This window comes from Bacillus sp. EB106-02-03-XG38, assembly GCF_058792175.1.
In genome coordinates, this window is sequence record NZ_JBYTED010000002.1 from 398,405 (window position 1) to 456,075 (window position 57,671).

Annotated in this window: 63 protein-coding genes and 1 riboswitch (2 of these 64 running past the window's edge); of the genes, 19 read left to right on the forward strand and 44 right to left on the reverse strand. The window is 36.5% G+C overall.

The genetic code is table 11. The features are described 5' to 3' along the window. From AC3WTI_RS11380 to phaR, 5 genes are all read right to left on the reverse strand, one after another. Nucleotides 1–832, reverse strand: partial view of a TrkH family potassium uptake protein gene (locus AC3WTI_RS11380; protein ID WP_097840630.1) — the 5' portion only. The gene continues 518 nt to the left of window position 1, outside the view; the window shows 832 of its 1,350 coding nt (coding positions 1–832); the start codon lies at nucleotides 830–832; its stop codon lies beyond the left edge, outside the window. A 23-nt stretch (nucleotides 833–855) separates the two neighbouring features. After that, complete coding sequence (locus tag AC3WTI_RS11385) at nucleotides 856–2,049, reverse strand: NAD(P)/FAD-dependent oxidoreductase (protein ID WP_097840631.1); 1,194 nt, start codon at nucleotides 2,047–2,049, stop codon at nucleotides 856–858. 246 nt (nucleotides 2,050–2,295) lie between these two features. Continuing rightward, nucleotides 2,296–3,381: a class III poly(R)-hydroxyalkanoic acid synthase subunit PhaC gene (gene phaC / locus AC3WTI_RS11390; protein WP_087957950.1), complete on the reverse strand. Its 1,086-nt coding sequence runs from the start codon at nucleotides 3,379–3,381 to the stop codon at nucleotides 2,296–2,298. A gap of 83 nt (nucleotides 3,382–3,464) precedes the next feature. After that, nucleotides 3,465–4,208 (reverse strand): acetoacetyl-CoA reductase, encoded by a 744-nt coding sequence (locus AC3WTI_RS11395; RefSeq protein WP_000250412.1) that lies wholly within the window; start codon nucleotides 4,206–4,208, stop codon nucleotides 3,465–3,467. 152 nt (nucleotides 4,209–4,360) lie between these two features. After that, on the reverse strand, nucleotides 4,361–4,843 hold the full coding sequence (gene phaR, locus AC3WTI_RS11400) for a polyhydroxyalkanoic acid synthase subunit PhaR (RefSeq protein WP_087957948.1): 483 nt from the start codon (nucleotides 4,841–4,843) through the stop codon (nucleotides 4,361–4,363). A gap of 198 nt (nucleotides 4,844–5,041) precedes the next feature. Between phaR and phaQ the strand changes: the two genes are divergently transcribed. From phaQ to AC3WTI_RS11435, 7 genes are all read left to right on the forward strand, one after another. Next, the gene (gene phaQ, locus AC3WTI_RS11405) at nucleotides 5,042–5,494 is read left to right on the forward strand and encodes a poly-beta-hydroxybutyrate-responsive repressor (protein WP_000903018.1); all 453 of its coding nucleotides are present in this window, start codon (nucleotides 5,042–5,044) and stop codon (nucleotides 5,492–5,494) included. A 42-nt stretch (nucleotides 5,495–5,536) separates the two neighbouring features. Further along, nucleotides 5,537–6,061, forward strand: coding sequence for a polyhydroxyalkanoic acid inclusion protein PhaP (gene phaP, locus AC3WTI_RS11410; RefSeq protein ID WP_075308595.1), 525 nt, complete (start codon nucleotides 5,537–5,539; stop codon nucleotides 6,059–6,061). A 101-nt stretch (nucleotides 6,062–6,162) separates the two neighbouring features. After that, nucleotides 6,163–6,606 carry a MaoC family dehydratase gene (locus tag AC3WTI_RS11415; protein WP_001067916.1) on the forward strand — a complete coding sequence of 148 codons (444 nt, stop codon included), beginning with the start codon at nucleotides 6,163–6,165 and terminating at the stop codon, nucleotides 6,604–6,606. Between the two features lie 147 nt (nucleotides 6,607–6,753). After that, complete coding sequence (locus AC3WTI_RS11420) at nucleotides 6,754–6,939, forward strand: alpha/beta-type small acid-soluble spore protein (RefSeq protein ID WP_001140707.1); 186 nt, start codon at nucleotides 6,754–6,756, stop codon at nucleotides 6,937–6,939. A gap of 114 nt (nucleotides 6,940–7,053) precedes the next feature. Continuing rightward, nucleotides 7,054–8,373: a TrkH family potassium uptake protein gene (locus AC3WTI_RS11425; protein ID WP_087957944.1), complete on the forward strand. Its 1,320-nt coding sequence runs from the start codon at nucleotides 7,054–7,056 to the stop codon at nucleotides 8,371–8,373. 38 nt (nucleotides 8,374–8,411) lie between these two features. Beyond that, nucleotides 8,412–8,577, forward strand: a riboswitch (yybP-ykoY riboswitch). A gap of 90 nt (nucleotides 8,578–8,667) precedes the next feature. After that, on the forward strand, nucleotides 8,668–9,462 hold the full coding sequence (locus tag AC3WTI_RS11430; protein WP_000383326.1) for a TerC family protein: 795 nt from the start codon (nucleotides 8,668–8,670) through the stop codon (nucleotides 9,460–9,462). Nucleotides 9,463–9,685: 223 nt separating this feature from the next. Further along, complete coding sequence (locus tag AC3WTI_RS11435) at nucleotides 9,686–10,537, forward strand: formate/nitrite transporter family protein (RefSeq protein ID WP_087957942.1); 852 nt, start codon at nucleotides 9,686–9,688, stop codon at nucleotides 10,535–10,537. Nucleotides 10,538–10,564: 27 nt separating this feature from the next. Here AC3WTI_RS11435 and AC3WTI_RS11440 read toward each other — a convergent pair whose 3' ends face one another. From AC3WTI_RS11440 to AC3WTI_RS11480, 9 genes are all read right to left on the reverse strand, one after another. Next, nucleotides 10,565–10,903 carry a cyclic-phosphate processing receiver domain-containing protein gene (locus AC3WTI_RS11440; RefSeq protein WP_492304364.1) on the reverse strand — a complete coding sequence of 113 codons (339 nt, stop codon included), beginning with the start codon at nucleotides 10,901–10,903 and terminating at the stop codon, nucleotides 10,565–10,567. Then, entirely contained in the window at nucleotides 10,893–11,615 is a 723-nt protein-coding gene (locus AC3WTI_RS11445) for a prepilin peptidase (RefSeq protein WP_087957938.1), read from the reverse strand. Before AC3WTI_RS11445 ends, AC3WTI_RS11440 begins: the two co-directional genes overlap by 11 nt. Before the next feature lie 112 nt (nucleotides 11,616–11,727). Then, nucleotides 11,728–12,438 (reverse strand): LutC/YkgG family protein, encoded by a 711-nt coding sequence (locus tag AC3WTI_RS11450; protein WP_087957936.1) that lies wholly within the window; start codon nucleotides 12,436–12,438, stop codon nucleotides 11,728–11,730. After that, nucleotides 12,438–13,859, reverse strand: coding sequence for a LutB/LldF family L-lactate oxidation iron-sulfur protein (locus tag AC3WTI_RS11455; RefSeq protein WP_087957934.1), 1,422 nt, complete (start codon nucleotides 13,857–13,859; stop codon nucleotides 12,438–12,440). The genes AC3WTI_RS11450 and AC3WTI_RS11455 overlap by 1 nt, the downstream gene beginning before the upstream one ends. A 16-nt stretch (nucleotides 13,860–13,875) precedes the next feature. Further along, nucleotides 13,876–14,595, reverse strand: coding sequence for a (Fe-S)-binding protein (locus tag AC3WTI_RS11460; RefSeq protein WP_097840634.1), 720 nt, complete (start codon nucleotides 14,593–14,595; stop codon nucleotides 13,876–13,878). 168 nt (nucleotides 14,596–14,763) lie between these two features. After that, nucleotides 14,764–15,453, reverse strand: a complete 690-nt coding sequence (locus tag AC3WTI_RS11465; RefSeq protein ID WP_255448402.1) for a FadR/GntR family transcriptional regulator — start codon at nucleotides 15,451–15,453, stop codon at nucleotides 14,764–14,766. Nucleotides 15,454–15,681: 228 nt separating this feature from the next. Next, nucleotides 15,682–17,082: a sensor histidine kinase gene (locus AC3WTI_RS11470; RefSeq protein WP_097840635.1), complete on the reverse strand. Its 1,401-nt coding sequence runs from the start codon at nucleotides 17,080–17,082 to the stop codon at nucleotides 15,682–15,684. Between the two features lie 3 nt (nucleotides 17,083–17,085). Further along, a complete protein-coding gene (locus AC3WTI_RS11475; RefSeq protein WP_000049882.1) occupies nucleotides 17,086–17,757 on the reverse strand; it encodes a response regulator transcription factor in 672 nt (223 codons plus the stop codon). Further along, the gene (locus tag AC3WTI_RS11480) at nucleotides 17,750–18,724 is read right to left on the reverse strand and encodes a YVTN family beta-propeller repeat-containing protein (RefSeq protein ID WP_087957928.1); all 975 of its coding nucleotides are present in this window, start codon (nucleotides 18,722–18,724) and stop codon (nucleotides 17,750–17,752) included. The genes AC3WTI_RS11475 and AC3WTI_RS11480 overlap by 8 nt, the downstream gene beginning before the upstream one ends. Nucleotides 18,725–18,860: 136 nt before the next feature. Here AC3WTI_RS11480 and AC3WTI_RS11485 point away from each other — a divergent pair, with 136 nt between their 5' ends. The 4 genes from AC3WTI_RS11485 (at nucleotide 18,861) to AC3WTI_RS11500 (ending at nucleotide 24,124) form a co-directional block, all read left to right on the forward strand. Then, complete coding sequence (locus AC3WTI_RS11485) at nucleotides 18,861–19,976, forward strand: CdaR family transcriptional regulator (RefSeq protein WP_087957926.1); 1,116 nt, start codon at nucleotides 18,861–18,863, stop codon at nucleotides 19,974–19,976. A gap of 117 nt (nucleotides 19,977–20,093) precedes the next feature. Continuing rightward, complete coding sequence (gene glcD / locus AC3WTI_RS11490) at nucleotides 20,094–21,506, forward strand: glycolate oxidase subunit GlcD (RefSeq protein ID WP_087957924.1); 1,413 nt, start codon at nucleotides 20,094–20,096, stop codon at nucleotides 21,504–21,506. Further along, a complete protein-coding gene (locus AC3WTI_RS11495) occupies nucleotides 21,503–22,831 on the forward strand; it encodes a (Fe-S)-binding protein (RefSeq protein WP_097840636.1) in 1,329 nt (442 codons plus the stop codon). The genes glcD and AC3WTI_RS11495 overlap by 4 nt, the downstream gene beginning before the upstream one ends. Nucleotides 22,832–23,296: 465 nt before the next feature. After that, the gene (locus AC3WTI_RS11500) at nucleotides 23,297–24,124 is read left to right on the forward strand and encodes a CAP domain-containing protein (protein WP_087994482.1); all 828 of its coding nucleotides are present in this window, start codon (nucleotides 23,297–23,299) and stop codon (nucleotides 24,122–24,124) included. A 39-nt stretch (nucleotides 24,125–24,163) separates the two neighbouring features. Here AC3WTI_RS11500 and AC3WTI_RS11505 read toward each other — a convergent pair whose 3' ends face one another. From AC3WTI_RS11505 to inhA1, 11 genes are all read right to left on the reverse strand, one after another. Then, on the reverse strand, nucleotides 24,164–24,769 hold the full coding sequence (locus AC3WTI_RS11505) for a DUF1648 domain-containing protein (RefSeq protein ID WP_097840637.1): 606 nt from the start codon (nucleotides 24,767–24,769) through the stop codon (nucleotides 24,164–24,166). Between the two features lie 91 nt (nucleotides 24,770–24,860). Beyond that, nucleotides 24,861–25,784, reverse strand: a complete 924-nt coding sequence (locus AC3WTI_RS11510; protein ID WP_097840638.1) for an RluA family pseudouridine synthase — start codon at nucleotides 25,782–25,784, stop codon at nucleotides 24,861–24,863. A 98-nt stretch (nucleotides 25,785–25,882) separates the two neighbouring features. Continuing rightward, nucleotides 25,883–26,299, reverse strand: a complete 417-nt coding sequence (locus AC3WTI_RS11515; protein ID WP_087957914.1) for a YodN-related protein — start codon at nucleotides 26,297–26,299, stop codon at nucleotides 25,883–25,885. Nucleotides 26,300–26,400: 101 nt separating this feature from the next. Next, on the reverse strand, nucleotides 26,401–28,593 hold the full coding sequence (locus tag AC3WTI_RS11520) for an MMPL family transporter (RefSeq protein ID WP_087957912.1): 2,193 nt from the start codon (nucleotides 28,591–28,593) through the stop codon (nucleotides 26,401–26,403). A gap of 110 nt (nucleotides 28,594–28,703) precedes the next feature. Further along, nucleotides 28,704–29,351 (reverse strand): phosphatase PAP2 family protein, encoded by a 648-nt coding sequence (locus tag AC3WTI_RS11525; RefSeq protein WP_087957910.1) that lies wholly within the window; start codon nucleotides 29,349–29,351, stop codon nucleotides 28,704–28,706. Nucleotides 29,352–29,410: 59 nt separating this feature from the next. Beyond that, entirely contained in the window at nucleotides 29,411–30,460 is a 1,050-nt protein-coding gene (potD, locus tag AC3WTI_RS11530; RefSeq protein WP_087957908.1) for a spermidine/putrescine ABC transporter substrate-binding protein PotD, read from the reverse strand. Nucleotides 30,461–30,498: 38 nt separating this feature from the next. Next, nucleotides 30,499–31,299, reverse strand: a complete 801-nt coding sequence (gene potC / locus AC3WTI_RS11535; protein ID WP_000714198.1) for a spermidine/putrescine ABC transporter permease PotC — start codon at nucleotides 31,297–31,299, stop codon at nucleotides 30,499–30,501. A gap of 6 nt (nucleotides 31,300–31,305) precedes the next feature. After that, complete coding sequence (gene potB / locus AC3WTI_RS11540; protein WP_087957907.1) at nucleotides 31,306–32,154, reverse strand: spermidine/putrescine ABC transporter permease PotB; 849 nt, start codon at nucleotides 32,152–32,154, stop codon at nucleotides 31,306–31,308. Beyond that, nucleotides 32,151–33,134 carry a spermidine/putrescine ABC transporter ATP-binding protein PotA gene (gene potA, locus AC3WTI_RS11545; RefSeq protein WP_000720319.1) on the reverse strand — a complete coding sequence of 328 codons (984 nt, stop codon included), beginning with the start codon at nucleotides 33,132–33,134 and terminating at the stop codon, nucleotides 32,151–32,153. The genes potB and potA overlap by 4 nt, the downstream gene beginning before the upstream one ends. 238 nt (nucleotides 33,135–33,372) lie before the next feature. Beyond that, nucleotides 33,373–34,740 (reverse strand): aldehyde dehydrogenase, encoded by a 1,368-nt coding sequence (locus AC3WTI_RS11550; RefSeq protein ID WP_087957906.1) that lies wholly within the window; start codon nucleotides 34,738–34,740, stop codon nucleotides 33,373–33,375. A gap of 173 nt (nucleotides 34,741–34,913) precedes the next feature. Continuing rightward, nucleotides 34,914–37,301 carry a M6 family metalloprotease immune inhibitor InhA1 gene (gene inhA1 / locus AC3WTI_RS11555; RefSeq protein WP_087957905.1) on the reverse strand — a complete coding sequence of 796 codons (2,388 nt, stop codon included), beginning with the start codon at nucleotides 37,299–37,301 and terminating at the stop codon, nucleotides 34,914–34,916. Between the two features lie 343 nt (nucleotides 37,302–37,644). Between inhA1 and AC3WTI_RS11560 the strand changes: the two genes are divergently transcribed. Beyond that, nucleotides 37,645–37,779 (forward strand): anti-repressor SinI family protein, encoded by a 135-nt coding sequence (locus tag AC3WTI_RS11560; protein WP_000276217.1) that lies wholly within the window; start codon nucleotides 37,645–37,647, stop codon nucleotides 37,777–37,779. A gap of 79 nt (nucleotides 37,780–37,858) precedes the next feature. Beyond that, nucleotides 37,859–38,182: a helix-turn-helix domain-containing protein gene (locus AC3WTI_RS11565; protein WP_000578880.1), complete on the forward strand. Its 324-nt coding sequence runs from the start codon at nucleotides 37,859–37,861 to the stop codon at nucleotides 38,180–38,182. A gap of 75 nt (nucleotides 38,183–38,257) precedes the next feature. On the opposite strand, the gene calY is transcribed toward AC3WTI_RS11565, so the two are convergent. The 6 genes from calY to AC3WTI_RS11595 form a co-directional block, all read right to left on the reverse strand. Beyond that, on the reverse strand, nucleotides 38,258–38,851 hold the full coding sequence (calY, locus tag AC3WTI_RS11570) for a biofilm matrix protein CalY (RefSeq protein WP_000053730.1): 594 nt from the start codon (nucleotides 38,849–38,851) through the stop codon (nucleotides 38,258–38,260). 398 nt (nucleotides 38,852–39,249) lie between these two features. Further along, a complete protein-coding gene (locus AC3WTI_RS11575; RefSeq protein WP_144488393.1) occupies nucleotides 39,250–39,987 on the reverse strand; it encodes a DUF4047 domain-containing protein in 738 nt (245 codons plus the stop codon). A 161-nt stretch (nucleotides 39,988–40,148) separates the two neighbouring features. Beyond that, complete coding sequence (locus AC3WTI_RS11580; RefSeq protein ID WP_000172849.1) at nucleotides 40,149–40,736, reverse strand: CalY family protein; 588 nt, start codon at nucleotides 40,734–40,736, stop codon at nucleotides 40,149–40,151. 62 nt (nucleotides 40,737–40,798) lie between these two features. Continuing rightward, a complete protein-coding gene (gene sipW / locus AC3WTI_RS11585) occupies nucleotides 40,799–41,368 on the reverse strand; it encodes a signal peptidase I SipW (RefSeq protein ID WP_087957902.1) in 570 nt (189 codons plus the stop codon). A 192-nt stretch (nucleotides 41,369–41,560) separates the two neighbouring features. Then, nucleotides 41,561–42,847, reverse strand: a complete 1,287-nt coding sequence (locus AC3WTI_RS11590; protein ID WP_087957900.1) for a D-alanyl-D-alanine carboxypeptidase family protein — start codon at nucleotides 42,845–42,847, stop codon at nucleotides 41,561–41,563. Nucleotides 42,848–43,002: 155 nt separating this feature from the next. Then, entirely contained in the window at nucleotides 43,003–43,230 is a 228-nt protein-coding gene (locus AC3WTI_RS11595; RefSeq protein WP_000251865.1) for a hypothetical protein, read from the reverse strand. 285 nt (nucleotides 43,231–43,515) lie between these two features. Here AC3WTI_RS11595 and AC3WTI_RS11600 point away from each other — a divergent pair, with 285 nt between their 5' ends. The 3 genes from AC3WTI_RS11600 (at nucleotide 43,516) to AC3WTI_RS11610 (ending at nucleotide 46,025) form a co-directional block, all read left to right on the forward strand. Continuing rightward, nucleotides 43,516–43,740 carry a hypothetical protein gene (locus tag AC3WTI_RS11600; protein WP_087957899.1) on the forward strand — a complete coding sequence of 75 codons (225 nt, stop codon included), beginning with the start codon at nucleotides 43,516–43,518 and terminating at the stop codon, nucleotides 43,738–43,740. Nucleotides 43,741–44,166: 426 nt separating this feature from the next. Next, complete coding sequence (locus AC3WTI_RS11605) at nucleotides 44,167–45,087, forward strand: tyrosine-type recombinase/integrase (RefSeq protein WP_097840640.1); 921 nt, start codon at nucleotides 44,167–44,169, stop codon at nucleotides 45,085–45,087. A 155-nt stretch (nucleotides 45,088–45,242) separates the two neighbouring features. Then, a complete protein-coding gene (locus AC3WTI_RS11610; RefSeq protein WP_098903696.1) occupies nucleotides 45,243–46,025 on the forward strand; it encodes a helix-turn-helix domain-containing protein in 783 nt (260 codons plus the stop codon). A 103-nt stretch (nucleotides 46,026–46,128) separates the two neighbouring features. Here the strand turns inward: AC3WTI_RS11610 and AC3WTI_RS11615 are convergent, their stop codons facing one another. After that, nucleotides 46,129–46,488 carry a hypothetical protein gene (locus tag AC3WTI_RS11615; RefSeq protein WP_492304365.1) on the reverse strand — a complete coding sequence of 120 codons (360 nt, stop codon included), beginning with the start codon at nucleotides 46,486–46,488 and terminating at the stop codon, nucleotides 46,129–46,131. Between the two features lie 611 nt (nucleotides 46,489–47,099). Here AC3WTI_RS11615 and AC3WTI_RS11620 point away from each other — a divergent pair. Both AC3WTI_RS11620 and AC3WTI_RS11625 read left to right on the forward strand, forming a co-directional pair. Further along, on the forward strand, nucleotides 47,100–47,285 hold the full coding sequence (locus tag AC3WTI_RS11620; RefSeq protein ID WP_097840643.1) for a hypothetical protein: 186 nt from the start codon (nucleotides 47,100–47,102) through the stop codon (nucleotides 47,283–47,285). 316 nt (nucleotides 47,286–47,601) lie between these two features. Continuing rightward, nucleotides 47,602–47,814 carry a hypothetical protein gene (locus tag AC3WTI_RS11625; RefSeq protein WP_087957888.1) on the forward strand — a complete coding sequence of 71 codons (213 nt, stop codon included), beginning with the start codon at nucleotides 47,602–47,604 and terminating at the stop codon, nucleotides 47,812–47,814. Between the two features lie 339 nt (nucleotides 47,815–48,153). On the opposite strand, the gene AC3WTI_RS11630 is transcribed toward AC3WTI_RS11625, so the two are convergent. The 12 genes from AC3WTI_RS11630 to AC3WTI_RS11685 form a co-directional block, all read right to left on the reverse strand. Further along, entirely contained in the window at nucleotides 48,154–48,402 is a 249-nt protein-coding gene (locus tag AC3WTI_RS11630) for a DUF4176 domain-containing protein (protein WP_087957886.1), read from the reverse strand. 6 nt (nucleotides 48,403–48,408) lie between these two features. Then, on the reverse strand, nucleotides 48,409–48,600 hold the full coding sequence (locus tag AC3WTI_RS11635; RefSeq protein ID WP_017560870.1) for a hypothetical protein: 192 nt from the start codon (nucleotides 48,598–48,600) through the stop codon (nucleotides 48,409–48,411). Between the two features lie 4 nt (nucleotides 48,601–48,604). Beyond that, entirely contained in the window at nucleotides 48,605–49,489 is an 885-nt protein-coding gene (locus tag AC3WTI_RS11640; RefSeq protein ID WP_087957884.1) for a WXG100 family type VII secretion target, read from the reverse strand. Between the two features lie 152 nt (nucleotides 49,490–49,641). After that, the gene (locus AC3WTI_RS11645) at nucleotides 49,642–49,920 is read right to left on the reverse strand and encodes a hypothetical protein (protein WP_087957882.1); all 279 of its coding nucleotides are present in this window, start codon (nucleotides 49,918–49,920) and stop codon (nucleotides 49,642–49,644) included. Between the two features lies 1 nt (nucleotide 49,921). Beyond that, entirely contained in the window at nucleotides 49,922–50,203 is a 282-nt protein-coding gene (locus tag AC3WTI_RS11650; RefSeq protein ID WP_253621524.1) for a hypothetical protein, read from the reverse strand. Nucleotides 50,204–50,350: 147 nt separating this feature from the next. Further along, entirely contained in the window at nucleotides 50,351–52,531 is a 2,181-nt protein-coding gene (locus AC3WTI_RS11655) for a hypothetical protein (RefSeq protein ID WP_097840644.1), read from the reverse strand. A gap of 96 nt (nucleotides 52,532–52,627) precedes the next feature. Continuing rightward, nucleotides 52,628–53,272, reverse strand: a complete 645-nt coding sequence (locus AC3WTI_RS11660) for an HGGxSTG domain-containing protein (protein ID WP_097840645.1) — start codon at nucleotides 53,270–53,272, stop codon at nucleotides 52,628–52,630. A 13-nt stretch (nucleotides 53,273–53,285) separates the two neighbouring features. Next, the gene (locus AC3WTI_RS11665; protein ID WP_097840646.1) at nucleotides 53,286–53,981 is read right to left on the reverse strand and encodes an HK97 family phage prohead protease; all 696 of its coding nucleotides are present in this window, start codon (nucleotides 53,979–53,981) and stop codon (nucleotides 53,286–53,288) included. Nucleotides 53,982–54,155: 174 nt separating this feature from the next. Further along, a complete protein-coding gene (locus AC3WTI_RS11670) occupies nucleotides 54,156–54,836 on the reverse strand; it encodes a hypothetical protein (RefSeq protein WP_179861161.1) in 681 nt (226 codons plus the stop codon). A gap of 93 nt (nucleotides 54,837–54,929) precedes the next feature. Continuing rightward, nucleotides 54,930–55,670, reverse strand: coding sequence for a BRO family protein (locus tag AC3WTI_RS11675; RefSeq protein ID WP_097840733.1), 741 nt, complete (start codon nucleotides 55,668–55,670; stop codon nucleotides 54,930–54,932). Between the two features lie 76 nt (nucleotides 55,671–55,746). Beyond that, a complete protein-coding gene (locus tag AC3WTI_RS11680) occupies nucleotides 55,747–56,571 on the reverse strand; it encodes a hypothetical protein (protein WP_097840647.1) in 825 nt (274 codons plus the stop codon). 22 nt (nucleotides 56,572–56,593) lie between these two features. Further along, nucleotides 56,594–56,803 (reverse strand): helix-turn-helix domain-containing protein, encoded by a 210-nt coding sequence (locus tag AC3WTI_RS11685; protein WP_097840648.1) that lies wholly within the window; start codon nucleotides 56,801–56,803, stop codon nucleotides 56,594–56,596. Nucleotides 56,804–57,554: 751 nt separating this feature from the next. Here AC3WTI_RS11685 and AC3WTI_RS11690 point away from each other — a divergent pair. Beyond that, nucleotides 57,555–57,671, forward strand: partial view of a hypothetical protein gene (locus AC3WTI_RS11690; RefSeq protein ID WP_097840649.1) — the 5' end (the start) only. It continues 210 nt past the right edge of the window; 117 of the gene's 327 nt are visible here — the first part of the coding sequence; it begins with the start codon at nucleotides 57,555–57,557; its stop codon lies beyond the right edge, outside the window.

Here is a 57,671-nt window from a genome sequence, read left to right on the forward strand (position 1 = left end):
TCACAGATTGGAATAATGTATAGAAAACTGTTTCATGCCATGATTTCCCCGCTAGAAACTGATTTCGTTCTAGTAAAAAAATCATAATTGTTCCAACGATAACGAGCGCAAAAAATGTTGTTGTCGTCAATTTTGTAAATAACGAAAAACGAAATAATTGCTGTCTCCTTTTACTAAGGAATTGTTTTACTTCCATTAGTACAGGGAAACCAATTGCCCCTAAAATAATAAGTAACATATGAATCATTTGAACAATATAATCTTTCTTATACGGAATTAGCGATTGTCCTGTTAAATCAAATCCTCCGTTCGTAGTTGCACTAACAGCCGCAAAGAAACCATGGAAATAAGCTTCTTGCCACGTTGGAAAATAAAGTAGAAATCTTGTACCTAATAGTATTGCTCCAATAAGTTCTATCGAAATAATTACAATTAAAATAGAACGCATCAATTCTACAAGGCCTGATAAATTCCCTTGATTATGGTCTGCCATAATGAGTCTTCTTCTCTGCAAACCAATCTTCTTCCCCGTTATAATCCAAACGAACGTACCAAGTGCCATAATTCCTAAGCCGCCTAATTGTAAAATAAGGGCTAACATAATAATTCCCGCCGTAGTAAATGTATCTGAAATCGTAACGACAGACAGTCCCGTAACACTTACCGCACTAACAGATGTAAAGAGAGCATCGATAAATGTCCATTTCACACCAGCCTTCGTAACAAACGGGAAACTAAGTAATATCACCGATACAACGACTGCTAATAAATAAAACAAAACAATGAGTTGTACAGGACGTAATTTTTGTAAAAACTTTTTTATATCTCTCATTCCATCACTTCGCTACCTTTTTTCTATCGATTAAATAAAGAAAAATCTTCACTTTCTTTATTTGTAAATAACTGCTCAAATAATTTGGCAAATACCATTCCATACACAGTTCCATTACCTCCATACGGCAATGCGTAAAATAAATTATGTATCTTTTTGTCTTCTTTTAAAATAGGGAGACCATCATAACTACCACCGAATGCTGCTCCCCAATAATAATCTGCCTGTATATTCTTATACTGCGGGAACATCTCTTTTACAATGTTAATAAGGAGATCACGCTTATGCAATAATTTCGTATCACCGGTTGTTTGGATTTGCATCGCTTCATCTAATCCACCTACAATAATGCGGTTTTCATACGTTCGAAAATATAAATAAGGCCGTGCTGTTTCCCAAATTAACGATTGTTCATGCCAGCCTTCAAATGAATCCACCTTATTTGTCACGACTGCATATGATGTTTCCACTGTTGTATTTTTTTCTTTCTTGCCAAAAAGCTCTTCATAACCTGTCGCCATAATAATATTCTTTGTTACAATTTGATTTCCTGTTTTCGTATAACAAATTAAATCACTTTGGCGTTTTTTTATATGTATGGCCTCTGTATCCTCATATATAGTAGCACCCATTTGATTTGCTTTATGCAAAAGACTATGCGCTAATAAATACGGATTCACCTCGGCATCACCGTGTGTATATAATGCCGCTTGTTTTGTAAAAGAATAATGTTCGTTCACATCAGATTCTGTAAAATACTCAACTGGAAATCCATAATTCTGTAACGTATTAAACTCCTCTTGTAAAAATGAAACATCCTCACTTTTACTTGCATAATATAAACTACTTCGCGGAATAAACTGAGGATCAATATCGAGAGTCGGTACAACTTTCTCCATCGTTCGTAACGCTTCATAACAAAGCCTATATGCTCGTACCCCTTTTTCTTCACCAAATGTATGGATAAGTGAGGTTAACGATTTATCATGAAGAAATTGTAGTAAACCTGTATTAGCAGCTGTACTGCCGCAGGCGATTGCTCGTTTTTCAATGAGTGTAACACGCATTCCAATTTTCGCTAACGAATACGCTATATGAGCACCTGCTTCTCCGCTTCCAACTACAAGCACATCACATATCATATCATTTTCTAACGATGGATAACAAGGTATAGAAACTCCTGTATTCCAAAACAACTTACCAGTCATAAGTTTCATAATAATACTCCTAAAATATAAAGTGAAACTTTAATCAGTGGGGGTTTTCTTCATCCCCCACTGATTATTAGTTGAACCAATCGGACTTTTATGGGCAGTTGATCCCCCACCTAACATCTTTACTTTCACCGAATTTTGAAGTGGGGGGCTTACTGCCCATTAAAGCGGGATAAATTTCTCCTTTCTATAGTTTGTTATTTCTCATAAAAAAATCCAACTAACATACGCTAGTTGGATTTTTTATTTTTAATTAGAACGCTCTTCTAGCCAATTTCCAACCGTCGGATATGTTTGTTTTACCGCTGTTCCACCGTAAACGATCGACATATGTCCAGTCGGTAAACATACATATTGTTTATCTGTGCTAGAAATATGATCTAGCAACGCTTCTACTTGGCATGGCAGGGCGATATGATCACGTTTCGCAGAAATATTTAAGACATTCGCCTTAATATTTGCAAGGTCTACCTTTTGTCCGCGAATAACGAGTTCACCTTTCACTAATTTATTATTTTGATAAAAATCACGAATCCACTGTCTATACGATTCGCCTGGGAATGGAATACCGTCACCAACCCACTTTTGAACTAATTTCCAGCTTTCGACGAAGCGCTCATTTTCTGAACGATCGAGTAAAGCGATATATGGACCTACAAAGTTTGTGATTGGTTTTAACATCTTATTTCCGAAATCAATCATTTCTGGCGGAATATTTCCGAATGTATCAACCGCTTTATCTAAATTGAAGTATTTCTCATCTAATAAAGGACCGTATAATCCTGTTTCAGAGAAATCAAAAGGACTTGTCATAAAGATTAAGTTACGAATTGGCATGTGTGGATGAAGTGCCGCATAAATAGAAGTTAGCGTTCCACCCATGCAATAACCAAGTAAAGAAATCTCGTCCGATTTTGCAGTTCGCATTACTTTCTTCACTGCTTTTGCAATATAATCAAACACGAAATCATCAAATTTCAAATGACTATCTTCTAAACCAAATGTGCCCCAATCAAGCATATACACATCAAAACCACGATCTACTAAATATTCCACTAAACTATTTCCAGGAGTTAAATCCATAATATACGGTTTATTAATAAGTGCATATATTAATAGAATTGGAACTCTCTGTGTTTTTTCTTGTTTTGGAATGTAACGATACAGCTTCGTCTTATTCTTCGTCCAAATAACTTCTTTCGGCGTTAAACCAACTTGTGGTTCTGGTTCACGTAATAAAACTTCGCTCGCTCTTTTCACACGACGATATGCTTTACGATATTCTTCTGGGTACAACTCCAATTGCTTTTCCCATTCCGTTACGAATGTAGTCATTTTTCTATCTCCTTTTCGGTCGATTTCTTTCTAAAAAAAAGAAGTGCATTCCTGCTATGGATATGCACTTTTTTCTTACTTCATTACATGTATAATCCACCGTTAATGTTTAATTGCTGACCTGTGATATATGCACCGTCACGGCATAGGTATACTACACCTTTTGCAATTTCATCAGCTTGACCAAAACGTTTTTTCGGGATTTTCGCAACGATTTTTTGACGTACTTCTTCTGGTACTTCTGCTACCATTTCAGTATCAATAAATCCTGGGCAAATTGCGTTTACAGTTACATTTGTTTTTGCAAGTTCTAACGCTAATGATTTTGTAAATCCTAACATACCTGCTTTTGCTGCTGAGTAGTTTGTTTGTCCAAATCCACCAGCTTGGCCAATAATAGAAGAAATACTAATGATTCTTCCTTCTTCTGCTTCCGTTATGTATGGAAGGACAGCGCTTGTCGTATTAAATACGCTACTTAAGTTCACGTCAATTACGCGCTCCCAATCTTCACGATTTAACTTTTTGAATGTACGATCTCTTGTAATACCAGCATTATTAACAAGAATATCAACTTTACCAAAATGATTCACAGCTTCTTCTACAAGTCTGTTTGCATCTTCTACTTTCGAAACATCCGCTTGAACTGCATAAACGTCATGTCCTTCTTTTCCTAATTCATTTACTAAGTTTTCAGCTGCTTCTTTGCTGCTGTTATAGTTAATAACAACTTTTGCTCCCTCTTGTGCTAACGCTACTGTAATCGCTTTTCCAATTCCTTTTGCTCCACCTGTTACGATTGCTACTTTGCCATTTAATTGAACCATTTCTTTTCCCCCTTAAATGAATTTGTGAACGATTATTATGAATCATTTTGGTACTCATATGAATAGAGTCCATATATTAATTATGTTTCGTTGTTTATACATGAAAAAGAGATTCTCCCCTCTCTTTTACACGTTATAAACAAACGCTATTATCATTTTTTATTTTCTGGCTTATTCGCAGGCTTTACTTCTTCTTTTACAGGTTCTTGTAGTTTCGCTAGTACTGCATTTTGCTTTTCTAGCAATTCCAAAATTTGATCAACTTTCGTTTCTAATGTGCGAATATCTTGTTTTACTTTCGTAACATCACGCTTTAATGTAGGGGCTTGTCCTAGTGCATCCACTTTCTCTTCTAGAACTTCCTCGATATTATCAACTTTATTTTCTAAGTTAATAACAAGCGTAGCTACTCTAGCGATATCTTCTTTCGTAGGCACATTCACCTGTTCTAAATAACTTTTTGTTGTATCATTTAACGCTTTTTGATAAAACAAATTCAAGTCTAGAACGCTGCCCATCCAAGCAGAATATTCTTCTGTTTTAATTGTTTCATTGAGCGCTTTTCCCCAAAATGTTTCGGTTTGTTCATAAGCATTTTTCCATGCTTGCAATGGATCGAATTTTTGATCAATCACTTCGCCTACACTCCCTTTTTTGTTTTTGAAACAATTCAACCTATTCACTATTTTCTAATATTCTGAATAAAACTTCAAGTCTATATTTTATTTTTCTTTATTTTCCAATAAATGTGTTGACATTAAAAACAGATAGGTGTAAATTGCACTTATAAGCAAAAAATTCCATCTAACTGATTCATGAGGTGATGCACAATCATGCTACATAATGAACCAGAACACCCAGAAAGTTTGGAAAAAAACCAAGCGAAACAACCAAACTCCATGCCAAAAAACTTCTTAGTTCCTTTCTTACTTCTATGTCTAAAAGACTGGAGTCTTCATGGTTACAAACTCATTCAAATGCTAATGGACATCGGCTTTTCTTCTGTTGACCAAGGTAATGTGTACAGAACATTGCGCAAGTTAGAAAAAGAAAATCTCATTTCTTCTACTTGGGATACAAGTGAAGGCGGGCCAGCGAAACGAATTTATTCTTTAACAGAATATGGAGAGCAATATTTAACAACATGTGCGACTTCTTTTGAACATTATCAAAATATGTTGCGGACGTTTTTTACGTTATACACCAACGCATTCTTTCCATTTTCTACTTCTCCAGAAAAGGATGAAAAGGATTCTTCATCTTCACCTGGTGGTACAGCAGAGTAATCTGCGTTCACAATATGTAAAAAAACATTTGGAGGTCAAACAATGGAAACTAAGCCATACGAATTAGTCGATGCATTTTGGAAAAACTGGTCTCAATCTCTTTCCCTCTTCTCTTCAGCTGGGAAACAATTAGAGCAACTTACTTTAGAAACATTAAAACAACAACAAGACGCTTTGCATAAATTAACATCAGGAGTAGATGAACTAGAAAAAGAACTACAACAATTCACTGCTCAGTTCAATAACCAATATACAGATTACGTGAAGCAATTAACTGGAAACTCCTTAAATGATCAAATTAACGAGTGGCAAGGGAAATGGAATGAACTTTCTACTCAAATGCATCAACTTACTGTTTCTCCTACAAAAACATCTTTGTCTATTCTTACTCAAACTAGCGGTCAATTTGAAGAAACAACAAAACAATTTATTGAACAACAACAATTACAACGCGAAGAGGTTCAAAAACAGTTAGAAGTTTTTTTGGGAGAGTTCAAGTCCAAACAACTAGAACTCGCAAAGCAGTTCGAGGAAAACTCAAAAAATTTATTTACTTCCATCAAGTAAGAAAAATGTGGGAGCTAACTGCAGCACAAACAAAACTCTTTCTTCCTCCTACTACATCAAGATGGCTGTCATTTTTCGATATGGAAAAGAAGGAGGCCAAAATGAATCCATTTCAAGAAGCACAAACTGTTCCGGAGCTTCGTTATGATGAGATTCAAGTCGGTGATCAAGCATCCCTTACAAAAACGATTACGGATGAGGACGTTATCAATTTTGCAAAATTAACTGGAGATGTGAATCCTATTCATATTTTAGACTCTTTTGCAAAAACGACTATGTTTAAAGAACGTATTGCCCATGGTATGCTCGTTTCAAGTTTCATTTCAACGATTCTTGGCACGAAACTTCCAGGGAAAAATACGATTTATTTATCTCAAAACGTTTCATTCCGTGCTCCTGTCAAAATCGGCGATACACTTCGCGTTGTGGCAGAAGTCATTAAAAAACGTGACGATAAAAAAATCATTACGTTGCAAACAAACATATACAATCAATCCGATGATATTGTCGTGGAAGGTACAGCGACAATACTGAAAAAAGAGTAGCAAATTTGCTACTCTTTTTTCTATCCAATAACTTCTAATCACACCGATTACTTCCGCGTATGAGCAAGCCAGTTCCACATAAAATAACGTTACCAGTTTAGATAAGTACTTAGCTGAACTGGACTACTTATAAGGATGTGTATCATCATGGCAAAAACAAACAAATTACTAGTTCCAGGTGCGGAACAAGCACTTGATCAATTTAAATACGAAATTGCACAAGAATTCGGCGTAAGCTTAGGATCTAATACAGCATCTCGTTCTAACGGTTCAGTTGGCGGTGAAGTAACAAAACGTCTTGTTTCTTTAGCTCAACAACAATTACGTGGATAACACTATAACATATGGCTTAGAGGCAGATATTCTCTGCCTCTTTCTATTTCTAACATACATAACCGTACTTTTTCACATACTAGTAAGAACAAACTGAAAGGAACGATATGTAACATGAAACGGATTAACATTAGCATGAGTCCTCCCCGTGTTCTTACTTTGTCTTTTATTATGTTATCAATTATCGGTACATGCTTATTAAAGCTACCCATTGCTACAACAACTTCTATTTCATGGCTCGATGCTTTATTTACAACCGTTTCTGCTTGTACGGTTACAGGGCTCGGTGTAGTGGACACTGGGAAAGTATTTACCTTATTTGGCCAATGTGTCATTTTAACGCTTATACAAGTGGGCGGACTTGGCATTATGAGCTTTGCCGTTTTAATTGCGATTATGCTCGGCAGAAAAATTGGTCTTCAAAACCGAATTTTACTACAACAAGCGTTAAATCAAACGAATATTGGAGGCGTCATTCGTCTTGCCAAAGCATTATTTTTATTCTCTTTTACAGTCGAATGTATCGCTACTTTCATTCTATCTTTCGAATGGATACCAAAATACGGGATTGCTAAAGGGATCTATTATAGTTTTTTTCATTCCATCTCTGCTTTTAACAATGCCGGTTTTTCTGTGTGGAGCGATAATTTAATGTCGCATTCTCATAGCATTCTTGTCAATCTTGTCATTTCCTCCCTCATTATTTTAGGTGGGATTGGTTTTACAGTAATCGTAGATATAAAAAGAAAGAGAAATTTTAAAAACCTTACATTACACTCAAAACTTATGCTCTCTTCTACTCTAATCGTTAATATTATTGCAACCGTTTTTATTTTCATATTCGAGTTCCACAATTCTCTTTCTATGAGAGGCTTTACTCCATTTGAAGAAGGAATGGCCGCCTATTTCCAGGCTGTTTCAACGCGTACTGCTGGGTTTAATACAGTTGATATTTCTGCATTGTCAAAGCCTTCTCTTTTATTGATGATGCTTCTAATGTTTATCGGAGCTGGGAGTGCTTCAACTGGTGGTGGAATTAAGTTAACAACATTTTTAATCATGTTTTTTGGAGTATTTAAATTTTTACAAGAACAAGATGATATTGTCGTATTTAAAAAATCTATTAAAGATACTCTCATCGTCAAATCATTGACCATCACTATTATTTCCATTTCATTTATCTTTTTTGCTATTTTAATTTTAAGTATTACTGAGCGAGTTCCCCTATTGATGAGTGCTTTCGAAGTATTTTCAGCATTTGGGACTGTCGGTCTCAGTATGAATTTCACACCACACTTAACGATGATCGGAAAAGCTATTATCATCTTTATGATGTTTTTCGGGAAAATGGGACCTTTAACACTTGCTTTTTCATTTGCACGTAAAAAGAACCGCAAAATAAAATATCCGAACGAAGATATTTTAACAGGTTGACAACCGTATAAATTATCCATATAATGAGAGTACAATAGCATATCTCCAAAGGGGAGTAGCGTCCAAGAATATTTCTTGGAAACAAAGTCGTCATTACGTAGAACTTAGTTCTTCCGGCTTTGTTGGCATTTTCATTACATATGTCTAGCAAGACCTTTGCCTATTAACGGCAGAGGTCTTTTTTGTATTTATTACCAAATTCTTCCAAAGTTAATAGGCAGGAGTATGGGGAAACTAAATAGTGGGGAAATTCTTCACTTATTTAGTACTTATAGAAATGAGAGGAGAATGTACATGGATGTATCATTATTATTGGAGTATGGTTGGGTATTACTCATCCTAATTGCACTAGAGGGGATTTTAGCAGCTGATAACGCTCTTGTTCTTGCAATTATGGTAAAACATTTACCAGAAGAAAAACGTAAGAAAGCACTATTTTACGGATTAGCGGGGGCATTTGTTTTCCGTTTCGGATCGTTATTTATGATTTCATTCCTAGTCGACGTATGGCAAGTGCAAGCAATCGGTGCTATTTACCTTATGTTTATCGCTGGTAATCACTTATTTAAAACGTATGTTAAAAAGAATACGGATGAAGAAACAGAAGAAAAAGAAGCAAAGAAAAAACAAGAGAATTTTTGGTGGACTGTATTTAAAGTTGAGGTTGCTGATATCGCCTTCGCAGTTGATTCTATTTTAGCTGCTGTTGCATTAGCAATGACTTTACCGAAAACAGGATTAGGTACAATTGGTAGTCTTGATACTGGGCAATTCGTTGTTATCTTTGTAGGTGGACTTATCGGATTAATCATTATGCGATTTGCAGCAACTGCTTTCGTACAAATCTTAAAACGTAAACCAGGACTTGAAACTGCAGCATTCTTAATCGTAGGTTGGGTTGGTGTGAAATTAGCAGTTTATACATTAGCACACCCTGCATTAAATGTAATTCCGCATTCATTCCCAGAATCTACACCATGGAAGCTTACATTCTGGATTGTATTAGTCGGAATCGCAGTTGGCGGCTGGTTCTTCTCAAAAGAAGTAGAAGTAAAAGTAGAAAAGAATTTAGACGAAAAAGCGCTGTAATTACAGCGCTTTTTCTTTTTTCTTTTTTCTTTTTTCTTTTTTCTTTCTCCCCCTCAATGTCCAGAAAAATTTCTATTATACTATCTTTTGTAAGCGTTTTCTCAATGTATGTATGTCCTTTTTGTGAAACATTGCACAAACTTATTGAAACTATGACGGAATCCATGTACTTTATTCATATAAGGAGTATTCATAGATGATGTACTAAAGGAGCGTATTACCCATGCTAGAACAAGGATTAGATTATGTTGTCAAACTGGCTAAGAGCAAAAAACAAATGCTAGATACAAATCCAATGCAATATTTCATTCGTGCCGCACTTGCGGGTATTTATATCGGTTTTATTATTGTACTATGTTTTAAATTAGGTAACTTTTTTCACATTGCAGATTCACCAGCAACTTACTTAGCGGCTTCTATGTTTTTCGGAATTGCCCTTGTCCTTATTATATATGGCGGTGCTGAATTATTTACTGGTAACACAATGTACTTCACTGTAGCAACTTTAAGAAAAGAAACAACGATTTCTGATACACTTCGTAACTGGGTCGCTTGTTATGCAGGAAATTTAGCTGGCGCTTTATTCTTTGCCTTACTATTTTATGCAACTGGAATTTTCGAAGCAATTGATCACGGGCATTTGATGAATAAAGTAGTAGAAGGAAAAATGAATACACCTACAATGCAATTATTCTTTAAAGCAATTTTATGTAACTGGCTTGTATGTCTTGCTTGTTTCTTACCTTCTCAAGTGAAAGGTGATACAGCAAAAATTATGATGATGATGCTACTCGTTTTCACATTCTTCTTATCTGGTTACGAGCATAGTATTGCAAACTTATCACTGTTTGCCTTATCTTTAGTTTCACCGCATCCGGAGACAATTTCTTTTGCAGGTGCTATTCATAACTTAATTCCAGTTACAATCGGTAACATTATTGGCGGGTCTGTATTTGTCGGTATGGTATACCATTATTTAACAAAGAAAGAACCTGATGTGAAACAAGAAGAAACTGAATTAGTAGCAGCTCAACAAGAAGAGATTATTCCGTTACAAGCGCATATGAAACACTAAAAACTCCAAAGTTTTACTTTGGAGTTTTTAGCTCCCCACATATTTAACAACAAGGTGAGGATTAATTTCCCCTTCTTCCTTTCCCTTATTAATCCTCTGTTTCATCTTGTACATACCGATGACATCAGTCGTATGAAAGTGCACTTCATTTACATGTAAACCCTCTTTACAAAAAGCCTCTACAAAATCTAATCCACTTTTTTCTCCCCAGCCCATGTTAAAGTCAAGGGAAAGAATATTCACCTCATAATCCCGAACCATTTGCAAAGCACATTCTACTGTAATGGCGAGCACATACCCGTACGGACAACTTCTTTGATCATCCATATATATATATTCATGTTCTATCCCCTCTCTATTTTGCATACGTGATTAACATGTAACATATTGCCCCGAGGCTAATAAAAGGGCCAAACGGAATTTGAGTCCTCATTTTCACACGCTTTAATACTATACCAACTCCAAAGAAACAAAGACTAAAGCAAGAGGCTAAAAATAAAACGATAAAAATCCCTTTCAGTCCCACTATAAATCCAAGTAGCGAAAGTAATTTTACATCACCTCCCCCAAGCCCTTCTGGATATATCTTTTGCATGCAATATAACAAAATGAATATAACGCCACCGCCAACTATACTATCTGGCCAAGTGACTAACGGTACAAAAATACATTCTAAAATAAGTAAACAGGCAAACCAGGCTAAAATACGATTTGGGATTAACATATATATGTAATCTGTAACTGAAATAATAAGAAGTAATGAAACAAGCGATAAAATGATAATAAGCTCTCGTTCCACCCCGATTATATATACCGTAAGAAAAAATATCATTCCGGTTACAAGTTCAAATACTACGTACAAAACTGAAATTTCCCTCTTACAATTCGTACAACGCCCCCTTTGTATACAAAATGAAATGATTGGAATCAATTCTTTTGGCTTTAGCACATATTTACAATAATAACAATGTGAACGAGGGACAATGATAGACTCCCCTAGTGGAACTCTCATCGCAATTACCATAAAAAAGGAACCAAACACCATCCCCACTAACAATGCATATACATAAGTGAACATCCCTTCCTCTCCTTTCCAGAAGAACATAGCAAAAAAAGGAGAGAACTTCTACTTCATATTATCTCTATTCTATTAAAAAAGCAGGCCATTTTCTGGCCTGCTTTCCCCTCTTTTATACGATGAAATATACTGCTTTTAATGGTCCATGTACACCGACAACAAGATTCATTTCAATATCTGCCGAGTTACTAGGCCCTGTAATAAAGTTAATACAAGATGCCACTGCCTCACCATTTTCTACACGCGAGTTCATATCCTCAACTGCTTGTGTAATACGGGGCACAAGTGTTTCACGTGGAATAATAGCAAAGTATACAGTCGGTAAAAAGTGTAAAGAACGACCTTGGCCTTTATGACTTTGTACAACAATCGTACCAGATTCAGCTAAAGTATAATCACTAAAGGCAATTCCAATATTCGCTCTTTCTGCGATACGCATATTCTCTTCTTTTTTCTCAGGATCCCATACATTTACTTCAACATTTTGCTTTGGAAGCTCTTCTTTAAATAAAGAAGTCAATCCATAAGAATCAAAACGTTCATCTGCCGATAACATAATAGGTCCCCCGCCGTTTTCCACGATTACTTTTTGAATATCTTCACGTAAACGGTCGTTTGTCGTTTCCACAACAGTTGTATGAATGTTTGTACATTGATTTTTAAATACTTCTAACAATTCTTCTTGTGAATAATCTTTTAGCGTTTCTTTATTCACATTATTTTTCCACACTGGACGTTTTACACCATCCGTTTTACGCGCGCGTCCAAGTTCTTTTGCAATATTCTCTAGAAAGGACTCACGGTTTTGAATTAATCCTGTCATTATTTGTCCCCGCCTTTCTTATGATCTTTATACCAATCACGGAATCGCTCTTTACTTGGAGCCGGGAATTCACGAATATCTGTCCAATTTTTAAGTGGCCCAACACCTTTTGATACACGGTTACCCGATGTAAATGGACTCATTGCCGCTGGCGCCATTTTGGATCCCATTTTATATAAAGCTGCTGAAGATGCACCCATACTAAACATTTTCATTGCCAATTTCTCTGCAAGTGGAGCACGTCCTTCTTGCTCAACGATAACTTGACGATGTTTTAATAATAAATCATGTAACGGAATTTTTACTGGACAAGCTTCTGTACACGCTCCGCATAAACTAGATGCATAAGGAAGCTCTTTGTAATCGTCATATCCGCCTAACAGTGGAGTTAATACCGCACCGATTGGTCCTGAATATATAGAGCCATATGAATGTCCACCAACGTGACGATATACAGGGCATACGTTCACACATGCAGCACAACGAATACATTGCAATACTTGACGGAATTCAGATCCAAGAATTTGAGAACGACCATTATCAACAACAACTAAGTGGAATTCTTCAGGTCCATCTACTTCCTCTTCTTGAATTGGTCCCGCTACAGTTACATAACTTGTTAACTTTTGACCTACTGCACTACGGCATAGTAAACCAACTAAAACATCTAATTCTTCCATTGTTGGAACCATACGTTCCATACCCATTACTGCAATTTGTGTTTTCGGAATCGACATAACAAGATCGGCATTCCCTTCATTCGTTACTAAACAAAGAGAACCAGTATTTGCAACAGCGAAGTTACAACCTGTTACACCAATTTCCGCGTCCATAAATTTCTCACGAAGTTGTTTACGAACAAACTTTGTCATTTCGTATGGATCATCAGAATTTTCATAGCCAAGCTTTTCTTTAAAGACATCACGAATTTGCGTTCTATTTTTATGAAGTGCAGGCGCAATAATATGTGAAGGTGGATCGTTATCTACTTGCAAGATATACTCTCCTAAGTCACTTTCTAACACTTCACAACCGACTTCTTCAAGCGCATGGTTCATACTAATTTCTTCTGTTACCATCGACTTTGATTTTACTACTTTTTTTGCCTGCTTCTTTTTTGCAACATCTTGAATATACTTTGCTGCTTCCTCTTTCGTTTTCGCAAAGTATACATGTCCACCTCTTTTTGATACATTTTCACTTAACTGCATTAAGTAATAATCAAGATTTTCTAACGTATGTTGACGAATTTCTTCACCGAGTTCACGCCATTCTTCCCAGTTTCCTAATTCATCCGCTGCTTTTAAGCGATTCGTATATAAGCGTGTTTGTGCAGAAGATACTGCTCCGCGCATAAACGAATCTTGAATTCCATCGCCAACACGATCATTAAATTTTTTCTCACTGATTTTCATAGACATAGCTTATGTTCCCCCTTCATGAGCGACTATTCAGTACCTCAGCAATATGCATTACTTTTATTTCTTTTCCTAAACGCTCAATACGTCCGCCAATGTTTAACAAACACCCACAATCTGCACCGATTAAATAATCAGCACCTGTTTCCATTGCACTATCTACCTTTTCATCTACCATTTGCTCAGAAATTGGAGTCATCTTCACTGAAAACGTTCCCCCAAACCCGCAACAATTTTGCACATTTGGTAACTCTCTCACAGTTAGTCCTTTTACATTTGATAATAAAATTCCTGGTGCCTCTGTTACTCCAAGCATACGTGTCATATGACATGATTTATGAATAGTAGCGATCCCTGGTAAACTTGCACCAACATCAGTAATCTTTAAAACATCTACAATAAATTGTGTAAATTCATATGTTTTATCAGCAACTTTTTGGGCACGTTTAGCCCACTTCGGATCATCTTTAAAAACATGCGGATACTCATGAAACATTGTCGCACAAGAACCAGATGGCGTAACGATATATTCTGCATCTTCGAAAGTTTCAATCATATGTTTCATCGCTTCTTTTGCTGCTTCTACATGGCCGCTATTATAAGCAGGCTGACCACAACAAACTTGTGCTTCTGGAAATTCAATTTCACAACCTAAACGCTCCAACACTTCAACTGTTGCTTTGCCGACGTTTGTTTCAAACATATCGACTAAACAAGTAACAAATAAAGTAACTTTCATAATGATTACTCCCCCTTTTTACAACTCCACCAACAAACATATGGTCATCAGATGACTAAGAAAAGAAGAAGTAGGCTCAACCATGGCCTATCCTCTCCCTCTTCTAAAGAAAACGCTTACTTAATCTCTCTCTATTTTATCAAAAAATTTGATTTTTAAAAGATTAAATTACGAATTTATATCGTTTATACCTGTGACAATATGTTCTACATTTGTTAAATGATCTAGCATTGCTTGCTGCGCTAATTCTACATCTTGCTTTAACACTGCATCATATATAACTTGATGCTCTTCTATAAGTCGTTCTGATGTTGTTTGTTCACCATATAAAATAATGCGTCTTGATTCACCAATTGTTTCAGCAATCATCTCTGAAACATGATTCATGAGTTCAAGCAAAATGTTGTTATGCGAAGACTCTGCAATTCCCATATGGAACTGAAAATCTGCTTTTTCACCAGCTTTTTCATCTCCAATGCTCTTTGCCATTTCATCTAACCAATGCTTCATATTTTTCAAATTCTCTTCCGTACGTTTTGCCGCAGCTGCTCGAACTGCCCCCACTTCAAGCACCTTTCGTACTTCTAACAAATTCAAAATATCTTCTTTCTTCATTAATAATCTATTGTTTAACGATTTTGTTAATGAAGAAGAATCGAAATTCTTCACATATGTACCTTCTCCTTGTTTCATCTCAATTAAGCCCATCGCTCTTAGCGCACTTAACGCTTCACGAACAGCAGATCTGCCCACTTGAAACTGCTCAGCTAATTGATGTACAGGAAGTAGTTTGTCACCAGGTTTTAACGTACCATTTTTAATCATTGTTAAAATAGCTTCAGATACTTCTTCGTAAATTTTTTTCGGTTTAATCGATTTGTACTCCAGTTAAATCACCTCAGTATCTTCCAAACAACAATTGAAACGATTTATAAAAACTTTGCATCATAACTATTTTAGAACGAATTGGTAAGAAGTACAAATGTTTTGTTCATAAAATCGTCAAATTTTCAATATTTATTACATATTAATTTATATCTTTCTGTATAACTATTGTCTCCTATACAAAAAAGCATGCCCTAAAAATTAGAACATGCTCTCCTCATCCTGTACTTTCAATTTAATAATAACCGTCGTCCCATTTCCTTTTTCACTTTCAATTCGCCACTGTCCATCATGTATATGGACAATTTGTCTTACAATAGCAAGACCTAAACCTGTTCCACCATGTTGGCGACTTCTCGCTTTATCAACGCGGTAAAAACGTTCTCCAAGATTTTCTAAATGCTCTGTATCAATACCGATTCCCGTATCTTTTATGTTCAATTCACAGTAATCATCTATTTGCCTAAGCGTTATCATAATATCCCCGTTTGGATTTGTATACCGTATCGCATTATCTAACACGTTATGAAGTACTTGTTGCATACGATCCTCATCTATCATTACAATAATTTCTGGATTTAAATTTGTTGAAATATGAATTTTCTTTTCTATAAATTTAATCTCATACGTATCTAACACATCTTCAATAAGTTGTGAAAAAACGATAGGTTGTTTCTTTAACGGAAAATGTTCCCCTTCTAGTTGTGCTAAATCTAACAAATCATGAACGAGACGCTGCATACGATCCGCTTCTTTATGAATGAGCTGTGTTACTTTTTCCTGCTGTGGTCCCTTCGCTACACCATCTAAAATAGCCTCACTATATCCTTTTATATAACTTAATGGTGTTCTTAGCTCATGTGAAACGTTAGCTAAAAATTCCTTACGCTTTACGTCTTCTGTCTCTAAAGAATTTGCCATTTTATTAAATGCTTTTCCTAATCGTCCAATTTCATCTTCGGAAGAAATTGTAATTCGTTCTGAGAAATCTCCCGTAGCTAAATGATTCGCAACTCGTTCCATTTGCGAAAGTGGCCTCGTAATAGCAATAATAATCTTTCTACCAATCCATATTGTCAGTAAAGTTATAGCAAGTGCTAACGGTGCCAAAATAAGGCCCATATCATATATTAAGTCTTTTATACTTTTTAAAGGAATATAAGAATATACAATACCAACTAATTTTTTACTTTCTAAAACAGGGATGACAACCCCCATAATATTACGGTCAAAATGTTCCTCATACCCTATCTTTGTCACAGTTTTCCCATCTAATAATGCTTGCCTGTCCCCTTCACTTATAAGAGAATGATGATGCACATCAAAAGGTAAGCATGCGCTTAAATCACGTGGATTCGATACGAAAAGAACGTCTGAACTAGATATTTGATCAAATGCTCTTACTTTCTCTTCAAAAGTTGATATACCTTCACGCTTATCATATTGCGCAGCAAGACCCTTCCCCTCCGTTACTAATGAATCTTTTAAATTATCAACGTATAGTTTTTCGTACGAGTATAAAGATACAAAATAAAGAAAGGAAACTGTTACAAATACTGCACATACTACTGTCAGCCAAAGCTTCTGTACCATCGTAAACATACGTTACACCTCAAATTTATAGCCTACACCCCAAACAGTTTGAATGTAGTTTCCACTTTCTCCAAGTTTCAAACGCATCGTTTTCACGTGCGTATCTACTGTTCTTGTACTTCCGGCATAATCATATCCCCATACTTTTTCCAACAATTGCTCTCGGCTAAATACTTGTCCCGTATGTTGGCAAAGAAAATAAAGTAAATCAAACTCTTTTACTGTAAGAGAAATCGGCTCACCATCCGCCTCAATCTTCCTACTTTTTTCATTAATCAGGATCGGTCCAAACTGAACTTCCTCTTGTTGTTCTTGCTTTGTATAACGTCTTAACACAGCTTCCATACGAGCAATTAATTCTCCAGGACTAAATGGCTTTACAATATAATCATCTGCTCCCATACGTAAACCGTTGACCCTATTCCACTCTTCACCTTTTGCTGTTAAAAATATAATTGGTACATCTGACGTCTTTCTAATTTCTTTACAAACTGAAAGTCCATCCATCTCTGGCATCATAATATCTAGTACAACGAAATCATAATGATTCGTCTCTAATTTTTGTAGAGCTTCTTTTCCATTTTCAGCTTCTCCCCACTCGTACCCGAAATTATCTAAGTACATGCCAACAAGCTGTCTCATATCACTTTCATCATCTACCACTAGCACCCTATATTTACTCATTGTCCTTCCCTTCTCTCTCTATGAGTTGAAACGGCCCTTTTCCGACTTTAATTGTTTGTTTTATTTTCAAATTCTTCATATCCATGACGCACAATTCATCACTATCATAGCTTGCTACGTATCCTTCTGCTCCGCTCTTCAAAAATGCAAATGGGTTCGATCCTACTTCTACAGAAGCAACCTCTTTATACGTGCCAACATCAAACTTTCTAAGTGTATTCGAACCGTGACTTAATGCATATACATACTTATTATCCTTCGTTATATTCACAGGCATGAATGGGGCGTGTAAAGAACGTACCATTTCCCCGCTCTGCAAAGAATACACTAATACTTTCTCATTTACTTGATTTCCATCACCATGCCCGCCAATCCATATCTCTTTCCCATTCGGACTAATTGTCGCTCCCGTTGACGCTGGAGGAATCATAAAGGATTGGATTACTTCTTTTTTCTTTGTATCAATTGTCGTTAACTTCGTATCATAAAAGTTTAGTACAGATAACTGGTTATCGTGCTCTACCATCGTTATTGGTCCTTTTCCGGTTGACACACTCCCTGCCTCTTTCCCTTTTATCGTAAAAAACCTTACCTTTTGAGCCTTTTGATCAGCAGCAAATAATTGCTTTTTATCTTCTGATACGACCACATTTACAATGCCTTTTCCCGTTTTATACTTGTCCACTTGCCTTCCTTTTGCTAGTGAATATACATACATGTACTCTAACTGCTTGCCATATACAAGTATGTCCTCACCGTTTGGAAGTAGTGCAATTCCTGCCATCGGTTCATTAAGTTCCCATGTCGTAATTAACTTCTTAGTTTGTTTATCTATAAAACTAAGACTACCTTCTTTTATATTCGTTGTTATAATAACACTTTTATCTTTAGCAATCGGTGTATATGAACTTCCTTGACACCCTACTAATAGAAATAAAAAACAGAGAAGAAAAACATACTTTCTCAAAAGATTCCCTCCATCTTCGGATGATTTCGTTATAATTGTAAAATAACAAATAAATGTGTGGAAAGTGTGAAATTTCCCTTTCTTACATCATTTACATATATAATGTACAACAAATAGAATTTGAGGTGTGCAAATTATGCTTTTTCCTGATTTAGCGAATAAAATTGTACGAGAAGTACGCAGACTAATTAAAGAAAATATCATTATTATTAATATACAAGGCGTTATTATCGCAAGTACAGATGTAGAAAGAATCGGTCAATTTCATGAAGGTGCACTCCGCTGTGCGAAACAAAAGAAAACTGTCATTATTACAAAAGAAGATGAACGACGTTTGCAAGGCGTAAAGGCGGGTATGAACCTCCCCTTACTATTCCATGACGAAGTAATTGGTGTCATTGGAATTACAGGCGAACCTGAAAATATTTCGCAATACGGAGAAATATTACGTAAAATGACCGAACTACTCATTCACGAAAACTACTTTTTAGAACAACTAGAACTTGAACACCGTTCTTATGAAGCATTTGTCTTTGATTGGCTTCAAAATACAGACTGGTCCCCAAGCTTTCTTGATCGCGCAAAAACACTTGGTATTGATTTATATAAGAAGAAACAACTTATTTTGTTCTCAATCGATCAAAATGACACGATGCTTCAGCGTAAAGTTTGGCAACATGTACGCAATCTATTAACAAAGGAGCATCTATTTGTTCGCTGGGGAAATGATCGATTTATTTTATTTACAGCCACAAACTCTAAAGAGCAAACGTATCAATTTTTAAAACGATTAAAACAAGACTGTGAAACTTTATTTTCTATTCCTTTATATATCGGGATTGGACAATCCGTTACGCCACACAATATGAACTTATCGTACGAACAAGCATTACAAGCTCTTTCCGTATCACTTGAAACGAAAAAAATTGTATTTAATGAAGATTTACGTTTAGAAATGTGCTTACAAGATATTTCCGCTGAAACGCGAGAACAGTTTCTAAGACGCACGATCGAAAACTTACTATCATCGCCTGAACTTATGCACACTTTACGTTTATTTATTGATTATAACCAATCTTATAAACAAACAGCTGAACAATTACATATACACATTAACACCTTGCATTACAGGCTAAAAAAAATTGAGGAGCATACAGGACTTGATCCGAAACAATTCAAAGACTTAAACATTTTATACTTCTCGCTCCTCTTATTAGATAATCATACAAAAAAGAATGATAAAACAGATTAATCTTTAGATGATTATACATAGAAAGAATCCCCCAACTTTTTTATCATTATAATGAAAGCACTGTTACAACGTTTTTTATTATGACTAAATACGTTAACAGTTTGAGGGGGATTTCCAATGTTAGAAAAGCAAATTATTCATTCATTCGTATCCATTGTTGGCGAAGATAATGTAGATACATCCAATATGGGGCGTTTAACGTATAGTTATGATGCCACTCCAAACTTCCAAGCAATGCCTGATGCAGTCATTGCTCCTCGTAATACAAATGAAGTAGCTGAAGTATTAAAAGTATGTAACACTCACAAAATTCCTGTATATGTTCGTGGTTCTGGAACAAACCTTTGTGCAGGTACATGTCCACTTGAAGGCGGTATCGTCCTTATCTTCCGCCATATGAATAACATTTTAGAAATTGATGAAGAGAATTTAACAATTACTGTACAAGCTGGTGTCATTACACTTGATATTATTAAAGCGGTAGAAGAAAAAGGTTTATTTTATCCACCAGATCCAAGCTCGATGAAAATTTCTACAATCGGTGGTAACATTAATGAAAACTCTGGTGGATTACGCGGATTAAAATATGGAGTCACACGTGATTATGTGATGGGTCTTGAACTTGTCTTACCAAATGGCGATATTATTCGTACTGGAGGTAAATTAGCAAAAGATGTAGCTGGTTACGATTTAACTCGTTTATTTATCGGTTCTGAAGGAACGCTGGGCGTCGTAACAGAGGCAATATTAAAACTCGTTCCTATACCTGAAACGAAAAAAACGATGCTTGCGCTATATGAAGATATAAATGAAGCTGCACGTGCTGTTTCTTCTATTATTGCAAATAAAATCATTCCAGCGACACTTGAGTTTTTAGATCAGCCGACAATTGAAGTTGTAGAAGAGTTTGCACAAATCGGTTTACCAACTGACGTAAAAGCAATTTTATTAATTGAACAAGATGGCCCGCCCGAAGTTGTCAATCGAGATATTGAAAAAATGGCTCACGTTTGCCGCTCTATGAATGCAGTCGATGTTCGTGTTGCAAAAGATGAAGCAGAAGCAGACGCGCTTCGGACAGCTCGCCGTAGTGCACTATCAGCACTTGCAAGATTAAAACCTACAACAATACTGGAAGATGCAACGGTGCCACGCTCACAAATTGCTCCGATGGTTGAAGCGATTAATGCCATTGCAAAAAAATATCATATTCCTATTTGTACGTTTGGACATGCTGGTGATGGTAACCTACATCCAACTTGTATGACAGATGCTCGTAATGAGGAAGAAATGCACCGAGCTGAACAAGCTTTTGCTGAAATATTTGCGAAAGCAATCGAACTTGGCGGCACGATTACTGGTGAACATGGTGTTGGCGCGATGAAAGCTCCGTATTTAGAAATGAAATTAGGTAAAGAAGGTATTGCTGCTATGCAAGGAATTAAACAAGCCTTCGATCCAAATAACATTATGAATCCAGGCAAGATGTTTGCGAAAGACACTCGTAAAAGAGTGGTGGTTGAGCGATGACAACATTAAATAAAGAAAACATTCAAAAGGAATTTAAAGAACGATTAAGTGAAGATGAACTACTAAACTGTATGCGATGTGGTTTCTGCTTGCCAACTTGTCCTACTTACATTCAATCTGGATATAAAGAATCTCACTCACCACGAGGACGTATCGCATTAATGAAAGCGGTCGTTGACGGTTTAATTGAGCCAGATGAAGATGTTGAAAATACATTAAATGTTTGCCTTGGCTGCCGCGCTTGTGAACCTGTTTGTCCATCAGGTGTGAATTATGGACATTTATTAGAAGAAGCTCGTGATATTATAAATCAAAATAAAAAATTCTCGGTACCAGTGAGAGCCGTTCGTAAAGTCGTGTTTGAAGGACTATTCCCACATCAAAATCGAATGAGAACATTAACCGGTCTAATTGGATTTTATCAGCGTTCTGGTTTACAAACGCTAACACATAAAACAGGGATTATGAAACTATTCCCTGAAACACTTGCAACGATGGATCTCGTTCTACCAAAAGTCCCTAAAATGAAAGCAATGAAAGATCGCCCTGAATTTTTACCTGCTGAAAGTACAAAGAAGAAACAAGTTGCATTCTTCACAGGTTGTTTAATGGATACTATGTTTTTAGAAACAAATAACGCAACGATGAAACTTCTTCAGTTAGCTGGTTGTGATATCGTTATTCCGAAAACACAAAGTTGCTGCGGGGCATTACATGGACATGCTGGTGAGAAAAGCGGAGCAAAGGAACTAGCGAAACGCAATATAAAAGTATTCGAAGATTTAAACATCGACTATATTATTACGAATGCCGGTGGTTGCGGAGCTTACCTTGTAGACTACGATTATCTTTTAAAAGACGATCCACAGTGGGCTGAACGCGCAAAGCAGTTCGTTTCTAAGATTAAAGATATTACTGCTATTCTAGTAGAACTAGATTTCCATAAACGAAAGGACTTACGACTCACACCGCAAATTATTACGTATCAAGACTCTTGTCATTTACGCAATGTTATGCGAACATCTTCAGAACCTCGTATGCTACTAGAAGCAATTCAAGGCGCAACATACCGTGAGATGAAAGACGCGGATCATTGCTGTGGTTCCGCTGGTATTTACAATATTGTTCATTCAGAGTTATCAATGGAATTTCTAGATTACAAAATGGACCGTGTGCATGAAACAGACGCGGCAACCATTGTTACTGCAAACCCAGGTTGTTTATTACAAATGAAATTAGGGATTGAGCGAGAAGGTCTTTCTCATAAAATGAGAGGAATTCACATTGTAGATCTATTATTAGAAGCAATTGAAACCAACTCGTAATAACTCGTAACATACGTAATAATAAGAAAACGGCTATCTCCTTCGTCTACGTAAAGAGATAGCCGCTTTTTTGTCCGCTACAACATTAAAAATATGTTACTTTATTATAAAAAAGAACAACAGAAACATTACAGTTTTGTAAAAATCAATCCAGTATATTCCTCAAAAAAATGCTCAAACCATTGATACAATAGGATTCTTCATTTTCAATATAGGTACATTTATCCAAAAACACCCTCTTAAAACCAAGTATAAAAATGCTGAAAATTCCTTTTATACTCTATGTTTCTCTTATTTCCCCCCATTTCCCCTCTTAGGATAAATTAGGTAAATTTTAAGTCTATGAATTTTTTTCCATCTTTTTTCTCGCAAAATCTATGCTACGATGAATTTGTCAGTCAGACAGGCTGTCAAAAACAAATCGTGTGAAAACAAATTAAAACTTTATATAGGGGGACACACATCATGAAAAAGCGTGTTTTATTATCTGTAGCTGCTGCAACGGCTCTTACTTTAGGAGTATCTTCTCTAGATGCACAAGCTGCAACAGTACAACCATCTAACATAAAGGTTCAAAATATTCAGCATTCGAAAGTGATGATGAAGCAAATGAGCCAACAAGAATTACAAGCATTCTTACAATCTATGGGCGTGGAATCATTAGCACAATGGCAACAAGGAAATTTCCAACCAAATTGTATTATTCCTGGTCAACAACCTACTGAAAATGTTGTAACTGAGCAACCAACAGCTAAGCCAGAAACTCAAAAGCCTGCTGAGCAAAAACCAGTTGAGCAAAAGCCTGCTGAAGAAGTTCAAAAACCAGAAGCTCAAAAGCCTGCTGAAAACAACAATACTCAAAAACCTGCTGAACAAAAACCTGCTGAGCAAAAGCCTGCTGAAGAAGCAAAATCTTTAAGCGAGTTCGAACAACGTGTTGTTGAATTAACAAACGCTGAGCGTGCAAAACAAGGTTTACCAGCTTTAAAAATCGATACTGAATTAAGCAAAGTAGCACGTATTAAATCTGAAGATATGCAAAAAAATAACTACTTTGATCATAACAGCCCTACATACGGGTCTCCGTTTGACATGATGAAGAAATTTGGTATTTCTTATACATCTGCCGGTGAAAACATCGCTCAAGGCCAACGTACACCTGAAGAAGTAGTACAAGCTTGGATGAACAGCGCTGGACACCGTGCAAACATCTTAAATAACGGTTTCACTCACATCGGTGTTGGCTACGTAGAAAGCGGCAACTACTGGACACAACAATTTATTACGAAGTAAATAGATTAAAAGAGTCTTCTCATAATGAGAAGACTCTTTTTATGTTTCATAACTTTCTATTATGTATGAATATAATATGTAGAACATAAACAAAATAGAGCCACAACTTATTACAGTAAGTAACATATAAAATCCCCATTTCAAATTCAAAAACAAGGAAAATAATATACTACACGCCATCACTTGAAAAATCCGTCTGCTCACTAAACGAATTTTTTGTAATTGAATTGGGTCTTTTTCCGTACTCCTAACTTCTTTAAACCCTTTACTAAGCATAAAAAGAAACATACTAATCCCAATTGTTAATCCTGTCTGAAAGGATATCATGCTTCCAAAATTAATAAAGAGAATGAGTATATGGATAAACAATATAAATAAAGTAATCGTCTTTAGAAATCCACTTATAATGACATGCTCGCCTTCATTCAACTTATATATATTATGTGAAATAATATACACGAATCCATGCAAAAAAATAATAAGACAAGGAATAAATGCTATAACAACTTGTTTACTCATAAACTCGTTCGGCCCACCATTTTCATTCCAATGCACTGCCATACGGTTTGGTAAATATGGATAGAGGCATAGAGTAACTAAAAGACAAGCGAAAAATATTCCTAGTATATATTTATATTTGACCAAGTGATTCTCACCTCTCTTTTCTCTTAACGGCTTCGCTTCTTTTAGAGAAATTCCTGCAAAAATCTACTTTTCTCAAATTTAAACTTACATTTTACGCATTCATTCTTTGAAATTCTTTCATTGTATTATTTAATTTTGCAGGAAATGGCACATCAACTTCAATCTCTTCTTTCGTAATTGGATGTAAGAAGTTTATTTTCATCGCATGTAATGCTTGCGCGGACATATATTGCGTTTGTCCACCATATAATACATCCCCGACTAGTGGATTACCATTGTAGCTCATATGAACACGAATTTGATGAGTTCTACCCGTTTCTAATTGTAACGTTACGAGGGTAATATTTTGGTTCTTAAAATACTTCTCTACTTTATAAAATGTGATTGCTTGGTCTCCATTTGGAGAAACACGTCGTCTCGTCGCATGATGGCGATCTCTTCCAATCGCTGCGTCAATTGTTCCTTGTTTCTTTTTCACTTTTCCTTCGACAAGTGCCGCATATGTTCTTTTAATTTTTCGTTCCATTAATAAACGATCCATAATTGCACCCGCAATTCTATGCTTAGCAAACACGACACCACCTGTCGTATCTTTATCTAACCGATGAATATGACGAACCTTCGTCTCTAAACCTTGCATTTGAAAATGAAAGGCAACAAGGTTTGCAAGTGTTCCCGTCCCGCCTTTTTCAGCTGGATGCGTATCCAGCTTCTCAGGCTTATTTACAATAAGTACGTGATCATCTTCATATACTACATGTAATTCTCCATACTCTGGTTCTACATCGTATGCTTCCTCTATAAACATATGCACTTGTAACTTATCGCCCTCTTTTAAAAGTTCATTCCATCTTCTCTGTTCCCCGTTAACGGTAACACCTTTTTCCATACGAAGCTGATGTAACAACTTTTTCGGTATTTCCCATTCTATTTTTAATAATGACTCAATGCTCATACCATTCCATTTCGCTGGAACGGTAATTTCGCACCATTCACCCTTCTTCTTCGTTTCCATACTGTATCACCTTATTTCGATTGATTCTATCATTGTAACGGAAAATACAATTTGATGCACCGTCAAAAATAGAGGACAGTCTTATAATAGACTGCCCCTCACGCTCTACGCTTTTTCATTTCCTGCAATACTTCTTCCGCTTTTTGTTCATACGATAAATCTTTAAAGAAATCCGCCAACCTTTTATAATCATTATACGTATCTAATAAGTCATCCATCTTTCCTACTTTCATCACTTGTTGCTTTTGCTTCATTTTTACCGGATAACGATAGCCCGATACCTCTTGTATTTTGTAATACTCATCCTCTACTTGAATAACCTTTACAAGTTCCTCTTCTTCCGCATCCATCGTATACCCATCAAAATCTCTAAGCAATTCATAAATGATATGAGTCCATTCATCTTTTGGGTAAAACCCTTTTTCTAATCGATAACCGACAATGCGATACATATGCCCATCGTTTTCTGCAAACTGTACTGTATCATTTAGCTTAAACTTAAAATAACGAAACATTGCCTTCACCTACTTATATGTAATGTTCTTATCACATACTATTTGCAAAATGTAGGTCTTGCTATTCATAAAAAAATACTCATCTATGAGATGAGTATTTTTTACGATGATTTTTCTCTTTTCTTTCGAAATGGTAACCACCAATTCCAGTCTCCAAACAATTTCATTAGACTTGGTACAAGCATAAGACGAATAATTGTTGCATCAAGAAAGATCGCTAATGCAACGCCAAGCCCCATCTGCCGTACTGGTAAAATATCAGTAAAGGCGAACGCACCAGTTACAACAATCATAATTAGTGCAGCGGATGTAATGATTCTACTTGTTGACACAAGTCCTTCTAACGTCGCTTGATCGTTATCTCCTGTTTCTTCATATAACTCATGAATACGTGAAATAAGAAAGACTTCATAATCCATGCTAAGCCCAAATACGAGGCCGAAAATGAAGATTGGTAAGACAAATAGAACAGGACTTGCCTCTAAACCAAAATGCCCACCTTCAAATAACCAAACAACAATTCCAATTGTTGCGCTTAAACTAAGTATGTTCATAATAATTGCCTTAATTGGAATGAGGATAGACCGGAATGCAAATAATAATATAATAAAGGTCGATCCAAATATAACAGACATACCAATTGCAACTTTATCTTTAATTTCATCTTCTAACTCTTGTTGGAACGTCGTCATTCCGCCTAAATAATACGTAACATCTTTTTCTTTATAATTTTGTTTAAAATCACGAACCCATTGTTTAGCCGTTTCAGTACGTGGTTTTGTTTTTAGAAAGATTTCTATCGTCGTCTTATTCCCTTTTGTATATACTTCAAATATAGGAGCTAGTTTCGCTGCTTCTGGCGACGCTAATATTCCAGCAACTTGATCTACTTTCATACCTGTTAATCCGTCGTATAAACTTCTTACTTCATGCACTTTCTTATCGTCTTTTAATTTTTGAACGACTTCTTCTACCTTTTGTAAACTTTCTTTTTCTTTCATATCTTTTTTCGTCTCTACCACTAACGTAACATCAGCATGTGTTTTGGCCGTTTCATTAAATGCCTCTTCGTACTTTTCATATGCAATTCTTGTATCACTTTGTTTAGGTAAAGCTTCCACGTCAGGGAACTGCAAATTAGCTGTACGTAACGGTAATAGGCAAATCACAATAAATGTTGTAACAACAATAATCATCGCAATTGGATGTTTCATTACAAATTGTGCAAATGTACGCCACGCTCTTGCCGGCGTATGTGCTACTTGATTCTTTTTTAATATCCGTTTCCCAATTAATGATAATAGCGCTGGAAGTAGTGTGAGTGAAAATAAAATACTCATAATCACTACAATCATTCCGCTAATTGCGACTGACTGAATATAATCAATTTTAAAGAAAAACAAACCTGATAAGCCAACAAATACACATAATCCTGAAAATACGATTGCACGCCCTGCTGTCTGATATGTAATCGCTATCGCTTCTTTTACCGTTCGTTTTGCAACTTCCTCTCGAAAGCGATTTACAAATAATAGTGCAAAATCAATAGATAGTGCAAGTCCAATCATCGGTGCAACATTTAACACAAAGATAGATAGTTCCTTATCGCTACCTATAAAGTATAATATGCCCATCGTACTAATAACACTAAGTGCCCCATTTACAATTGGTAAAATAGATGCCAACAGGCTACCAAATGAAAATAGTAATACGAGAAATGCAATTGGTAACCCAATCATCTCTGCTACTTTCAAATCATTTTGCGTTCTTTCATTAATCTCTTGATTAATTTTTGGAAACCCTGTCGGCGTTACTTTTAACGCTGCATTACTTTCCTTTTCGATTTTATCAGCAAATTGTAACGTCTTTTCCATTCGTTCCTTATTTGTTTTCCCGGAAAATAAAATTGTCGCATAGCCGATATCATCTTGTAACATTTCTTTATTTTGCACTGGATGATGGAAAGATTCATAAGTCTCTTTCTCTTGTACATTCTTTACAATTCCTGCTACTTGTTTTTGAAATTCCTCATGTGAAACACCTTTCTTTTTTTCAAAAACGAGTAAAAGTGTATCTTGAGACCTCTTAAAATCTTTATCTAAAATTTCTTTCGTTTTTTGATAGTCCCCTTCTGTTTGGAAACCGTCACCACCTAATACTCCTGGTAGCTTTGGAGCAAAAATACCGAGTCCTATCGCAAGCAATAGTAATGCTACAATTACCGTATAACGAAACTGATACAAAAAAGCGCCTAACTTCCCCCACTTATCTACTTTATGTACATTTGTTTTCACACATTTTCACCTACTTTAAATAATTCAATTGTCATTTATACTGTATCACATCTTCGTACAAACAAAAAACGTCTGGAAACACTATAATGATAGTTTTTCCAGACGTTTTTTTATCTTTCTTTATCAAGCCCCAATCTCTCGGTAAGTAAACGATGGCAATAAATCGCCATAATTAGTAAAATACCACCTACGCAATAACCCGCTAAAATATCAGTTGGATAGTGTACATTTAAAATAACTCTACTTAATCCAATCGATACAATGACTATTCCCATCAAAATCGTTATAACATATTTCCCAGTTACACTCTTTAAATTAGCGGCAATGATATAAGCAAGAAATCCGAATGTCATAATAGATAACATCGCATGCCCACTAGGGAAACTATACCCAAGTGCATCGAACGCTTCATTTAACGACGGACGCTCCCTTTTCGCAATTTCTTTTATCCCTTTATTTACAAGATGTGTTACTAAAATACCAACTGGATACACGATCATCGCAGCGTAATAACGTTTTCTCCAAAAAACAAGCAAACTTATAACGAGCGTAGTTACAATCCCAATAGCAGATCCTAATTTTGTATAGTGTGAGAAAAATGTAAGCGAACTTTCTGCTTGTAATCCTTTTACTAATCCTCGGACGTATGTATCCATCACTGTAACACCACCCGCATGTACACGCCAAGCAACAATGCCAAATACAGCAAGTAATAAAACGATACATACTACCTCATATTGATGTAACTTCTTTTTCAAACGATTTCCTCCTACTATGAAAAAATGCGATTTCTATTTTAGAAACCGCATTCTCTTGCTTATTTACCTTTTGTTTTTAGCTCTGTCCAGTAACGATCATAGTCTTTTAGCTTATCGTCTACATCAACAAGCCATTCTGTACGATCTAATTCTTCTTTCGTTAAGAAGATCATGTGGTTTTCACGATATTCTTTACTATGAAGCGGATGAGCTTTTTCATTTGGATTACTGTATCCAATTGACTCGTAGTTTTTCACACTTACTTTTTCATCTAATAAGTAGTTCATAAACTTCTCTGCAAGCTCTTTGTTTTTCGCACCTTTTGGAATTGCTAACGTGTCAGCCCAAATTGTGCCGCCTTCTTTTGGTACAACATACTCTACATCTTTATTATCTTTAGCGATAAATGCTGCATCCCCAGACCAAACTGATCCGATCCAAGCATCTTCTGTAATAAATTTTTGTTTAATATTATCTGTATCAAATGCTAATAAGTTTGGAAGCAGCTTCTTTAAATCATCTGCTGCTGTCTTTAACTGCGCATCGTCTTTCGTGCTGTTTGAGAAACCATGCTTCTTAAGACCCATACCTAATACTTCACGAGAATCATTTAATAAAGTTACATGCCCTTTATATTTCTCATTCCATAAGTCAGCCCAGCTTGTAGGAGCTTCTTTCACATACTTTTTATTGTATGCAATCCCTGTTACACCCCAAGTGTATACTAAAGAATATTTATTCTCTGGATCAAACGCAGGTGTTTTGAAATTAGAAACCATATTTTCGATATTCGGGATATTCTTTTTGTCTAACGGCGCTAATAAATCCATTTTTGCCATTGTTTTAACCATGTAATCAGATGGCTGAATTAAATCATACTTCGCGCCACCAGCTTGTAATTTCGCAAGCATTTCTTCATTACTTGCGTACTTATCATAGTTAATTTTTACGTTATATTTCTTTTCAAAATCTCTTAGCACTTGCTCATCAAAATTGTCCGCCCAGCTATAAATGTTTAACTCTTCTTTCTTTTCACCACAACCAGCAAGTACACCAGCAACAAGGCTAAAGCTAATTGCTGCGCCGGCTAATCTTTTCATTAATTTCATCGGTTTATTACCCCCTCGTACTTTCTATATCGTTCGTATTATAAAGGAAGGTGTCCTCCAGAGTTTTCTTCACCATCTGCACCTTTGTTACGGAAGATTTCAGATAGAACCATTAATCCTACGATAGCTACAATTAAAATTGTAGAAAGGGCATTAATTTCTGGTGATACTCCGCGCTTAACCATACTGTAAATGTATAATGGCAATGTTGTTGATCCTGGTCCTGATACGAAGAAACTAATTACAAAATCATCAATTGATAATGTGAATGTTAATAATGCGGCTGAAATAACTCCTGGTGCAATTGCCGGGAACGTCACAAAGCGAAACGTTTGCCAAGGCGTTGCTCCTAAATCATTCGCAGCCTCTTCTAAATCACGTCCCATGCCAGAAAGACGTGCTGCTAAAATAACGACAACAAATGAAATACTAAATGTAATGTGCGCAATAATAATTGTTGTTTTACCAAGTTCCATACCTAATTGACTGAATAAAATAAGTAAAGATAATCCCATTAAAATATCAGGGATTAAAATTGGTAAATATACAAGACCGTTAATAGCACCTTCATAACGATATTTATAACGATGTAATGCAATCGCGAAAATCACACCAAGAACCGTCGTTACAATTGTCGTTACGATTGCAATCGTCATACTATTTACAAACGCATCAATAACATCTTGTTTTTGAAATAAATCTGTATACCAATGGAATGTGAATCCTTCCCATTCCGCATTGATGCGCGAATCATTGAAGGAATATACCATTAAAACCATCATTGGAAAATACAAGAACAATAAAATTAACCAAGAATAAGAAACTAAAAACTTCTTCATCTTTGCCTATTCCCCTCCGTTCCCATCATATTTATATACTTTCGTTGCACGATAATATAAGTAAATTAACAGAACAGAGAATAGAACAACAATCATAGATAACGCGGATCCAAACGGCCAGTCACGCGCTCCTAAGAATTGATTTTGAATTACGTTTCCGATTAATGCTACTTTCGATCCACCCATAACGTCTGATACAACAAACATTCCGATAGAAGAAACAAACACTAAAATAGAACCAGTAGCAATCCCTGACATCGTCATTGGTACTGTAACATTCCAAAATGCCTTTATTGGTGTTGCCCCTAAATCATAAGCTGCTTCTAACTTACGCTTATCAAGCTGCTCAATTGCTGCATACACTGGTAAAATCATAAATGGTAATAAAGAATATACCATACCGAGTATTACAGAAGGTGTATTATATAGTAAATTTAAAGGTTCACTAATAATACCTAGTTTCAATAGCAATGTATTTACAAGACCTTGTGAACGTAAAATAACAATCCATGCGTATGAACGAACAAGGAAGTTAATCCAAAACGGGATCGTTGCCAATAATAAAAGAATGGAACGATATTTACGATCAACAATCGTAATTGTATACGCAAATGGATAACCAATTACTAAACAGATTACTGTTGTAATAACTGCAATCTTAACAGTTTCCCATAACGTCCCCATATATAATGGATCAAATACACGCGCTATGTTTTCTAATGTGAATTGCATTTCCACTGTCCCATATGCTCCGCGCTGCATGAAGGCAAATGCCAATACAAACAGAAGGGGAATTAGGAAGAAGATTAACAGCCACGCGACTGTCGGTAGTGCGAGTAATTTCCCTTTTTTCAATTTAAGGTCACCTCGTCCTCTTGCTCCCAGCCTACGTATACATTATCTCCAATGCTCCACTGCGCTGCTTCTTCAGCAGTTTGATACGCCATTAGTAATTCTGATGTTTTCTCATCACGTACATAAAGCTTTTCCATATTTCCAACAAACTCAATGTCTTCAATATGTCCAAGATGGTATTCTTTTAAAATCGGTTCTTCAACCGAACGCACTTTTACGTTTTCAGGGCGAATTGCTACATAGCCTTCCCCGTTTTTCACAATATTATTTTCACCGATAAATGTCGCAACGAACAACGTTTTCGGCTTATTATAAATTTCTTTCGGCGTTCCGATTTGTTCAATATGTCCTTTATTCATAACTACGATACGATCACTCATGCTCATCGCCTCTTCTTGATCGTGCGTTACGTATATGAATGTAATTCCTAAATTACGTTGTAAGTTTTTCAATTCACGTTGCAAATCTTTTCTTAACTTAAAGTCTAACGCCCCAAGTGGCTCATCTAGTAATAGTACACGCGGATTATTTACAATCGCTCTCGCAATTGCTACACGCTGCTGTTGTCCACCAGAAAGCTTTGCAGGTTTACGATTACGGAACTCAAGTAACTGCGTTAAACGCATTGCCTCTTCAGCACGCTCTTTCTGCTCTGCTGCCGGTACTTTCTGCATTTTCATACCGAAACAAATATTTTTCTCCACATTCATATGTGGGAATAGCGCATAATGTTGGAACACTAGGTTCATATGACGCTTATATGGTGGCAAATCGTTAATCTTTTCATCATCTAATAAAAGATTCCCTTTAGTTGGAGTTTCAAATCCTGCGATCATACGAAGTAATGTCGTTTTCCCGCAACCACTCGGCCCTAAAATTGTTAAAAATTCCCCTTCTTTAATATCTAAAGAAAGCGGTGGGATAATCACTTGATTTCCAAAATGTTTTTCTACTGCTTCAACTTTAATAATCTTTTTCATTTTCCCGTCCTATCTATCTTAAATTTTAATTTTTATATTCATGAATAAATATTTATGTTCTATAGACTATTTTTTGTTTCGATCCAAACAAAAATGGTTATTTAGCAAGCGTTCACTTCTATTCTTTATGTAGTATGTTTGATTCATTTTCGCATGATACATAATGTCGAACAGAAAAACCCCTTCCATTGCGAAGGGGCTATTATCATACGGCTACGCCTACTGATAAACACCATCATCATTTTAACAACTTTCGTATGAATTTTAAAGCACTTTTTGTAGAAGAATAACGAATTTTCATATCGAATGCCGTAGATTGGGCTAAAATGCTTTTATAATGTGAAAAAGTCCGAAAACTTTCTTCCCCATGATAACTCCCTAATCCACTACTTCCGACGCCCCCAAAAGGTAAATATGGCGTTGCAAGATGATAAACAACATCATTAATACAGCCTCCGCCATATGAGATATTACTCGTTACCTGTCTTTGCACTTCTTTATCTTCAGAAAATACATATAACGCTAACGGCTTCGGATGTTGCTGAATTGTATCAATTACCTCTTCTATGTTGTCGTATTCTATAATTGGTAAAATCGGACCAAAAATTTCGTCTTCCATAACAGTACTTTCCCATGTCACATTGGTTAACACTGTCGGTTCCATATGTAAAGTTTCTTTTTTATAGTTCCCACCAATTACAGTTTTACCATCTTTCAAAAACGTACATAAACGTTCAAAATGACGTTCACTCACAATTCGTACATAACTATCATTGTGCAGTGGCTCTTTTCCATACTGCTCCTCAACTTCATGTCGCAACGCTTCAATTAACTGTTCTTTCACCGAAGTATGCACGTACATATAATCAGGCGCTACACACGTTTGGCCTGCATTTAAAAACTTCCCCCACACAATCCGTCTTGCTGTTACGTCTATTTTTGCATCTTTATGTACAATACATGGGCTTTTTCCGCCAAGTTCTAACGTAAGCGGCGTCAACTGTTTCGCAGCTGCCTCCATGACAACTTTCCCAACGCCCACACTACCTGTAAAGAAAATATAATCAAATGGTTCCTTTAGCAAAGCTGTACTCTCTTCTACGCCGCCTTCTATTACTGCTACAAGCTCTTCTTGGAATAATTCACCTAACATTCTCGTTAGCACTTTGGAAACGTTTGGCGTTAGCTCTGACGGCTTTAAAACGATTGTATTTCCAGCCGCCAACGCTCCTACAAGAGGTGCAATTGCTAATTGAAACGGATAGTTCCACGGCGCAATAATAAGTGTCACACCGTACGGTTCAGGCACTACTTTCCCCTTTGATCCAAAATGAGTGAGTGCTGTTCGAACTCGCTTCGGTTTACTCCATGATGAAATATGCTTCAATTGAAAGGAAATTTCTTTTAAGACATATCCAACTTCCGTTGTAAACGACTCATGAACTGACTTATTTAAATCTAATTTCAATGCCTGAAATATTTCTTCTTCAAAGCGCTGAATGCCTTCATAAAGCTTCTTCAAATGATTCTTTCTCACTTCTATACTTCTCGTATGGCCATTATAAAAATATGCCTTTTGTTTATTTACAATAGAAGAAACACTCATTCATTCACCTTCTCTCACTATTTTCATCTAATTCTTTCATTATTTATATAGACTTTATATGTAACTAATTTTCATTCGTAAAGTTACATTATATATAATTTTTTCTTGTATATAAAATTCATTGCTCACAAAAAAAACTACCGAAAGAAAAATCTTTCGGTAGTTTTACTGTATTAACGATATAAACGAACAGCACCTGCAGAATTATCATCAGCTTGTCCTACTACTTCAAACTTCAGACCAAGATTCGGTAAAATACGTCCTGCATCTGGAATCTGTTGGTTAATATACGTTTTCGAATCATCAAACTTCGGTACACCTGCTAAGCCATTATACGTATACGTTCCACGCGTTGGAGATACAACTTTCCATGCTGGCGTTTTATCGAATGAGAACGCCGCATCAGCGATTTGGAATCGTGTACTACTTTCAATTGTCGGTTTACCATTTAAAGTTCCTACAATTGCTTCTGGATGAGAATCCACTACACCAAGGAAACCATGTCCTGGATGTAAACCAACCCAGTTATCTGTGTAAGCTGAGTCTGCATACCATACAACCATACCAGAGTTATATTCTGGACCACGAGCATATTTCAATGCGCTATCTGATCCGGTATGATTTCTCCACTCTACATAGTAGTTATGTTTTTTCTTCTCAGTCCCGTTAGAAACTGCAAAACCATCTAATTTAAATTGTGGTGTACCTTCTGCATCATCAGAGAATACTACTTTACCATCTACTGTTAATGAAGCATTATCAAGTAAGAAACCGTTTAATGCTAAGCCACCATCTGTAATATACTCAAATGTTAATTTTACTTTCTTACCTTTGAATTGGCTTAAATCATATGATTTATCAATCCATTTTCCATTTGTCGAATCTGCATTTCCACTATTTGCTTTCTCACCAAGTTTTTCAATTAACGTTTTTTGACCATCTTCTGTTACAGCATGTACTTCAAGGAAATCATATTCCGCTTCGATTTCATATAACGATTTGAAATCAAATTTCGCATTCGTTGCATTCGTTAAATCGAACAGTGGTGTTTCTAACGTTGTATGCAGATTGTCACCTTTTGTGCTGTAGTAATACTGCTTACCAAACGCTGGAGCAATCGTTTTTATATCTTTGTCAGGTAAGTTTACACGAATCATACCTGGACGGTTCGTTTTCGTAACACTTTGGTCTAAATATGTTGCTAGACCGATACCTTTATTTAATTTCTCGTAATCTACTTCTACGATATTCGCCCAGTTACCACCAATTGTTTTTTGGAAAAACTCTTTATTTTGTGGTGAGAAACTCGTTGGCGTTGTTCCTGCAATCTTACCAGCCCAGCTTCCGCCACTCATAACAGACCAAGCTTGAATTGGCTCACCATGACCCGTATAGTCTGTATCATACTCATCTGGAAGGCCTAAATCATGACCATATTCATGCGCGAATACACCAACTGCGCCATCTTCTGGTTCAATTGTGTAGTCGAATGCCGCTATCTTTCCGCCCCAATATGGAACTTTCGCTTGTGTACCTTCAATTGGGAATGGTTTTGGTCCAACTGTCCAGCGATGTGACCAAATTGCATCGTCACCTAATTTACCACCGCCTGCTTCTTGTCCAACACCTGCATGAATGATCATTAAGTGATCAATTAAACCGTCCGGTTGCTTTTGATTTCCATCACCATTTACATCGTATTGATCGAACTGATCAAACTCAGATAAATCAATACCGCTATCTACAGCTGCTTTTAATGCATCTTTTACTAAATCACGTGGTCCTTTTGGCCCTTTATTATCATGACCTGTAGCTGCATCCGCACCGTAATCAGCAGCTTTACCAGGAACTGTTAACCATTTTGTAACCGTTCCGTCTACTGTGTAACTACCGCCAGATTGCTCTTCGTAATATTGTTTAAACGTTTCGATTTTGCTGCCATCCTCTAATGCGAATGGTTCATTACCGAATAACATTTTCTCATAATGTTCTTTGTTAAAATCGTCAGTATACATATAACCAGGTTCTTTATCAATATTGTTATGTTTAAAGTCAGCGTACTCTACAAGTAAAACGAGTACTTTATCTTTACGAACTTCACCGTTATATTCTTTTCCCTTTGCTGGAGAAGTTGGCACTTTACCATTTAGACCACCTCTAACCGGTCCTGTCGCAGCAGATGTTCCTGTTGCAGGTTTATCTAACTTTTCTTTCGTATCTGCTTTTGCATCCTTCACTTTCTTTAAAAAGTCAGATGCTTCTTTCGTAAGTGGGTCCCCATTTGTTGCTTCTTTCCCAGGATTTTCACCCTTTTTGTTCTCTACATATTTTTCGACAGCTTTCTTTGTTTCTTTCTCTGAAGCCTTCGAATCAATTACCCCACGTTTTTTTAGAGCATCTGCTAAACGCTCCTCCGGAATTAAATGATCATCAACTGGGCTCGTAGCTGTCTTATTCACAGGCGTTTCAGCATATGCAGATTGAGTACCAGCTCCGAACGAAAGGCCTAATACAGCTGTCAAAGCGATTGATGATAAAACTTTGAACGGTTTCTTGTTCATCCCTTATTTCCTCCCCTAATAAATAATATGTATTACAAATTGAATTTTATTAAAAATTCAATATTTTTTCAATATTTAGTCATATTATGTAATGTTTTTAATATATTTGTAAAAATTTCATAGTTAATATACGAATATATCACAATTCAACAATGTTTTCTGAAAATATTGAAAATATTTGTCAGAAACTTTATAATCGCCATAGAGGGAATTTAATGGGGATTTTATCTTTGTTTTATCTACAAAATATTTGATAATTCACTACATAAAAATACAAAATCCGATTGCATTATCATATATTCTGTAGCAGCAGTTATGACCGATAATTAGGGAGGAATTACATTTGTACAAAGATAAGACTGACGCATTGGATCAAGAATGGATTGATTTAATACTTGAAGCTCTAGACGCTGGTATCGCTCTGCAAGATATCGAACATTTTTTCCAACGTATGAAACCATCAAGCCAGGCTCAATAGGTTTGTTCTTTTTAGCGAAGTTTATGTTATAATAATGACATCATAAGACGACGACATATTGATAGAAAGGTGCGCAAATATGATTGGAGAACGTATAAAACGCCTGCGTTTACAAAAAGGTATTTCATTAACTGAACTTGCCGAAAAAGCTGGTGTTGCTAAATCTTACATTAGTTCTATAGAACGAAATTTACAAAAAAACCCTTCCATTCAGTTTCTTGAAAAAATTGCAGCAGTTCTACAAATTCCAGTTGATACTCTACTTCATGATGAAACAACAAAGGAAAATCACTTAGACTCCGAATGGACACAACTCGTTAAAGATGCAATGAACTCCGGCGTCTCCAAAGAACAGTTTCGTGAATTTCTTGAATTTACAAAATGGAAGCAAGATCAAAAATAATAAATAGAAAGAAGTGCTTACAATCGGCACTTCTTTTTTCTTTATAAAAAAAAGCGGGGGATACCCGCTTTTTTATTATTTTTCTTCTCCAGCTTCTTGGTTAGCATTGAACGTCCATTCTAAATTCAACGAATCACCTTGGAAGATATTTTGGTCTTTTCCATCATCTACAAATTCAAATTGTACCCATAAATAATCCTCTGTACCAGCTTCTAATCCACCCTTTTCTCCCCACTCAGGAGCAAAGATGTCTTTAGCTAAAAGATCTGGATCAGTTTTTTGTAAGTCTGCTAAGGTTGTTTCATATACAGGCTCACTTTGTTTATCCCAGTTCCAAAGGAATTTCACTTTAACGTGCTTACCAAAGTCTTCACCAGCATTATCGCCTTTTGCATCTTTCACAGTATACTTTGTTGCTAGTTTAACGTCTTTAATTGTTAATGAACCGCTATTCTTTAATAAGAACTCTTTCTTAACAGAATCCCCTGGTTTTAAATCTTTAATATCTACAAGCGTTTTAGGGTCTAATGTAAGATCTAACGTCCCAGCCGCAAATGTATTATTCGATACTTCTTTATCGCTAAAGTATGCAAATGTTCCTCCACCAATTAAAGATAACCCCAATGCTGCTGATGCAACTCCCATACCTAATTTCTTTTTCAGACTCACAATCAATTCCCCCTAGCTGTTTTTTATATTTTTATTGCTATCTCTTATTTAAAATAAGAGATGTAACTAAAACTATATTAGCTTAGCTAATATTTGTTCTTTTTTAAAAACCTTATGTTCATTATAACGAACGTCACTATCTAAATACAACACATATTTATTAATATTTTCAGTTATTTTTATTTCTCAATATTATTTTGATTTTTCAGTTAAATATTGAAAAATCAAAATAATATTGTTGATCTCTTGACTTACCCCCACTAACTAATAGCCTTCATCCATCTAACTACCTCTAGGTGGCTAAATAAAATGAGCAGGACATGAGAAATAGGCGAGTGATAGTGCTCTCCTCACCTATTTATTTATGATTCCTATCTACTCTAGAATATTACTATATTTTACTTGCTATCTTTATTTTTCTTCTCTTCTTGTTTCTTACTCTCTTCTAGTTTTTTCGCTTCTTCTTGTTTCTTACTCTCTTCTAGCTTTTTCGCTTCTTCTTGTTTCTTACTCTCTTCTAGCTTTTTCGCTTCTTCTTGTTTCTTCTTCTCTTCTAATTCCTTTTGTTTCTCAGCCTCACTCACTTGTTTTGCTGTTTCATCTACTAGTAACTTCTCAAAATCTTGAATTTGTTTATCGATCGCCTGTAAATTTACTTCTTTATCCACATACTGACAGTTGTCTTTTACTATTTGGAAGCCAGCATTCACATACGAGAATACTTGCTTATTCGATTCAGTTCCATTTCCTTTTAACTCTTCTTGTACTTGATTATAAGGTTCTTCTATTGATTTATATACTTTTTGTAACGATTCTCTCTCAGTAGCTATCTTCTCACGCCCTTGCTTCCATATAACAAGTGCCTGTTCTAATTCCTGAGTGGATCTAACAGTTAATTTTGATTTCATCCCTTCGTACTCATGCAAAATAACTTCCTTATGCTGCTTAGCTTGTTCTATTAATTGATCAACTGTTTTCGGAAAAATACTTGCTGTAGAAATAGTGGCCTCTACTTTCGTCTCATGAATGAAAGCTGCTTCTGTATAAGTCATCATTTGAGAGCCTAAATAAAAAGTAATAGAACACAAACATGGCAATATAAGCATCTTTTTGAATTTACGAGGTGGCTTCAGCATTTTAATCTCTCCTATCGAACAACACGTTCTTTATCAAGAACTATATCTTTATTATAATAAAATGAATTACAAAATGATATACAAATTATGTTTCTTTTTACATTTGACTTTTAGCAGAAAAAGAGACTATCACTTTCAATAGTCTCTTTTTGTTGTCCTTATTATTTTGTTTCACCATCGCCTTGCTGTGCATCAAACGTCCAAGTTAATTGTAACTTATCGCCTTGGAATTCATTTTGATCTTTTTTATTATCAACGAATTCAAATTTCACTTTGAATTTATCAGATTTACCTGCTGAAATACCTTTTTCATCCCAGAACCAAGCAGCTAAATCATTATTTACCGCAGTAAGTGTGTCACCTTTCAATTTATCTAGCGTTGTTTCTTTTACGATTGTTTCATGCTTGTCTACATTTTTTAAGAATGTTACTTTAATATGTTTACCAAAATCATCTTTATTATCTTTCTTCACATCTTCTACATTGTAATCTGTTTTTAGTAGTACTTTTTTAATATCTAATGTCCCTTTATTTTCTAATTTAAATTCTTTTTCAACTGTATCACCAGGTTTTAAATTCGATACATTAACAACTGTTGATGGATTTAATGCTAAATCAAGCGTACCAGACGCAAATGTATTATTTGACACTTCTTTATCACTAAAGTATGCAAATGTTCCTCCGCCAACTAATGCCGCTCCTAATACTGCTGATGCGATACCCATCCCTAATTTTTTCTTTAAAGTCATGTCCATATCCCCTTAATATATATATTTGTTAACTTCCTAAAAGGAAAGTATAACCAAACGAACTAGACGGATTGTTCTACTTTTTTCTCTTTCTTTTCTCCGTCAATGCTACGAATAGCACTAAAAATAGAAATCGCGGAATAGCCTAGTAAAAAGACTCCTGGAATAATAAGAAGCAAAGCAGCTCCAGCTTTTGAATTCGCATAATTTAATGCATACCCTGCATATGGAACTGTAATATCTGCATATTTCCCAATGACATTCTCAGCAAGTACTGGTTGTAAATCAGGGCCATTGTTGTTATCCCCTTTTGTTTCATACATTACTTTTCCATTTGTATCTTTCACACCGATAATACGGTGAGTGATAATTTTTTCATCTTTCTCTTTAAAAGTAATAACATCACCTTTTTGATATTTAGAACCATCTTTCGTCGGCTCTATCGCAATGATTGATCCTGTTAAAAATGTTGGTTCCATCGATCCTGATAACACTGATTTAAATTGATATCCCATCACTGTCGGATCTCCGCCGCTCGCTTTTGAAGAAATAACTACAAAAGCTAAACAAACCATCAATGCAAATAAAACAAATGAGATAACGTTGCTAATCACCTTCCAAATTAATTTCATCGTTTCTCTCCCTCTCCGTTGTTTTATATTATTTGAAGTATGCAATATTCATTTCGTTCTTTAACAAGAACACAACTAAATAATATAACGAACATAGCGGAAATGCAATAAGAAAATTTACAATTATTAGTTATTTTAAATATATAAAAAAAGACTGTGAAAAAGTCTCTTCACAGCCTTTTAACTAGTAATTTATTTTTCTTCTGATTTCATCCCTGTTGTATTTCGGCGTAGCACTACAAATAAAATGGCTCCAAATAGTACAGCGGCACCTATCCCAATGCTTACTATTTTCACATTTGATTCCTTTACTTCAGGGGTAGCCGTATCTTTTTTAGGCATCGCAAAAGTAACATCTTCTTTTGAAAGAACATTTACCGTCGCAATTGTTTGATTATTTTTCGTAATATCGACTGCCCCAACTACCTCACCACGATGAATTCCTTTATGATATAAAGAATCTTTATCTAATGAAGCCGTACGGAAAATCGTCCTTACGTTTTTCCCTTCATCTTTCTTAAGCATAAGTTCTGCACTTTGCTCAAGTTCGCTATCAATATCTTTATTTAAATACGTCGTCTTTTGATGCCAACTATGTTTATCTAGTACCGTTTGCTTCACAAATTGACCGAAAGAATAGTCTGCCATCTGCTTCAAATCTTCATAAATTTCAGGTCTTTGAGAAGCCATCACTACATTTATAATACGATTTCCATCCTTCTCATTTAATAAAACGAGTGTATTTCGTGCTTCATTTGTAAAACCCGTCTTCCCGCCGATGCTATACGGATTTTCAAAGTAAGTAGACTTGTTAAAAATAGATACCGTCTGTCTAGATGTCGTAACTGTCGTTCTTTTCGTATTCATTGCTTGTAAAATCTCAGGATATTTTTGCACACCTCTCGTAATCATAGCCATATCAAATGGCGTAGTATAATGATTCGGATCATGCAATCCATTTGGCGTGACAAAGTGACTATCTGTTGCACCTAATTGCTTCGCTCGCTCATTCATCATATGAGCGAAATTCTCAACACTTCCGCCAATACGCTCCGCAATCGCATACGACACATCATTCGCACTCAGCACCATTAAAATCATAAGCGCAGTATTTCTATTAATCGTCTCACCAGGTTGAAACTCAATTTGATAATTACTCTTCTCTTGATCTAATGCTAATTGCGAAAACGTAAATTGATCCTCTGGCTTTGTATGCTCCATAAGTAAAATTGCTGTTAACACTTTCGTCATACTAGCCGGAAATGCACGATGATGTGCGTTTTTGTCATACAAAACATCTCCCGTTTTCGCATCAATCGTAGTTGCAAACTGACTAAAAACATTTGGCCCTTCCTTAGGTGGTGGTGCCACTTGTTCTGGATTCACTCCAATATTCGTCTCAGCACGTAACGTCATAGGTGTCAAAAAAAATAAACAAATAACGGTAATAAAAGCCAAAATTCCCTTAAAATTTACCATATGACTCTCCCTTTTCACTATACTCTCACAGATTAAAAACTGAATCTACCAATCTATATGTAATTTGTATTAAATTGGAAGAATATTTACTGTTTTTTACTATATCATACTTTTACGATGAAGAACATGAATATACAATAAAAAATAAGAAGGAATTATTCTTTCTTATCCTTCTCATCAATCAATGAATCTATTAGATTTTGACTAGCTTCCTCAGGTGTAATCTCATCTGTCATCCCCATAAACGACCAACCTTTAGAATCGACCCACTCAACAAACTCTTGTAAAAACTCATCATGTGTAACATCCACATCAAGAATCGAGCCATTAATCGAAATCGTTCTATTTCTAGATACACGCATCTTGAACGTTTTCCTTACCATCACAATAATTCTCCCTCTACTCTTGAATAATTATAAAATAATCTTGTATCTCTGTTATACATGATTTTAAGTAAATTGTAAAAAGGATATATTGGCCAATTTGCATATTGAAACTGAAAATCTATCATCCCGCACAAATGTCAAACGATATGTAAATGATTATAAATTACTAAATAAATTCACATGAAAATAAAACACCTTCTATTTTATCACACCAAATACAAATGACTTTCGTACAATAGAATGGAATATACTAGTAGAAAACTTACAATAAGGAGGAACTCCATGACGCGTTGTACGTATTGTAAAACGAAATGGAAAGTAAAAGATGTATGGTCGATACTCGTGACATTTGAAAAAGATTGTCCGTATTGTTTTAGAATGCAGTATCTATCAAAGAAAACATTGAACGCTATGCCAGAACTTATAAGCTTACCTTTACACTTCTTATTCCCTTTTCTTGTTGATTTAAGTAATGAAGATCCTTTAGATTGGTATCGAAAAAAATAATATAACCACTTTATTCGAACTCACTTTTCATTACATTCTCTACTTATATATTCCTTAATACACGACTAGCGCCATTCCAACTACTTTCCCTTCAAATTCAATATAAAATATTGTAAAATTTCAGTTAATTTTATATAATTACTTTAGCATACAGATTGAAGATGCTGTTACATACGCATTTTTGAAGATCCCGTAGCTCAGCAGGGAGAGCGCCACCTTGACAGTTTTGTCATCGTAGGCCCTTAATCTCTCAAGTCTGCTATCTCAATGGTATCAATACTTGAGAGGCTATTTCCAAAAGCTGAAACTGTGGGAGTTCTATATAAACTCACAACTCGTAAAGAGGACTACTTAAAGTTAACCTGTGAAGGTTAGCTAGGTAGTCCTCTTTTTTGTGTGCAACTACATAGAAAGGATTGGTAAGTTATGCTATTACGTTTTGCTATGAAGGAGTTCCAGGAAGAGAAAGAATACAACAACCTATCTCATAGGACAATTGAGGTCTACATGGCTACACTAAATGAATTCCGTAACTTTTGCTCCGAGCTGGAGATAGTTGATTTAAGAGACATTCGAGAGGTAACTGTAAAGTCCTACCTCAGGTACTGCAAGAAAACGAGAGGGAATGGCGTAGTCACTTGCAACTCAAAGTTACATCACTTGAGGATATTCTTTAACTACTGGCAAAACGAGGAGGTAATAGAACACAAGGACAACCCTGTGAGAAAACTCAAACCTGCTAAAGAAGATACTAAGATAGAAGTCTTCACAGATTATCACATTCAGCAAATGCTTAGGTATTACCGTAGGTTAAAAACTAGAGATAAATCATTCTTTGGTTACAGAGATCACGCTATCATTGTGCTGCTGCTGAGTACGGGAATCCGTCTAGGCGAGCTCGTGAACATACAGTGGAAGGATATTGACTTAGTAAATCAATCAGTTGTCCTCTTTGGTAAAGCGAGGAAACAACAGAGTATACCTATCACAGATAAGCTAACAAAGGAGATATGTGAATGGAGAATCTTTGTAGAGAAGGAGCTAGGGAGTAGACCTCAGTACCTGTTCACCTCGAGAGAAGGAAAGCAACTTACACCTAATGCAGTAAAGCTGATCTTTAAGAGGTTATCTAAGGTGATGAACTTCAAAGACGTACGTTTGAGTTGCCATACTTTCCGACACAGCTTTGCTCATAGATGTATCATGCAAGGAATGGACGTATTTACTTTGCAGAAGCTCCTCAGACACTCAAACCTTAGAATGACTGAGCGATATTTATCTCTGTGGGGAACAGCTCTACGAGAGCAAAATGAGAAGTTTAATCCACTTAATTCACTTGAGATTTAAGACATATAAAAAGAGAACCCTGTACTAGTTTGGCGACCGGACAGGATTCTCTCTCGGAAGAAAACTCGAAGGAGCTTTCTTGTTTGCTATTGTATCATGCTTATTGGTACTAGCTCAAGAGGTGTTCCTTCTATAAAGATGGAGGACTATATATAATGAAGGAACTCAGAAAATACATATCATTTGATTCAGTAGCTGAGATGGACAAAACTATCGATCTTATTCTAAAAGAATATAACTTAAAAGATAGCGAGCGGGTAATACTTCTAAAGCTATCAAACTACTCATGTAAGTTCGTTGGAGTTAGCTACCTCAAGAATAACACTTTAGCTGATCTAACAGGATACTCTAAGCGCACTGTTCAGCGTGCCCTCAAGCGTTTCAGCGAGCTAGGAATCATTACTCGTATTGAACAATTTAAACCTGTTAAGGGTGGCTACTCAGCATTCATCTGTGTAATTAATCCTTTCGAGCGTCACCATGAGCTGGCATCTTGTAAGGAAGCTACCGAGCCTACTCCTGAGCAACTTGACGAGCCATCTCACGAGGACGAAGCCATTACAACTAAAACTAAAAGCTCTAAAGAATTAAAGATACGTAATAGCGCACCTGTTGAACTGGATGATCTAGATTCATCTTATTTGGTTAACTCATGTGTACCTATGGAATTTATCAATGCAGTATCCCCCTTCTTCGGTACAGCTAAGGAGATATATGCTATTTGGGGTAAAGTTAAATTGGCTGCAAACAAGTATGCACCTGACTTAGTTGATACAACTGAGGTAGCAATCTCAGCGTTCAAACAATCTGTATTTGCTCTAAAGATGAACACGATTAGAAAAGACTTCAAAGGTTATTTATTTGGCGTTCTCTCAAAGATGATGTCTGTTGAGCAAAGAAAACTGAAGAATAAACTTTTCAATTTCCTACAAGGTTAAACTGAGGAGGATCACATACTATGAGTAGGGGATCACCAACATTTTGAACAGCTCATTTACATAACTATCGAAAGCAGGAGTTCTCTATTTCACAACTCACCTTTTAAACAGGGTCTGTTGGATGTATAGGATCTGTTGGATGAAAAATCGTAATAAAGAATCGTACTCGGCTTGGAACTTCCGCAGAAGCGATGAGTCGATTCGCATTAGGAGCAGACAATACCACCTCGCTGTTTGGGGTAGCCATTGCATCAGCTAACGTGACTGGTGGAATATCAAGACCTGAAGGTGCAGAACGTTGTATCGCCACATTCACAAAGTTGTTGGAGAGATTTCGAGCGATGACGGTCATCAGACGAAGAGGAGCTGTCGGAAGAAGTTCGCCGCCTGGTGCATATTGAAAAATCTTATTTTCAATAAATTGTTGAATTGTAACACCGTCTGGGGGTGGTGCCACTCCCACAGTTGCGTCCACACAGCAGTCTTGGCGAATAATGATTGAATCAGAATGAATCACCGCATCACTTATGATTCGATCATTATGACATCCTTCTTGAGGACAACTGTTGGAACAAGTAGAGGAAAAGCCACTCCCTAACGGTTGGTAACAAGGATTGCAGGATTTTCTATTTTTTGATGACATGAACAACCAAACTCCTTTACGTATCATACTGTTATATACAATGTAAAATGAGTATGTTTTTCTTGTACGTTTGTTCATATATATCCAATAAAAAGCAAAATGTATAGGATGGTAACTGATCGAGTTTCCATTCGGGCTTATACAACTTTCTAAATGTCTTATACTCGTTGATATACCTACTGAGTTGCCCTCTCAGGAAAAATGGCCCCTCAGATTCCCTCGTAAGGAATCCTAAGCAGTCAAACTATACATTTGCACCTATAGATCATAAACAACCTGTGCGAGTTCGATAGGATTATATTATGATAGCCTCCCTCTTTTAGGCGTAATCACGAAAATAAATCATTAAAATTAAAATTAATCATTGACGGTTCTAGAACTTTTTACTAAGATGTAATTAAGCCACTCAGGGAACGGGGTGAGCAAGACTATTGGAAAGTAAACAACAGAAGTTTTACGGTAAAGTCAAAGACTTCTATCAGCTGGAAACTATCGAGGATGCTAAGAGGTTTTATACAGCTTTTAATCAACTCAACAAGATTAACACTGTAGATAAGGCTAATAAGATCGATAAAATGTTAACTCGTATGTATGCTGGTAAGAAGCTAACTGACTAACTTAAAACTACACAAAACAAAATAGCCCTACTCGGTAGTTATACTTTGGCGAGTATACCGAACAAGGCTACGCAATTCAGTCGAACCTATAAGGCTCTTTCCTCCCTATGGTATCACGAGCAGGAATAGCTGTAAAGGTTCGACCCCACAGGAGGCGAATAAGTTGAAACTTAAAGATTGGGTTAAATCAACCTTGGTAGCTGGCGGTGGCATTACCTTTCTTTACGCAGCCGGTTACATCGTTTCATTCATGATTGTACACCTGTAAGTATTACCTATCTCGTGTAAATAAACAAAACTAAAGGGAGAAATTATTATGACAACAAACACTATTCAACCAACTAAATTCGATATGGTTATGGAGGAGATCGATACTCTAGTATCTAACTTCCAAGACTCGCTAACTCGTATTACTAATAAAGTGTGCGAAGTAGATACATTCCAACTAGGCGTTACGTATATAGTTATCTTACGAGCTGGAAAAATCTCTAAAACTCTTAGTTTTAATCTTGATGAATTGGATTGTTAACCCCACAGGTTGAAGCTATACAGGTTAACATTCATAATGATAATAAGTAATAACTAACAAGCTGGCTCTAATAAGTCAGCTCTTTTACTTTCCTCCTCAGGGTTGATCATTATGGTAATTGAAATTATATTTTATGCACTCGTTGAAACCAATTAGATAGCTCATGAACTTGCTGTTTATCCAGCACAAACCTTCTAGCCACCCCTTTCGAGTAAACCTCCCCCGAGATAGCCACCTTTCAGAGGAGAAAACTCCATTAGATTCCCTCCTATCTTTCTTCAAAATAAATAAAGCAAGGATTTCTCCCTGCTCCTGCCAACTCTGTATTAATCTCTTCTTTTACATTTCTACTAATTTCTCACGTAGAACTAATTCACTCTCAGTCATATACCCTCTATGCATTTCTTCCACAATTTTATCGTGATTAAAGCATAATACTTTTTCCTCACCTAAATAGCCAACTGGGTAAGGTACGCCTATATAATCAAAATCACGTTTATCTGCTGATACAACCATTCTTCCAATAATCATAATAATTGGTTCTACCTCTTCTAGTTTAACTACTGTTCCAATTGGAAATAGTTTCATAGGTATTTATTCTCCTCTATTCGTAAATTTTTTAGCTAAACGGTCAAATAATACTGAACTTCCATATGCCAACATCCCAATGCCAATCATAGCAATACTGAAAAATAATTTCTGCCATAAATTAAATGGAAAAAACCACCCTGCAATAACAAGTACCATAGTACCAATAAAAATCATAAACCGTCCTTGTCTGAACATACCTTTACTCCTTTTTATCTTTATCAAGTTTAAAAAAGAATCCTCCTCCATGACCATTAGGTGCTGTCGCATACCCCCCAGTCTCTTGTCCTAAATGGAATTTGTAACCATATCCAAACCCATATTCACCTTTTAGTGTAATATCATAGTCACCTAAGAAAGGAATATAATCCGGGATCTCAATTTTATTAAGAACTACTTCATACTTATGCGCTGTTAATTCATAATCATTTTTAAAAGTATATTGATCTATTCCGAATACATACGATCCATTTAAGAACTTTTGTGTAACTGTTAAATCCTCTGCAAAGGAAAGTTTTTTAGAGGCAGAGTGGTCTAAAGCATTCGCCTCAAACTTCGCTCCTATAAGGTTCCCTTGAACTATATCTTCAGAAATGGTTTTAAATGTATATGGTACATTTCCTTCAAAAAGTCCATTTCCTGCTTTAATGCCGTAAGTAGTTCCTTCAGCAAGTTCAAATTCCCCTTTAAATATACTTCCTTCTCCCTTGATCATTAACTTACCATCTGTAGAAAAATCTGTTTTTCCTACGAAAGTTTCATAATCCCCTTTAAAGGGTTTCCCCGTTAAAATGGTGGAAGCCATCGCAATAGCAATATCCATATTATCTACTTTTTCAAATTTATTAGCAGAATCAAGTAGAAACTTCTCAAGCGGCTCTAATATGGTTATAAATTGTGCCATTTTAAATGATGAATCACGGAAATCCGTATTAAATTTCATATAGGTTGAGCCCAACCAATTACCAGAAATCATATCAATATCTCGTTTTAGTCGCTCCTGTGTTACAGTTGCATTCGTGATAGTTGATCTAATAGTCCCTGCCACTTTTCGCAACTGTTCAGGAGTAACTTTTATATCCCCCATAGCCATTCCCCTTTAAATATTCATATAGAATATTTTACCACAGAAAATTAATTTTATAGAATAATATTTTTTATACTCTTAAAAATCAAAAAATTCCTAATCCAAAATTTATCTTTCTAGATAAAACTAAAGAGGTAGCTTGAATTGCTACCTCACGAGACACAACCATCCAGTGTGATCTGTTGGAGGAATCTCAATTCAGCATCTTCCTCAGCTCTACCTGCTCGGTATTCTATCTCACTTACCTCAGTAACATTAATCTCCTCGAGGTAGACTAACTTATCAAACAGATTACTAAACATGTGTAGCACATCATTTTTAACTTGCTGGATATCTTCCTCAGGTGTTACTTCTCTATAGTGTGCCTGTTTGTACATTTCCCCCTCAGGTTTAAACTTATAAGTGACAGCTACTTTAATATATTTGTTCATATTAGTTTCCTCTCTTTCTATTCATCTCTTTTATTTTGTTGTGAGGCTTAAAAGCTTCTCTTTTATATTCCAGCTCACTAATCTCCTTAACAGTTACATCTAGCACTTTGCCCCCTGAGGTGTGCTTATCAACTGTTTCCTGCATAGTATCTCTATAAAACGGAGCTAAAATGGTTCTAGCCACCTCTGGGGATTCCTTAACAATCATAAAGTCAGTATAAACATGCTTCTCGTCCACCTCGTAGTAATACACTGTAGTTTCAACACTCACATAGTTAGCCATATAACTCCCTCCTCCTGTTTATAAAATATCAAGTACTACGATTACGCTATACAGGTTAATCTATACTAGGACTCTTATTGAATTCTACTGTTGATTCTGTAGTCTAAATTACATGAGGAGCCCTCCTATTCCTAAGAGGGCCACCAATTAGTTTCTTCTTATTACTTGTTTGTCAAATCCAAAACCAGTTGTACCTCCGGTTCCTACAACAGCTTGGTTAACTTGCATTTCTAACTCGTTAAGGTCTGATCCGTCCAGCTTCACGGAGCCTTCGTGCTTGTGAGTAATAACTACGTTCATGCTACTAGACCCACCTGTAAAGGCTTCTAAGCCTGTACCTGCCAGAGCTACGTTAGCCTCGTTAGCAACACCTGAGAAGGCAGTTCCAATAGCTTTCTGCATAGATCCTACTTGAGTCATTGCTGCGTTGTACCATGTAGGGAAGAAAGCCTTACCTGACTTATCCAGGTCGCTTAGTGGCCCTTCCTTGGCAGGTGAGAACGGTAGTAGATTACGGATATACTTTAGGCCTTCCCATAGGTTATCGTAAGCATATTGGACACCTCGCCAGATACCATCTGCAAAGTTACTTAGTAGAGCAGCTCCAGAGTTGTAAAATGTACTTCCCCAACTTGCAGCCATATCATACATACCACTAAGTCCATTCCACATTATATTACCTAAACCACTTAGGTTGTTTTTAGCTCCAGTAGCAAAACTCTTGGCATTAGCTACGCCAGCGTCCCACATAGCAGAAGCTCCTGCCCAGGCAGTATCTACCATGTTGTTAAACTTAGTTTGAGCGTCACTAACCATCCCAGATAGGTATGCCTTGGAATCAGCTTTCATAGAGTTGTATTTACTAACTGCTGCGTTGTACATCTCGATAGATTTAGAACGAACAGTGTTAACTGTGTTGTCCCACTTCCGAGAGGTATCGTTCCACCAGTCAGTAGCATCTCGCTTCATTTGGTTATATTGCTTTTCTATCCACTGAGTACCTTCTCCCCAGTACTTCGTGATGTCACCCCATAGTTTCTTTCCATAAGCCGAGATAGTATCCCAGTTTTTCCACATTAGAATACCTGCTGCGACAACTCCCATGATAGCTGCTGCAATCCAAACTCCGGGGAATAACCAAGTAGTTGCATTGAGAGCAGTCTGAGCAATTGTTTGTCTACCTGTAGCAGTAAACAGTAGAGCGAACCCTCTAGCTACAGCTGTACCTGCATCAAATACTGCGGTTAGACCTTTCGCTACAGCTTCAACAATCTGTAGAGATTTCATACCTAAGTAAAGCGAGCCAGCTAGAGGGATTAACCAATCCATGTTCTCTGCTACAAGTAGTAACGCTCCGCCTAGTATCTTAAGAATTACCTCTAGAGCACCTGACTCCATAGCCAACCTTAGGAAAGCATCTGCTGAGGCTAATATCCTAATAGCAAATGGATAGAGGACATTAATCATCTCCCAGAGTACATCTACGATAGTTCCTATCAAGCTGAATATTACAGGCGTACTCTCTTGAACCATTTTGACAAAGTTAGCGAATGCAGGGGAACTTTGTAGATTCCAAGCCCAGTTAGCGAACTTGTTAGTCATGTCTACCATGCCGTCTCCAAAGGCTAAACCTAACGGAGCGAATGCTACCATGAGACCGCCAAACCCCTTGAGGATATTACCTGCCGAGATCATTACTCTTTCGAACATCGGAACTGCAAAGGTATTCATATGCTCGAAGAACGGATTTACTCGGCCTGTCTCGATAGCGTTATTCATGTAGGCAAACATATTAGCAAACGATTCCCCTGTAGCTTGGAATACTGGGAAGAGTGGCTTCATAACAAGCCTCAGCCAGTCTAACCCCTCAGCCATAACTCGGAGGGTCGTAGGAGTCATCTGATCCTCCATAGATTTCCACTCATCTTTAAACTCCATGATAGCTGCTACAGCTTGTTTCTCCGCCTCAGTCATGTCTTGCCAGATAGCTTCTACCTTAGCCATTGCTTTGGCGTACCCCTTAGCATCGTTGTTAATCATGGCCGCATTAACATCGAGCATTGCATCTTCGAGGTCGCCTGCTTTCTCCCAGGTCTTCATTATCGTGGTGGCAGCTAACCCACCGAACCCTACAGCGGCAAGCCCGGCAGTACCAAACAGGGAAGCAACAGCCCCTAGTCCAGCTAGTAAGGCTGGTGTCATAGCAGAAGCAGCGATAGTAACACCTCCGATGATAACTGCCATCTTCTTAGCTTCACTCGAGGTGTGCCTAAACTGGGCTGACGCTCGATCATCGGCGTCAATTATGATTTCAATTAATGATGCCATTGTCGTTCTCACCATCCTTATATGTGACCTATGAGAACGACAAATAAGCCTAGCTCGTTCATAACTAGGTAGTTATCGTCCTCATAAGTTTCTTATTTAATTACCGTCCATTCCATCGAACAAAGCTAGATAGTTAATTTGAGTAGGGTTACTTGCATTCTCTTTGGATTTTCTAAACTTACGAGATAACCCTAAGTCGTCTAATAGCTTGATAGCTCTATTCTCAAAGTCAACTTTATTTACACCCTCGTTAATTGCATACTTCATATTTAAATTCTTTCTCCAACTCTTAATAAAGTTAATGAGAGCTAGATCTAACTTTGTAACATCTAAAGGATCTAGATCGTAATTCTCCTGATACCACTCCATGTTTTCGTTGTACCATAAAATTTCCTCCTCAGTTAAACTCGATAGAAAATCTTTCATATACAACCCATGTGTTATTCTCTCGTGTCCCTTCTTCAAGTTTGCATCTCTCACTCTCTTTCCCTCCTCAGTTTTAGCTCCTGTGCTACGTCCTCCGTGCACTTTACAACGGAGATTCTTTTCATTTGTTGGCGAGTGAGTACAAACTGTATTGTTACCTTTGATAGCGCCACAAATAGATACCTCTCTCTTCAGCTTAGCCTTAATGGTTGCTATCTCCTCAGAGTCTCTTGTGAGGTCGCCACTAATAAGCCTGTCTCTCACGTTGTTTATATACTCCCGGAGACCATTAGGTAACTCCTTAGGTTTACTCATGTTGTCTACCTCCTTAGTTAAAACTATCTAGATATTCTTGATACTCCCTATCCTGCTCAGCTGTATACTTAGTGGTATTTTCACCTCTTAAATTGGCCATGTAGGATTGATACTCAGCTTCCTCTCTAACTTCTCTAAACGCTTGCACCTGCGCTTTCTCTTCAGCAAGCTTAGTTTCTGCAGCTTTCACCTTCATTTGTAATTCACGGAACTTCATTTGGAGTTGAAACTCTTTTGCCTTCTCGTATAGTGCTTGCTTGCGGTCATTTAATTGGGGTTGCTCGCTGAATAGCGTTGCAGTTTTTACTTGAGGGAAAGCTACGAGGGAGACCTCACGGAGTTTTGTGGAGTTACCTTCTTTGTCTGTGTAGAAACTAATGCTTAACTTACGAGCCAGTTTCTTTCCTACTCGTTCCTTTGTAGCATCGTCTACTACTCGGATAACACCCATGAGCTTATCACCCTCTACTCTTAATTCTGAGAGAAAGCCTACAGTGTCTCTGACTGACTCCGAGTGATCTAACTGAAGGGGAACATTATCTTCAGAGTCAAACGAGTTAACCAATCTGTGTAGATCATCCTCTGTGTAGTTACGACCTCTGTGTTTGCCTACTGAGAATAACTCAGCTGATTTAATTAAGTCCTCTCCAGCGTTAACTTCTGAGAAGCTATCCACTAAGTGTCCTGACTCTTTGAATTGCTCGAACATATTATCTACCTCCTTATTTTTAGTTATATGAGAAAGCAGATACCTGTTAAGGCTCCACCGTTCGTCCTCAGTATAGATTTCCAGTGAAGCATGGTTCACCTCGGTAGTAACCTCCACCCTAGGGACTTCAGCAGCTACTACCAAAATGCCATACTCAGTTTAACTCTGTGTAGATTAGATTCGAGAGAGTTTAATTAATGATTGCTCTTGTATTGCTACGTCATGTTTCTCAAAGACAGACTTGATAGCTTCTCCTAAGTCCTTAGCAATTACATCCGCTTGGCGATTACTTTCAGCAGCATCCTCTTGACCTAACTTAACGATGAACTTCCAGTCCTCACTGTTAGGATCAAGCTGGTTAATTGCACCTAATCCGTATTCGACTCCTAAGTCAATCTGTTGATTGTAGTGAGTATGCAACTGATGGTTGTTCTCCTCTATTCCGAATGCTCGGTTGAATCTACTAGCGATAACCATATCTCGGCTAGCCTTTTGGTTATGCTTTCGTGCTACCTCTCCGCGAGAACGGTACAACTCTTGTATTGCTTGTTGCTTCTTAGAACTAACCTCTGCAATCTTAGGACTCAATCCAGCCATTTGTTTAGCTAATTCTTCTAATTTAGCCTCTGCTTTCTTCTTGGTAGCTAACGCTTGTTTGTTTTTCTCGTCAATGATTAAACTGGCAGAGATAATCTCTAGAGCGTTAGATACTTTAGAATGCTCTCCTTGCGCCTGAGAAAGTTGACTTTGTAGTTCCGCTTCTTGAATGTCTAGCCTAGCGATCTCTTTCTCAGCTTGTTCTGTAGTCTTAACCTTTGTGTTACCTGCTAATAAGTTTTTTAATGCTTCCATCATAATAATCACTCTCCATAGTTTAGTTTTAGTTTGGGTTTTACTTACTAGTTGGCTCGGGGTGGGTGAGCCTTTGATGAAGACATATTGTAGGGGTTACTGCTCGATTAAACCTAATAATTTAGCTATCTCCTTTGTTCCTCTTTGGCTAACTAACATCTGTAACTTTCCACCTATCAGAGGCTTGTAGTTGATATGACCTTCTTCTCTCAAGTATGCGTACTTAGCAGTATGCACCCAACTACCTTTTCTTGTGAGATGGATAATCTTTGCTTGTTTTAACATTCGGTTTAACTGCTGGGGTGATCGTAAGCCTAACTGCTTAGCGGTACTCTCAATAGTTGTATAACCCTCGATGTCCAACACTTTATCGTGATAAGCTACTGCTGGAGCTTGCTCTTCTAATTGAGCCTCCACTTGAGCTAGCTTCTTGTTCTTCCTAGCTATCGTCGCTTGAGCTACCACTAAGGCACGAGCTAGTAGATCATCATCGCTTTCTTCCTCGTTAGCAATCAGATATCCACCATCTCTACGGATGCTCGGTAGTACTTCTGAGGTTACCCACTTTTTGAATGCTTTGGCTTGAGGTTTGCGACTAGTTAAAATTAAACTGTAGAGACCTGCCTCATTGATAGCCCTCATATGTTGCATTCCTCCAAGGGTGTCCACTAATACTGTACCTGCCTCGCCTTCATCTAATCGAGCAAGCGCATCTCTGTATTTACTAATCCCTAACACTTCACATACATCTTTAGCTACGAACCAGATAGCCCCATCCTTTTTAGTTGTTCTAACTTGTCCTAATTCTTCATGGTCAAATACTTGTAAATTATTCATCTCTCCATCTCCCATTTTTGTTTTCAATCCTCTTTCATGCTATGAGTGGGACTGAGTAGATTAATTTTCAATAGACTTACTTCTTAAAGTTACCTTTAGAAAAGCCAGCTCCATTAATTGCAGAAATGACTTCATCATAAGTAGGCTTAACAGCTTTTTTACAAGCTAAGTTTGGACTCATCGTAATAGCTGTCTTAGTCGCCTTTATCTCCACGATAGCCTGTACCCTTCTTAACTTCGGAATTGCACCTTTGATAAAATCAATTGATATCCCTAACTCGTTAGCAATATGTTTTCTAGACCAAATTTGTAACTTACTAGGATCTGTCTCGTGTGGATTATCCACTAAAATGTGATACTGAAAGTGAACATGATTTAAAAGCTGCATAAGTAGCCCTAACTCTGAGAGGGTAATTTTTTTAGCAATCTCCTTTAATTCCGTTTTGTAAACCTTTGTGAATAAATCCTTCTCCTCATAACCTCCACAGTTAAAGAAAGAATCTCCAAGGCTTACATATACGTTTCTTCCTTCTTTAGTTCTAACTATTAAACTTAACTTTTCTAATTCCGCTAAGATATCATTTGTTTGTCGCTTGGATTTACCTAGTAAATTAGCTGCATGAGTAGTTGTCATTCTCTCAAGTTTCTTCTTGTCAGCATGTTCCATAAACAGTTGTCCATCCTCGTTTAATTTTACAAATCCCATAAGATACATGAGAACGCCACTTTGTTCTAGACTTAAAAGTTTCTTCACCTCATTAAAGCCTTCCTTAACCATTACAAATTGTTCATTCCCTAGTCTATTTTCTTTGTATTTCTTACGAGCTTCTTTTTGAGCAGGGCTAATTATATCGAAACCTGCCTCGAGTAATTCTTTCTTAGCTATTTGTAAGTCGTTCACTTTCCTTCCTCCCTATTTGCTATTAAGCTCTCTTAACTTTGATTAACTTCTCCGGTTGATCTATTTGTAACGCTGTAGCTAACTTACTTAGCGTTTGCATATTAATAGACTTAGTAGCTTTAATACGAGAAAGACTAGGTTGTGAAATCCCAGTTAACTCAGCCAAACTAGTTAATGTATGATTTCGTTCTTTACAAACTGTTTCTAAATCAACGTAGAATTGAATAGTCATTTTCTTCCCTCCTATTTGGCTTTATTCTCCATCATTTATAACCTTATTAATCTAACAGTATAGTCAGAGTTAAAAAGGGAGCCGACTCAACAGAACAACTATGAGCCAGCCAAACTAGTACTAAACTAGGGAGATTGTGAAATTAAAGTATCCTTTGTAGTACTCCATCAAAATGTCACTTACTTTGAGGAACCATTCCTTCTCACGGTATACCGATTAGAATATACTCTTAAAAAAGTTTCCTACACATATAACATACCAAGAACGTAACACCTAAAATTCCCCTACATGTATAACATACCTCAGGTGTCACAACCTCTTATTTACTTCTTCATAAACATATTTACCAAGAGTGTGACTATCTCTTATTTATTCATAACTAATGCTCAATAAACCTTATATATAGTACTAGCAACGTAACATCTAAAAGTTTTGCTCATATATAACATACTAGAGGTGTGACAACCTCTTATTTATCTCTTCCGAAATACAAAAACTGTAACCCAACAGGCAATCTTTACTAGTTCTTAACTTCTCAAAACATGAATACCAAACCCTGAGGAGGCGAACTAATAGAGAAAACTGCAAGAGTAATTTGTTAGAATTATTTTTAAAAGTAGATTGTTAAACTTCACTGTTAGAACTGTTACCCATAAAGAACTTGTAGAGTACGTCCAATAGCTAATTCCATCAATTTGTTATTGATAGGACAACCATGAGAGTGAATAGAATAAACCGAGGGGGATGTTATATGATTAAACACTTAGGACTAGGCATCTTACTTATAAGTATTGGCTTATTAGGTGCCTGCTCACAAGAAGAAGCTACCACTACGAAGGCACCATTTGAGGACTACAAGCCATCTCAA

Bases quoted from the DNA above. Each gene is read 5' to 3' on its own strand.
- AC3WTI_RS11385 (WP_097840631.1), bottom strand. From the start codon at position 2,049: ATGAAACTTATGACTGGTAAGTTGTTTTGGAATACAGGAGTTTCTATA.
- phaC (WP_087957950.1), bottom strand. From the start codon at position 3,381: ATGACTACATTCGTAACGGAATGGGAAAAGCAATTGGAGTTGTACCCA.
- AC3WTI_RS11395 (WP_000250412.1), bottom strand. From the start codon at position 4,208: ATGGTTCAATTAAATGGCAAAGTAGCAATCGTAACAGGTGGAGCAAAA.
- phaQ (WP_000903018.1), top strand. From the start codon at position 5,042: ATGCTACATAATGAACCAGAACACCCAGAAAGTTTGGAAAAAAACCAA.
- phaP (WP_075308595.1), top strand. From the start codon at position 5,537: ATGGAAACTAAGCCATACGAATTAGTCGATGCATTTTGGAAAAACTGG.
- AC3WTI_RS11415 (WP_001067916.1), top strand. From the start codon at position 6,163: ATGAATCCATTTCAAGAAGCACAAACTGTTCCGGAGCTTCGTTATGAT.
- AC3WTI_RS11420 (WP_001140707.1), top strand. From the start codon at position 6,754: ATGGCAAAAACAAACAAATTACTAGTTCCAGGTGCGGAACAAGCACTT.
- AC3WTI_RS11425 (WP_087957944.1), top strand. From the start codon at position 7,054: ATGAAACGGATTAACATTAGCATGAGTCCTCCCCGTGTTCTTACTTTG.
- AC3WTI_RS11430 (WP_000383326.1), top strand. From the start codon at position 8,668: ATGGATGTATCATTATTATTGGAGTATGGTTGGGTATTACTCATCCTA.
- AC3WTI_RS11435 (WP_087957942.1), top strand. From the start codon at position 9,686: ATGCTAGAACAAGGATTAGATTATGTTGTCAAACTGGCTAAGAGCAAA.
- AC3WTI_RS11440 (WP_492304364.1), bottom strand. From the start codon at position 10,903: ATGCAAAATAGAGAGGGGATAGAACATGAATATATATATATGGATGAT.
- AC3WTI_RS11445 (WP_087957938.1), bottom strand. From the start codon at position 11,615: ATGTTCACTTATGTATATGCATTGTTAGTGGGGATGGTGTTTGGTTCC.
- AC3WTI_RS11450 (WP_087957936.1), bottom strand. From the start codon at position 12,438: ATGACAGGATTAATTCAAAACCGTGAGTCCTTTCTAGAGAATATTGCA.
- AC3WTI_RS11455 (WP_087957934.1), bottom strand. From the start codon at position 13,859: ATGTCTATGAAAATCAGTGAGAAAAAATTTAATGATCGTGTTGGCGAT.
- AC3WTI_RS11460 (WP_097840634.1), bottom strand. From the start codon at position 14,595: ATGAAAGTTACTTTATTTGTTACTTGTTTAGTCGATATGTTTGAAACA.
- AC3WTI_RS11470 (WP_097840635.1), bottom strand. From the start codon at position 17,082: ATGTTTACGATGGTACAGAAGCTTTGGCTGACAGTAGTATGTGCAGTA.
- AC3WTI_RS11475 (WP_000049882.1), bottom strand. From the start codon at position 17,757: ATGAGTAAATATAGGGTGCTAGTGGTAGATGATGAAAGTGATATGAGA.
- AC3WTI_RS11485 (WP_087957926.1), top strand. From the start codon at position 18,861: ATGCTTTTTCCTGATTTAGCGAATAAAATTGTACGAGAAGTACGCAGA.
- glcD (WP_087957924.1), top strand. From the start codon at position 20,094: ATGTTAGAAAAGCAAATTATTCATTCATTCGTATCCATTGTTGGCGAA.
- AC3WTI_RS11495 (WP_097840636.1), top strand. From the start codon at position 21,503: ATGACAACATTAAATAAAGAAAACATTCAAAAGGAATTTAAAGAACGA.
- AC3WTI_RS11500 (WP_087994482.1), top strand. From the start codon at position 23,297: ATGAAAAAGCGTGTTTTATTATCTGTAGCTGCTGCAACGGCTCTTACT.
- AC3WTI_RS11510 (WP_097840638.1), bottom strand. From the start codon at position 25,784: ATGGAAACGAAGAAGAAGGGTGAATGGTGCGAAATTACCGTTCCAGCG.
- AC3WTI_RS11515 (WP_087957914.1), bottom strand. From the start codon at position 26,299: ATGTTTCGTTATTTTAAGTTTAAGCTAAATGATACAGTACAGTTTGCA.
- potD (WP_087957908.1), bottom strand. From the start codon at position 30,460: ATGAAATTAATGAAAAGATTAGCCGGCGCAGCAATTAGCTTTAGCCTT.
- potC (WP_000714198.1), bottom strand. From the start codon at position 31,299: ATGAAGAAGTTTTTAGTTTCTTATTCTTGGTTAATTTTATTGTTCTTG.
- potA (WP_000720319.1), bottom strand. From the start codon at position 33,134: ATGAAAAAGATTATTAAAGTTGAAGCAGTAGAAAAACATTTTGGAAAT.
- AC3WTI_RS11550 (WP_087957906.1), bottom strand. From the start codon at position 34,740: ATGAGTGTTTCTTCTATTGTAAATAAACAAAAGGCATATTTTTATAAT.
- inhA1 (WP_087957905.1), bottom strand. From the start codon at position 37,301: ATGAACAAGAAACCGTTCAAAGTTTTATCATCAATCGCTTTGACAGCT.
- AC3WTI_RS11565 (WP_000578880.1), top strand. From the start codon at position 37,859: ATGATTGGAGAACGTATAAAACGCCTGCGTTTACAAAAAGGTATTTCA.
- AC3WTI_RS11575 (WP_144488393.1), bottom strand. From the start codon at position 39,987: ATGCTGAAGCCACCTCGTAAATTCAAAAAGATGCTTATATTGCCATGT.
- AC3WTI_RS11580 (WP_000172849.1), bottom strand. From the start codon at position 40,736: ATGACTTTAAAGAAAAAATTAGGGATGGGTATCGCATCAGCAGTATTA.
- sipW (WP_087957902.1), bottom strand. From the start codon at position 41,368: ATGAAATTAATTTGGAAGGTGATTAGCAACGTTATCTCATTTGTTTTA.
- AC3WTI_RS11590 (WP_087957900.1), bottom strand. From the start codon at position 42,847: ATGGTAAATTTTAAGGGAATTTTGGCTTTTATTACCGTTATTTGTTTA.
- AC3WTI_RS11595 (WP_000251865.1), bottom strand. From the start codon at position 43,230: ATGGTAAGGAAAACGTTCAAGATGCGTGTATCTAGAAATAGAACGATT.
- AC3WTI_RS11600 (WP_087957899.1), top strand. From the start codon at position 43,516: ATGACGCGTTGTACGTATTGTAAAACGAAATGGAAAGTAAAAGATGTA.
- AC3WTI_RS11605 (WP_097840640.1), top strand. From the start codon at position 44,167: ATGCTATTACGTTTTGCTATGAAGGAGTTCCAGGAAGAGAAAGAATAC.
- AC3WTI_RS11610 (WP_098903696.1), top strand. From the start codon at position 45,243: ATGAAGGAACTCAGAAAATACATATCATTTGATTCAGTAGCTGAGATG.
- AC3WTI_RS11625 (WP_087957888.1), top strand. From the start codon at position 47,602: ATGACAACAAACACTATTCAACCAACTAAATTCGATATGGTTATGGAG.
- AC3WTI_RS11630 (WP_087957886.1), bottom strand. From the start codon at position 48,402: ATGAAACTATTTCCAATTGGAACAGTAGTTAAACTAGAAGAGGTAGAA.
- AC3WTI_RS11635 (WP_017560870.1), bottom strand. From the start codon at position 48,600: ATGTTCAGACAAGGACGGTTTATGATTTTTATTGGTACTATGGTACTT.
- AC3WTI_RS11640 (WP_087957884.1), bottom strand. From the start codon at position 49,489: ATGGGGGATATAAAAGTTACTCCTGAACAGTTGCGAAAAGTGGCAGGG.
- AC3WTI_RS11645 (WP_087957882.1), bottom strand. From the start codon at position 49,920: ATGAACAAATATATTAAAGTAGCTGTCACTTATAAGTTTAAACCTGAG.
- AC3WTI_RS11650 (WP_253621524.1), bottom strand. From the start codon at position 50,203: ATGGCTAACTATGTGAGTGTTGAAACTACAGTGTATTACTACGAGGTG.
- AC3WTI_RS11655 (WP_097840644.1), bottom strand. From the start codon at position 52,531: ATGGCATCATTAATTGAAATCATAATTGACGCCGATGATCGAGCGTCA.
- AC3WTI_RS11660 (WP_097840645.1), bottom strand. From the start codon at position 53,272: ATGAGTAAACCTAAGGAGTTACCTAATGGTCTCCGGGAGTATATAAAC.
- AC3WTI_RS11665 (WP_097840646.1), bottom strand. From the start codon at position 53,981: ATGTTCGAGCAATTCAAAGAGTCAGGACACTTAGTGGATAGCTTCTCA.
- AC3WTI_RS11670 (WP_179861161.1), bottom strand. From the start codon at position 54,836: ATGATGGAAGCATTAAAAAACTTATTAGCAGGTAACACAAAGGTTAAG.
- AC3WTI_RS11675 (WP_097840733.1), bottom strand. From the start codon at position 55,670: ATGAATAATTTACAAGTATTTGACCATGAAGAATTAGGACAAGTTAGA.
- AC3WTI_RS11685 (WP_097840648.1), bottom strand. From the start codon at position 56,803: ATGACTATTCAATTCTACGTTGATTTAGAAACAGTTTGTAAAGAACGA.